This is a genomic window from Serratia sp. NPDC078593 (assembly GCF_050268245.1).
In the GTDB taxonomy this organism is placed as follows: Bacteria; Pseudomonadota; Gammaproteobacteria; order Enterobacterales; family Enterobacteriaceae; genus JBNNGK01.
The window spans coordinates 172,616-220,349 of the sequence record NZ_JBNNGK010000006.1 but is presented as its reverse complement, the minus strand read 5'-3'; the positions used below and the strand labels follow the sequence as shown (position 1 = coordinate 220,349).

Annotated in this window: 44 protein-coding genes, 1 rRNA gene, 1 other RNA gene and 2 pseudogenes (1 of these 48 only partly in view); 17 read left to right on the top strand and 31 right to left on the bottom strand. The window is 50.2% G+C overall.

Annotated features, from left to right (window positions below; genetic code table 11):
- Nucleotides 1-85: ribosomal RNA gene (rrf, locus tag ACQKDS_RS09675) — 5S ribosomal RNA — on the top strand; the annotation flags it as partial.
- Between the two features lie 292 nt (nt 86-377).
- On the opposite strand, the gene ACQKDS_RS09670 is transcribed toward rrf, so the two are convergent.
- The 5 genes from ACQKDS_RS09670 to trxC all read right to left on the bottom strand — a co-directional run bounded on the left by ACQKDS_RS09670 (nt 378) and on the right by trxC (nt 6,302).
- Nucleotides 378-707: a YfiM family lipoprotein gene (locus tag ACQKDS_RS09670; protein WP_399669252.1), complete on the bottom strand. Its 330-nt coding sequence runs from the start codon at nt 705-707 to the stop codon at nt 378-380.
- Nucleotides 708-858: 151 nt separating this feature from the next.
- Nucleotides 859-2,214, bottom strand: coding sequence for a CDP-diacylglycerol--serine O-phosphatidyltransferase (gene pssA, locus ACQKDS_RS09665; RefSeq protein ID WP_399669250.1), 1,356 nt, complete (start codon nt 2,212-2,214; stop codon nt 859-861).
- 154 nt (nt 2,215-2,368) lie between these two features.
- Nucleotides 2,369-5,020: a bifunctional acetate--CoA ligase family protein/GNAT family N-acetyltransferase gene (locus ACQKDS_RS09660; RefSeq protein ID WP_399669247.1), complete on the bottom strand. Its 2,652-nt coding sequence runs from the start codon at nt 5,018-5,020 to the stop codon at nt 2,369-2,371.
- Nucleotides 5,021-5,052: 32 nt separating this feature from the next.
- On the bottom strand, nt 5,053-5,757 hold the full coding sequence (locus tag ACQKDS_RS09655; RefSeq protein WP_399669244.1) for a tRNA-uridine aminocarboxypropyltransferase: 705 nt from the start codon (nt 5,755-5,757) through the stop codon (nt 5,053-5,055).
- 125 nt (nt 5,758-5,882) lie between these two features.
- On the bottom strand, nt 5,883-6,302 hold the full coding sequence (gene trxC, locus ACQKDS_RS09650; RefSeq protein ID WP_399669241.1) for a thioredoxin TrxC: 420 nt from the start codon (nt 6,300-6,302) through the stop codon (nt 5,883-5,885).
- Nucleotides 6,303-7,320: 1,018 nt separating this feature from the next.
- On the opposite strand from trxC, the gene ACQKDS_RS09645 reads away from it, so the two are divergent.
- From ACQKDS_RS09645 to ACQKDS_RS09615, 7 genes and pseudogenes are all read left to right on the top strand, one after another.
- Nucleotides 7,321-8,019, top strand: coding sequence for a DUF1120 domain-containing protein (locus tag ACQKDS_RS09645; RefSeq protein WP_399669238.1), 699 nt, complete (start codon nt 7,321-7,323; stop codon nt 8,017-8,019).
- 85 nt (nt 8,020-8,104) lie between these two features.
- Nucleotides 8,105-8,905, top strand: a complete 801-nt coding sequence (locus ACQKDS_RS09640) for a fimbria/pilus chaperone family protein (RefSeq protein WP_399669235.1) — start codon at nt 8,105-8,107, stop codon at nt 8,903-8,905.
- A 12-nt stretch (nt 8,906-8,917) separates the two neighbouring features.
- Nucleotides 8,918-11,038, top strand: a pseudogene (locus ACQKDS_RS09635) (fimbria/pilus outer membrane usher protein); the annotation flags it as partial.
- A 42-nt stretch (nt 11,039-11,080) separates the two neighbouring features.
- Nucleotides 11,081-11,362, top strand: coding sequence for a FimD/PapC C-terminal domain-containing protein (locus ACQKDS_RS09630; protein WP_399669277.1), 282 nt, complete (start codon nt 11,081-11,083; stop codon nt 11,360-11,362).
- 21 nt (nt 11,363-11,383) lie between these two features.
- Nucleotides 11,384-11,767 (top strand): hypothetical protein, encoded by a 384-nt coding sequence (locus ACQKDS_RS09625; protein WP_399669232.1) that lies wholly within the window; start codon nt 11,384-11,386, stop codon nt 11,765-11,767.
- 316 nt (nt 11,768-12,083) lie between these two features.
- The gene (locus ACQKDS_RS09620; protein WP_399669229.1) at nt 12,084-12,788 is read left to right on the top strand and encodes a DUF1120 domain-containing protein; all 705 of its coding nucleotides are present in this window, start codon (nt 12,084-12,086) and stop codon (nt 12,786-12,788) included.
- A 434-nt stretch (nt 12,789-13,222) separates the two neighbouring features.
- Nucleotides 13,223-14,311, top strand: a complete 1,089-nt coding sequence (locus ACQKDS_RS09615) for a tRNA/rRNA methyltransferase (RefSeq protein ID WP_399669226.1) — start codon at nt 13,223-13,225, stop codon at nt 14,309-14,311.
- A gap of 65 nt (nt 14,312-14,376) precedes the next feature.
- Here the strand turns inward: ACQKDS_RS09615 and emrB are convergent, their stop codons facing one another.
- The 5 genes from emrB to ACQKDS_RS09590 all read right to left on the bottom strand — a co-directional run bounded on the left by emrB (nt 14,377) and on the right by ACQKDS_RS09590 (nt 20,748).
- Entirely contained in the window at nt 14,377-15,912 is a 1,536-nt protein-coding gene (emrB, locus tag ACQKDS_RS09610) for a multidrug efflux MFS transporter permease subunit EmrB (protein ID WP_399669223.1), read from the bottom strand.
- Nucleotides 15,913-15,929: 17 nt separating this feature from the next.
- Nucleotides 15,930-17,102: a multidrug efflux MFS transporter periplasmic adaptor subunit EmrA gene (emrA, locus tag ACQKDS_RS09605; protein WP_399669220.1), complete on the bottom strand. Its 1,173-nt coding sequence runs from the start codon at nt 17,100-17,102 to the stop codon at nt 15,930-15,932.
- A gap of 42 nt (nt 17,103-17,144) precedes the next feature.
- Nucleotides 17,145-18,596 (bottom strand): efflux transporter outer membrane subunit, encoded by a 1,452-nt coding sequence (locus tag ACQKDS_RS09600; protein ID WP_399669217.1) that lies wholly within the window; start codon nt 18,594-18,596, stop codon nt 17,145-17,147.
- A gap of 30 nt (nt 18,597-18,626) precedes the next feature.
- Nucleotides 18,627-19,145 (bottom strand): transcriptional repressor MprA, encoded by a 519-nt coding sequence (mprA, locus tag ACQKDS_RS09595; RefSeq protein ID WP_399669275.1) that lies wholly within the window; start codon nt 19,143-19,145, stop codon nt 18,627-18,629.
- Between the two features lie 403 nt (nt 19,146-19,548).
- Nucleotides 19,549-20,748: an MFS transporter gene (locus ACQKDS_RS09590; RefSeq protein ID WP_399669214.1), complete on the bottom strand. Its 1,200-nt coding sequence runs from the start codon at nt 20,746-20,748 to the stop codon at nt 19,549-19,551.
- A gap of 102 nt (nt 20,749-20,850) precedes the next feature.
- Here ACQKDS_RS09590 and ACQKDS_RS09585 point away from each other — a divergent pair, with 102 nt between their 5' ends.
- Complete coding sequence (locus ACQKDS_RS09585) at nt 20,851-21,735, top strand: LysR family transcriptional regulator (RefSeq protein WP_399669211.1); 885 nt, start codon at nt 20,851-20,853, stop codon at nt 21,733-21,735.
- A 184-nt stretch (nt 21,736-21,919) separates the two neighbouring features.
- On the opposite strand, the gene proX (ACQKDS_RS09580) is transcribed toward ACQKDS_RS09585, so the two are convergent.
- The 6 genes from proX (ACQKDS_RS09580) to ACQKDS_RS09555 all read right to left on the bottom strand — a co-directional run bounded on the left by proX (ACQKDS_RS09580) (nt 21,920) and on the right by ACQKDS_RS09555 (nt 29,089).
- Nucleotides 21,920-22,921, bottom strand: coding sequence for a glycine betaine/L-proline ABC transporter substrate-binding protein ProX (gene proX, locus ACQKDS_RS09580; RefSeq protein WP_399669209.1), 1,002 nt, complete (start codon nt 22,919-22,921; stop codon nt 21,920-21,922).
- A gap of 52 nt (nt 22,922-22,973) precedes the next feature.
- The gene (gene proX, locus ACQKDS_RS09575) at nt 22,974-23,969 is read right to left on the bottom strand and encodes a glycine betaine/L-proline ABC transporter substrate-binding protein ProX (protein WP_399669206.1); all 996 of its coding nucleotides are present in this window, start codon (nt 23,967-23,969) and stop codon (nt 22,974-22,976) included.
- A gap of 64 nt (nt 23,970-24,033) precedes the next feature.
- The gene (proW, locus tag ACQKDS_RS09570; protein ID WP_399669203.1) at nt 24,034-25,194 is read right to left on the bottom strand and encodes a glycine betaine/L-proline ABC transporter permease ProW; all 1,161 of its coding nucleotides are present in this window, start codon (nt 25,192-25,194) and stop codon (nt 24,034-24,036) included.
- Nucleotides 25,187-26,389, bottom strand: coding sequence for a glycine betaine/L-proline ABC transporter ATP-binding protein ProV (gene proV / locus ACQKDS_RS09565; protein ID WP_399669200.1), 1,203 nt, complete (start codon nt 26,387-26,389; stop codon nt 25,187-25,189). Before proV ends, proW begins: the two co-directional genes overlap by 8 nt.
- Nucleotides 26,390-26,790: 401 nt before the next feature.
- Nucleotides 26,791-27,477 carry a response regulator gene (locus tag ACQKDS_RS09560; RefSeq protein ID WP_399669273.1) on the bottom strand — a complete coding sequence of 229 codons (687 nt, stop codon included), beginning with the start codon at nt 27,475-27,477 and terminating at the stop codon, nt 26,791-26,793.
- A 19-nt stretch (nt 27,478-27,496) separates the two neighbouring features.
- Complete coding sequence (locus tag ACQKDS_RS09555; protein ID WP_399669197.1) at nt 27,497-29,089, bottom strand: ATP-binding protein; 1,593 nt, start codon at nt 29,087-29,089, stop codon at nt 27,497-27,499.
- Between the two features lie 440 nt (nt 29,090-29,529).
- Between ACQKDS_RS09555 and ACQKDS_RS09550 the strand changes: the two genes are divergently transcribed.
- On the top strand, nt 29,530-30,885 hold the full coding sequence (locus ACQKDS_RS09550; protein ID WP_399669194.1) for a 2-hydroxycarboxylate transporter family protein: 1,356 nt from the start codon (nt 29,530-29,532) through the stop codon (nt 30,883-30,885).
- A gap of 50 nt (nt 30,886-30,935) precedes the next feature.
- Here ACQKDS_RS09550 and nrdF read toward each other — a convergent pair whose 3' ends face one another.
- Genes nrdF through nrdH form a run of 4 tightly spaced genes read right to left on the bottom strand, consistent with a single transcriptional unit; the run spans nt 30,936 to nt 34,680 of the window.
- Nucleotides 30,936-31,895 carry a class 1b ribonucleoside-diphosphate reductase subunit beta gene (gene nrdF, locus ACQKDS_RS09545; protein ID WP_399669191.1) on the bottom strand — a complete coding sequence of 320 codons (960 nt, stop codon included), beginning with the start codon at nt 31,893-31,895 and terminating at the stop codon, nt 30,936-30,938.
- Nucleotides 31,896-31,903: 8 nt separating this feature from the next.
- Nucleotides 31,904-34,048: a class 1b ribonucleoside-diphosphate reductase subunit alpha gene (nrdE, locus tag ACQKDS_RS09540; RefSeq protein ID WP_399669188.1), complete on the bottom strand. Its 2,145-nt coding sequence runs from the start codon at nt 34,046-34,048 to the stop codon at nt 31,904-31,906.
- Entirely contained in the window at nt 34,030-34,434 is a 405-nt protein-coding gene (nrdI, locus tag ACQKDS_RS09535; RefSeq protein ID WP_399669185.1) for a class Ib ribonucleoside-diphosphate reductase assembly flavoprotein NrdI, read from the bottom strand. The genes nrdE and nrdI overlap by 19 nt, the downstream gene beginning before the upstream one ends.
- A gap of 9 nt (nt 34,435-34,443) precedes the next feature.
- Nucleotides 34,444-34,680 carry a glutaredoxin-like protein NrdH gene (gene nrdH / locus ACQKDS_RS09530; protein WP_399669182.1) on the bottom strand — a complete coding sequence of 79 codons (237 nt, stop codon included), beginning with the start codon at nt 34,678-34,680 and terminating at the stop codon, nt 34,444-34,446.
- A gap of 911 nt (nt 34,681-35,591) precedes the next feature.
- Between nrdH and asr the strand changes: the two genes are divergently transcribed.
- Nucleotides 35,592-35,891, top strand: a complete 300-nt coding sequence (gene asr / locus ACQKDS_RS09525; RefSeq protein WP_399669180.1) for an acid resistance repetitive basic protein Asr — start codon at nt 35,592-35,594, stop codon at nt 35,889-35,891.
- A 256-nt stretch (nt 35,892-36,147) separates the two neighbouring features.
- Here asr and ACQKDS_RS09520 read toward each other — a convergent pair whose 3' ends face one another.
- On the bottom strand, nt 36,148-36,528 hold the full coding sequence (locus tag ACQKDS_RS09520; RefSeq protein WP_399669177.1) for a DUF4440 domain-containing protein: 381 nt from the start codon (nt 36,526-36,528) through the stop codon (nt 36,148-36,150).
- The gene (locus ACQKDS_RS09515) at nt 36,525-37,907 is read right to left on the bottom strand and encodes a DHA2 family efflux MFS transporter permease subunit (RefSeq protein ID WP_399669175.1); all 1,383 of its coding nucleotides are present in this window, start codon (nt 37,905-37,907) and stop codon (nt 36,525-36,527) included. Before ACQKDS_RS09515 ends, ACQKDS_RS09520 begins: the two co-directional genes overlap by 4 nt.
- Before the next feature lie 106 nt (nt 37,908-38,013).
- Between ACQKDS_RS09515 and ACQKDS_RS09510 the strand changes: the two genes are divergently transcribed.
- Together ACQKDS_RS09510 and ACQKDS_RS09505 are read left to right on the top strand one after the other, a co-directional pair.
- Entirely contained in the window at nt 38,014-38,910 is an 897-nt protein-coding gene (locus ACQKDS_RS09510) for a LysR family transcriptional regulator (RefSeq protein WP_399669172.1), read from the top strand.
- Between the two features lie 314 nt (nt 38,911-39,224).
- Nucleotides 39,225-39,563 (top strand): DUF2002 family protein, encoded by a 339-nt coding sequence (locus ACQKDS_RS09505; RefSeq protein ID WP_399669170.1) that lies wholly within the window; start codon nt 39,225-39,227, stop codon nt 39,561-39,563.
- Between the two features lie 30 nt (nt 39,564-39,593).
- On the opposite strand, the gene ACQKDS_RS09500 is transcribed toward ACQKDS_RS09505, so the two are convergent.
- On the bottom strand, nt 39,594-40,040 hold the full coding sequence (locus ACQKDS_RS09500) for a DUF1198 family protein (protein ID WP_399669168.1): 447 nt from the start codon (nt 40,038-40,040) through the stop codon (nt 39,594-39,596).
- Nucleotides 40,041-40,106: 66 nt separating this feature from the next.
- Entirely contained in the window at nt 40,107-40,448 is a 342-nt protein-coding gene (locus ACQKDS_RS09495; protein WP_399669166.1) for an MbeD/MobD family mobilization/exclusion protein, read from the bottom strand.
- A 207-nt stretch (nt 40,449-40,655) separates the two neighbouring features.
- On the opposite strand from ACQKDS_RS09495, the gene smrA reads away from it, so the two are divergent.
- Entirely contained in the window at nt 40,656-41,228 is a 573-nt protein-coding gene (smrA, locus tag ACQKDS_RS09490) for a DNA endonuclease SmrA (protein WP_399669164.1), read from the top strand.
- Between the two features lie 86 nt (nt 41,229-41,314).
- Here the strand turns inward: smrA and ACQKDS_RS09485 are convergent, their stop codons facing one another.
- Nucleotides 41,315-41,728, bottom strand: coding sequence for a DoxX family protein (locus ACQKDS_RS09485; RefSeq protein WP_399669161.1), 414 nt, complete (start codon nt 41,726-41,728; stop codon nt 41,315-41,317).
- Between the two features lie 391 nt (nt 41,729-42,119).
- A complete protein-coding gene (locus ACQKDS_RS09480) occupies nt 42,120-42,857 on the bottom strand; it encodes a class I SAM-dependent methyltransferase (RefSeq protein WP_399669159.1) in 738 nt (245 codons plus the stop codon).
- A gap of 350 nt (nt 42,858-43,207) precedes the next feature.
- Between ACQKDS_RS09480 and ACQKDS_RS09475 the strand changes: the two genes are divergently transcribed.
- Both ACQKDS_RS09475 and ACQKDS_RS09470 read left to right on the top strand, forming a co-directional pair.
- A complete protein-coding gene (locus tag ACQKDS_RS09475; RefSeq protein ID WP_427673880.1) occupies nt 43,208-43,702 on the top strand; it encodes a hypothetical protein in 495 nt (164 codons plus the stop codon).
- Between the two features lie 115 nt (nt 43,703-43,817).
- On the top strand, nt 43,818-44,747 hold the full coding sequence (locus ACQKDS_RS09470; protein WP_399669155.1) for an alpha/beta hydrolase: 930 nt from the start codon (nt 43,818-43,820) through the stop codon (nt 44,745-44,747).
- A gap of 161 nt (nt 44,748-44,908) precedes the next feature.
- Here ACQKDS_RS09470 and ACQKDS_RS09465 read toward each other — a convergent pair whose 3' ends face one another.
- The 5 genes and pseudogenes from ACQKDS_RS09465 to smpB form a co-directional block, all read right to left on the bottom strand.
- A complete protein-coding gene (locus ACQKDS_RS09465) occupies nt 44,909-45,436 on the bottom strand; it encodes a rhodanese family protein (RefSeq protein ID WP_399669270.1) in 528 nt (175 codons plus the stop codon).
- Complete coding sequence (locus ACQKDS_RS09460; RefSeq protein WP_399669152.1) at nt 45,436-45,750, bottom strand: ArsR/SmtB family transcription factor; 315 nt, start codon at nt 45,748-45,750, stop codon at nt 45,436-45,438. Before ACQKDS_RS09460 ends, ACQKDS_RS09465 begins: the two co-directional genes overlap by 1 nt.
- Before the next feature lie 200 nt (nt 45,751-45,950).
- A pseudogene (locus ACQKDS_RS09455) lies at nt 45,951-46,139 on the bottom strand (integrase arm-type DNA-binding domain-containing protein); the annotation flags it as partial.
- Nucleotides 46,140-46,342: 203 nt separating this feature from the next.
- Nucleotides 46,343-46,706, bottom strand: a transfer-messenger RNA (tmRNA) gene (gene ssrA / locus ACQKDS_RS09450).
- A gap of 50 nt (nt 46,707-46,756) precedes the next feature.
- Nucleotides 46,757-47,239 carry an SsrA-binding protein SmpB gene (gene smpB, locus ACQKDS_RS09445; RefSeq protein ID WP_399669149.1) on the bottom strand — a complete coding sequence of 161 codons (483 nt, stop codon included), beginning with the start codon at nt 47,237-47,239 and terminating at the stop codon, nt 46,757-46,759.
- A 161-nt stretch (nt 47,240-47,400) separates the two neighbouring features.
- Between smpB and ACQKDS_RS09440 the strand changes: the two genes are divergently transcribed.
- Nucleotides 47,401-47,734, top strand: the 5' portion of a protein-coding gene (locus tag ACQKDS_RS09440; protein WP_399669146.1) for a type II toxin-antitoxin system RatA family toxin. It continues 101 nt past the right edge of the window; only the first 334 of its 435 coding nucleotides appear in the window; it begins with the start codon at nt 47,401-47,403; the stop codon falls past the right edge of the window.

The following is a 47,734-nucleotide window of genomic DNA, read 5'->3' as shown; positions in this document are numbered from 1 at the left end:
ACCCCATGCCGAACTCAGAAGTGAAACGCCGTAGCGCCGATGGTAGTGTGGGGTCTCCCCATGCGAGAGTAGGACACTGCCAGGCATCAAATAAAACAAAAAGCCCTGCGTGTAAACGTAGGGCTTTTTGTTTTAGCTATTACGCGGAGTGCTGTTCGAGCATGGGCATGCGACCAATCTGTCGGGAACAGATTGGAACGCCGCTTAGGCGGCGGCCCCAAAGGGGTGAGTCTCAGGAAGAGACGAATAGTGTGGACACTGCCAGGCATCAAATAAAGTAGAAAGCCTCATGCGAAAGCATGGGGCTTTTTGCGTTTGTAGTGAAAAAATAAATAACACAGCGAACGCCGCCGTTTTTTCAGTGTGATTGATATGGTTCAGTGGGTTACCTGATAGATGCTATACCCGGTTGCGGCCCCCGCCACATCCCAGACAAAGTCTTTCCAACTCCAGCCGGAGCCGCCGGGGCGACTATCATAAAACTCTTTGGCTGCTCCAAGCCCGATAGAAAACATCAGGCCGAAACTGCGACTATGGGCTTCGCTCCAATTCTGATGATCGCCATAAGCGCTACCGGCGGCGGCCAATACGGCTGATGCGGCAAAATGTTGAGCCTTGTCTTTACCTGTCCAACTGTCATTGGCCCAATGGCTACAACCACTGAGTGCTAGCAGGGGAATTAAGAGCAGTGAGCGAAACGAACGCATAATGAAAACATCCTGTTGTCATGGCGTATAAAAAACCCGGCATAAGCCGGGCAACGTTAAACTGAGCAGTAGGATTTTTACCGCTGAGGCCGCTCTCAACTCATATCAAGCTGCCAGCTTATGCCGAGGCTACAAAGCAAGTATAGCGATATTAAAGTATACGGCTAATTAATCGATCAATACGGATGCGACGTAAACGGCGGATCAGTTTGCGCACTTTCACCGGATACTGCTGGATGCTTTCCAGCTCTTCGAAATGATTAACGATGGTGGTGTGGGTGCGGATGTGATCCAGCTCTTTATTACGTTGCTCACGCATTTCCTGCTTAGGATCGTGGATCAGAATGGCGTTTTCTAGATCCAGGCGCCAGGCGCGTGGATTGAGATTATTACCGGTGATCAACTGCCATTCATCATCTACCCACATCCCTTTCAGGTGATAGCTGTTTTCACCATCTTTCCACAGGCGAACAATCAACTGCCCGGTATCGACATAGCGCTGCAGACGGTTCAGAAAACGGCGTAGGTTAATTTCGTACAAATACGGCAGAGCACCAATAATTTTGAAAGGCTGATCTTGCGGGATGTAGAAATCGTTGGCGGTCTTATCACCGACGATGATCTCGACCTGCTTGCCTTGGCGCAGCAGATAAATAATATTACGCACCAGCAATGCTGGCAGATTGAAATAGGGTGTGCACAACGTCAGTTTCTGATCGGTACAGGACATCAGATGGTGAATCGTTTTATTCAGTACACTCTGTTTGCCCAAGCCAACCAATGGCGTCACTGCCAATTCATTATTATCAGCCTTACCGGAAAATTGATAACCGGCTCGTCGCAAAGCAGAGCGGAACAGGCGCGTTTCATTCTTGATTTCCGGGCTTTTGGGTCGATCGCAACGATCCAAGCGCTGCACGGCACCTGCAGTCAGTAGATGCTGTTTAATGTAATCGATCATGGTGTCAGCCAGCATCCGATTGGTAATGAGCTGGTAACGGTCATAACGATATTTATCATGCTGATGCAGATACACATCATTCACGCTGGCACCGCTGTAAATGACGGTGTCATCGATGATAAAACCTTTCAGGTGCAGCACGCCCATGGCTTCACGGGTATTAACCGGGACACCGTACACAGGCACCAATAACTCGGGATACTGGTCTGCCATTGCGCAATACCAATCAGCATTGGTATTCGTCGCAGCGGCACCGATACGGCCACGCTGTGCACGATGCCAATCAACCAAGATGCAAATTTCTAATTCAGGACGACGTTGCTTAGCCTGATAAAGTGCGTTCAGAATATCTCGCCCAGCGTCGTCGTGCTCAAGATAAAGAGCCACCAGATAAATTCGTTGCGTCGCGTGGGCGATTGCATCAAGTAAGGCCGTACGATACTCAGACGGCGAGTAAAGAGTACGGAAATTAGCCACCGTCTGGGGGAGTTTGGGCAGTTGTGCAAGGTGTTGTTGATGTTTGCTACGTTTAAATTTTGACAACATCACAGTGCGCTTCTTCTCTCATAATTAAATGGCCGGAACGCCACATGCATTTAAAGTATTAATACGAATAATCGGTCGATAATACCACTAGTTGCTTCGATTGTGCGTATGTTTTGGTATTAAGTGATGGATTGGCGGTGCATTGCGACACAGGTCACTGCTCTTCGGCAAGCTGTAGAGGCAGGGTCAAATTGACGATACCGTCTTCTAATTGTACGTCAACCTCAAAGCCCAATTTTTTGGCCAGTGTCACCATGCCACGGTTATTCGGCATGGTGATGCCGGTTAAGCGTAACAGGCCGTGACGGCGGGCATAAGCGATAAGTTTTGCCAACAGCTGTCGACCCAAACCCAGACCTTTGAGGTCGGAGCGTACCAACACGGCGAATTCAGCATCATTATTGTCAGGATCGGACATCGCACGCGTCACCCCGATGATCTCGCCTTCATCACGGATGGCAACAAAAGCCATTTCCCGATCGTAGTCGATTTGCGTCATATTCGCCAAATCGTCATGAGTAAACTCATTGATTTCACTGAAATAGCGATAATAAAGATCTTCTTTTGTTACTTGTTCAATAAAGTGTTTTAGTGCAGGTTCATCTTCGGGCAGGATGGGTCTGAACAGGCAGTTTGAACCGTCTTTTAGCGTGATAGTTTCTTCCAGTTCATGCGGGTAAGGCCGTATGGCCAGCCGCGCTTGTGGATCGCCGCTAAACGGGGCGAGTTGCATCGAAACATCCAACAAAGTGAACTCATTGCCGGAGGCCAATACCGGGTGAATATCCAGCCGGGTAATTTCTGGGCAATCCAGAATCAGATTGGAAACCTGCACGAGCAAACGACTGAGCCCAGGAATATCTAATGGGCGTAATGTGCTGCGCCCACGAATTTTTCCCCCTTTCACCGCTTGCAGTACCAAATAGCGGGCGAGTGCCATGTTCAGTGGCGGTAGGGCCACCGCAACCTGGTTTTCCTGCCGCCATTCAATACCGCCTTCCCCCAGCATAATTAACGGGCCGAAGATCGGATCTTGCTCAACGGCGATGTGTAATTCTTGTGCGCCTGCGCGATTAGCCATGCTTTGCACTAATAACCCGTGGATTCGCGCTTGCGGATAGGTGCGCTTAACGCGATCGAGGATGGCGTCTGCAGCACGCTGAACCTCAATGGCAGTACGCAGATAAAGCATGACTCCCTGAACGTCTGATTTATGGGGAATATCCGGCGAACGCAGTTTCAGCGCCACCGGATAACCAATCTGCTCGGCGATGTGCACCGCTTCGGCACTGTCACCGGCAATCCAGGTGGGAAGGGTACTGAGCTCATAGGCTTGCAGGATCGGTTGCACTTCATGCGTGTCGAGCTGTGTTGCGCCTTCCGCTAGCGCCTGCTGAATTAACTGGTGCGCCTCGGCGGTGTTGGCGGTTAGCCCGAGCGGTAATGCCGGTGTTTCCTTCAGCTGCTTTTGGTTTCGCCGGTATTCGACCATATGCATAAATGCCGTCACCGCACCTTCTGGCGTACGATAGGTGGGGATACCGGCTTCCGTGAACAGTCGCCGTGCTTCTTGTGAAGAATATTCACCACACCAGTTGGTTAACAACGTGATGCGTTTACCGCGCGGGTGCTGGCGTATCGCGGCAATCAGCCTTTCTGCTGTGTCGGTGCCCGGCGCGGCGGCGCTAGGTGCGTGGATCAATAACAACGCATCATAATCGGTACTGTCGAGCAATGTTTCGACAGCCGCCAGATAACGTGCCGGCGTGGCATCATCACGGAGATCGATCGGGTTGCCAGCGTGGATAAACGCCGGCAGCGCGGTGCGCAACTTGGCTTGTGTTTCAGCACCAAGCGCGGCAAGTTTACCATTGCGGCTTAGCAGTTGGTCCAAAGCCATGGCAGCAGGCGCAGTGCCGTTGCTAATGATCATTAGCCGCTCACCCCGTAGCGGATGCATGTGACTCAGGGTTTCTACTGCCGAAAACAGCTCGTGAGTGTCTTGCACACGTAACAGCCCGGCACGCTGTATCGCTGCATCGTAGGCCGCATCAAGCCCTTGCTGGCTATTCAGCAAGCGCTGAACCTGTTGGCTGCGGCCGCTTTTGATCACCAGAATAGGTTTATTACGTGAGGCGCTGCGTGAAGCGGACATAAAGCGCCGAGCGTCGTTGATGTTTTCCAGATACAGCAGGATGGCGCTGGTTTTACTGTCGCGCGCTAAAAAGTCCAGCAAATCATCAACGTCAATATCCAGACTATCGCCGAGTGCGATGAAATAGGAGAAACCGACCTCACGTTGCTGTGCCCAGTCAAGAATTGTGTTGGCAACGGCGGCTGACTGCGAAATAAATGCCAGTTTGCCTTTATGGATAGGCACCGGTGAGAAACTGGCGTTGATACCTTGCCACGGCGCTAACAGCCCGAGGCTGTTTGGCCCCAACAAGCGAATGGCATAATGCTGGGCACAGGCTTTTAATTCGTCGAACTGATCCGGCGGAGAGGACAACACGATCGCCGTTTTGCAACCGCGTTCACCCAGAGCGGTAAGCAACGCAAGATTACGGTGAGCATGAGTACATAGCACGGCGAGATCGGGAGTCAGAGGCAGACTGGCGACGTTCGGGTAGGCCATTACGCCGCATACTGCCTTATAACGCGGCGTTACCGGCAATATTGGGCCGTTGAAGCCACCGCCTAACAGATTGCGCATCATCAAGTATCCGGCGCGCCCTGGTTGCTGGGAAGCGCCCAATACGGCGATAGATTTAGGACGTAAAAGCGCTTCCAAGCCTCGCTGGCTCATAACCCGACTCCTTGCAACGTTGTTGCTTGATTCTAGGCGTTTTGTGGCAATGTTGCTGTGACCGGTGCCTCCGGACGCGTAGGTTTCCCGGCTAAATATTGCTGACGGAAATAGTTGAAATGTTGGTTCAGCCCTACGGCGGCGGCACTATCCCCGGCTTGCTGTAACAAAGCGGCGGCGACTTCGGCGGTACAATGTTGTTCAGGGCGGCTGGCTTCACGCAGTTGATAGTCAGAGGCCGCCGCCACATTAAGCGAAAACACCGGAAAGCGATCGAGATACGGACTTTTTCGGAACATTTTGCGTGCTTCAGCCCAAGTGCCATCGAGCATGATAAATAACGGTGGTTTGCCGTTGCTGGGCAGCTCGCTACACACTGAGCGCTGCGGATCGGCGTAGGAAGCGGGAAACACTACATAAGGCTGGCGTGTGGGATCGTTGATGGCAGCCAACAACACTGGGTCGATTTCGGTACGTGACCAAAGAAACGCCTGGGTGTCCGGCAGAATATCAGCAATCAGACGACCGGTGTTGCTGGGTTTTAACGGTTCGGCACCGAACATGATCAGACAGAAGCGACTGCCAGCTTGCTGAGGGACGATGGTGTCACATAGGCAGTTTTGTTGCGGCAGTAAGCAACCCTGACAACGCGCCACGCGACAGCCGCGCGCCAGAAAAGGGCGAGTTGAGCGTTCCAAACGGCACTGGCGCAGGCGGAGTACGGCATTGTCGGTCATAGCGATCCTGATAAAAACCGCTATTGTAGCGCAGATAAAAGCCCGGCGGGAGTGATTGAGTGAGGGCGATAAGAGCCGTGGCCGCCGCGTGATGAGGTGCGGCGGCGCAAGCCGGTTTTTTTACGTTACACTAACTCGTTAAGCCAGTTGTCAAAAGGCGCTTTCGGCATTGCACCGTTAAGCATATCGACCACTTTTCCTTCACGGAACAACATAATGGTCGGAATACTGCGGATGCGGAAACGGGCGCTCAGTTCTGGTTCAGCCTCGGTGTTAATTTTAATGAAGCGAACTTTGCCGGCGCGTTCTTTTGCCACTTCCTCGAAAACCGGCGCAAAGTTGCGGCAAGGGGCACACCAGGGCGCCCAAAAGTCGATCACAATAGGCTGATCGTCTTGCAACAATTTGTCTAATGTCGCGCTGGTAGCGTTGATCACTTCACCGTCAAATAATTCATGACCACAGCGGCCACATTTAGCACCGTCGTTCAGACGATCTTCAGGGACGCGGTTAGTGGCATGGCAAGCGGTACAAACTGTATTCATGTTTACCTCGGAAACGAAAAGGTTAACTACTCATCGTTGATGGCAGATTATGTTTTCTATTGGCACTTATTATCGATAAAAGCTAATGATTGAACAAAGTGGTTTGTTAATACAGAGAAAATTCTTTGAAGAAGTCTAACCATAAGCGACATATATCCATCAAGGGGGCTACTTAGATTTATGGTAAAAAGGTGTTTAGCTAATCAATAATCATTCTTCAGGCGTGTCGATCCAGTTTTGTTATCGACGGCGTTATATGTTTGGTGCACTACCGTAGCATTTTCCCCAGTTGGATTTCGTAGTACTCATGCCCTTCGGCGCTACCACGATATGTTGTAAGTAGGAACGTAGTTTTGTCCCCAAAATCGGTCAGGTTTAGGGATTGATGCTGACCTAGTTGCTCCAGAGCAGGTAAATGATTGCGTTTTGGCGAAGACTCTTGTTGTGTAGAACGGCTAGGGCAGGTAGGTCATGCAAGGAGGTATGTACTACCATCGATCCTTTTCTATTAGCTAGAGCAAGGTAAAACGTCCATCTCCCTCCGTTTAAAACGAGAGTTTTGTCATAACAGCAGGGTTATTCAAGCTTATTGTCGCGATAACTTACTAGAAACCTAAACGAAACTGAAACGAATTGCACTTTCCCAAATGGGGTTAAAGGTGTTTGTTTCTATTTTGCTTCATGGTTGTGTTTTTTTTGTTTTTGTGCGTGTTTTTAACTTGTTGATTTTAATTGATTAAAGTGTGGTTAAGAAAATAATTATTAACATAGTTTAGTTAAACTTTTCTTAACTCCTTTTTTGATAGGTTTTTTCTATTGGTATAATAAGAATTGTCTCAATCTCTGTATTCCAAAATCCATCATCTTGGATTTAAAATCCTGCCCTTCGTTTTTTGTTGGTTTTTTATTTTGAAAATTTATTAAAATTCAAAATTAGATATTGCTTCGCGTGGTAATAACGGAGCAAGTATCCAACCCAAGGATGGTCAATCTGGTTGAATCTTGAAATGGTACATAAATGAAATTGTTTAAAATAACAGCATTGTCTTTTGTCTTTGTAACCTCTGCTGCTTCTCTTTCTACAATGGCTGCAGAAACAGCTCGAATTATGGTGAAAGGATCTATCGTTCCTACAGCTTGTTCGATCTCGGTTGATGGTTCAGTCGATTTTGGTCATTTGACCGAAAACGAACTAAAAGGAAAAACCCAAGAGCAAAATGCTTATCAGTTAGGCTATAAGCCCGTTAATTTTAATATTCAATGTGACGCCGCAGCGAAAGTAGCGTTATCAGCACAGGCTGATAATTTAGCTGCTGGCTCGGCGACTATCGGCGTTACTAGCCACGTTAGTGATACTGAAAAATCGACGCATACTAAGGTTGGCCAACTTGCATCTTTAGGGCAGATCGATGGTAAAGATATGGGATATTTTACCGCATCGTTAGCGAGTGCAACACTCGATAGTACCAGTGCCGATCTTATTTCCTCCCAAGACGGCGGTACTAGTTGGCAGGCGATTTCTGAGGCCGATAATCATGTGATGTACCAAGATGGTTCCGTATTCTATGGTTGGGGGAAAGGTAGCTCACCACGGGAAGCAACGAATATTGCTGGTGTTATCAATATCTCAGCTGCAATTGTTCCTGAGTTGGTGGAAAATATGAAAGACGTCATCCGCTTTAATACCAACACCACTCTTAGCTTGCAGTATCTATAAACCGGGTGTTTTGTCTGGCAGTTGCCTGCCAGACAATATTTATCCATTTATTTATTAATACCAATTTCTATGGGGTGTGTTTGTTATGTTTTTTCCATTATTAAATTATTTTAATTCCTTGAAGCAACGAATATCCGATAAATTTTCGCATGAGACTCAATGTTTTTTTAGAAATAAAAATATAAACCCAAAATGGGTGCTGTGCAGTTTAGTAGTGACCACAATATCGATTTTTTCTACCCAGTTACGTGCGTCTGGTGTATTACCAGAATCTTCTGCGGTTATTATTGACGAAGCGCAGAAGGGGGGCAGCATTAATGTTAAAAACACGGAAAATGTTCCGGTATTGTTATTCACTAAACTAGTTGAGTTGCCCGATGATCCGGCTCCGCGTCTGATCGTGACTCAGCCTGTAGCCCGTTTGGAACCGGGGCAATCCCAGCGAGTACGCTTTGTACTGAACACGGATACTCCGTTGCAGAATGAGCATATCAAGCGCGTTTATTTTGAAGGTGTGACCGAGCGAACCACGGATAACAGCCAAGTATCCGTTAGTGTGCGTCAGGATCTGCCGGTGATTATTGTGCCTAAGGGGCTGGCGGCAAAGCGTGATATGTGGCGCGATCTGAAATGGTCCGTTAGCGCAAACAACTTAAAAGTTGCTAACACAGGTCGCCATGTGGTGCGTTTAACACCGCAGGTCAAATTACAACCCTCAGGCATTCCGTTGTCTCTAAGCAAAAGTTACCTCCTGCCTGGCGAAACTCTGAGTGTCGCTATACCCGTCCGTGCTCGTTTAAGCGGTCAGCAACGAGTGGAGTTTTCTCCCGTCACTCGTTACGGATTTGGCGTCGGTGTACAGACTGCGACTCTATACGGGAAATAATTGCTCATTACCATGAAGACAAACCGCCATTCATTTCTAGCTACGACCACCATACTAGCCTGTATTGGATGGGGATGCTCTGAGTCGGCAGAAGGTGCTCAATTGACTAAATTTAGTGAAAGTCGCTTGAAAGCGCTGGGCATAGATCCGTCTACCGCTTCCTACTTTGCTAAAGGAGGACGATTTACTCCAGGTATTACAGATGTGGAGTTAGAGGTAAATGGATCATACCGTGGAATGACAAGGTTGGTCTTTGGTCACCAAGGTCAAATGTGTGCGGATGAATCGTTCTTTAGTTCTGCTGGTATTCGATTCGACTCCTCGCAATTTGAAAAGAGTAGAGACATAAATGCCTGCCCGCAACTTAACGAAATCTGGCCGACTGCCACTGTATCTTTGCTACCTGCAACTCAGGAAGTGCGTATTGTGGTGCCGCCTGAAGCGGTGGAGAAAGAAAATGACCTATCGCATTTCCAGCAAGGAGGGGTGGCTGGCCTGTTGAACTACGCTGCATATCGTTCATATTTTTCGTCGTACGGTAAAAACTCAAGCTTTAGTAACCTGAATTTGGAAAGCGGTTTTAATGCCGGTGACTGGATGGTACGTGGTGCGCATAACCTGCGTCAGAGTAGTGACGGTGGATTCACTTTCGAAAACGCGTACGTGTACGCGCAGAAAACGCTGGTGGATAGAAAGCAATTGTTGATGGCAGGACAAATCAACTTTTCCAATAATCTGCTGTCCGGGGCATCTATAGATGGTATGCAATTAATTCCACAGTCTGCGCTGAGCAGCAAAGGAGAAGGAGTACTGGTGCGTGGGATTGCCCGCGCAGACCAGTCTCGAGTGGAGGTCCGCCAAAATGGTATCTTGATTTACTCTACTCTGGTACCCGCAGGCCCTTTTACGTTAACAGAATTGCCCGTACTGAACAGTACGAGTGACTTACAACTCAGAATGATAACCCCAGTTGGACAGGAAGAAGTGTATACCATCACTGCTGACTCATTTCGTAGGCTAGTGCCAAAGGCACCAGAAACGTGGTCTTTGGCGCTGGGGCGCCTACATGCTGAGAATGTTAACCAGAACTACGAGCGGCCTTGGGTAGCAAGCCTGTCTGATGGTTGGGCGCTTTCTCAGCGAGTATTACTGGATAGCGGGGCAATTGTTGCTTCTGACTATTTTGGTAGTGGGGTGGGGATTACCGTCAGTCCACGTCCAGATATCTCTATGGGTCTGTCTGCCGCGTTGAGCCAAGATAATAACCATGGCTTACAAGGTGCCAAAAGCACCGCTTCGCTAAACTGGCAAGCTCCGCTGAATCTCGGATTTGGTGGCGATATTACCATGTATTCTCCAGGCTATCGGGAGTTGATGGACTCGGTTTCTAACAGTGATAACCCATATAGCCGCACCAGCGCAGGTATAAGGATGAATTGGCACCAAGCGTTGGTGGGTAATATTTCGCTTTCTGCCAGTCAAACTCGCCAAGGGGATAACCGTGGGGATAATCGACGGCTGATGGCAACCTGGAACCGAAGTTTTGGCTTTTTGTCTGCCTCGGTAAGCTGACAGCGCCAAAGCCAGAGCTCACGCAATTGCAATACTGCCTATCGGTGTCGTAATACCGATCGCGATAGTTTGTTCGTTAACCTTAGTTTGCCGCTGGGTGCCCAGGTAGTCAGCAGTTATTACCGCCATACACCTGATTCAGCCGCTGCGGGTCTGCAAACAAGTGGCGACCTGACTGAAAACAGTAATTGGTCATTAGCAGCGGAACACGGTATGAAACAAGATCATGATACTAGTCTGTCGGGGAGCCTGAACGGCAACCTGCACTATACCACTGCCGGTGTGTATGGTTACGTTGCGACGAACCATACCCGTAATTATTCTGGGACTTTGTCCGGCGGTATCGTAGTCCATCGGGAGGGGGTAGTGTTCTCGCCGCATAAAGTTAACGATACCTTTGGAGTTGTGGCGGTGGAGCCGGCTGTCAGCGGGGTAGAAATCAATACTTCACTGGGAAAAGTGTGGACTGACTGGCGGGGTAAGGCGGTCGTCCCGAGATTACCTGCTTATACTGCAGGGCGGATAGAGTTGAATACCGAACAATTACCAGAAAATACCGATGTCAGTAATGGCTACCGGCAAATCGTAGCGGGTCACGGTGCGGTGACCAATACGCACTTTCTTTTACAGCAAACGCGTAACGGGCTGCTAACAGTGAAGTTGAAAGATGGTTCGCTGTTGCCTAAAGGCAGTGCGATTACTTCACAAGATGGTAGCTATGTGACGACGGCGGTTGATGCTGGCACGGTGTTTCTTACCGATTTAAATGATAAACGCCCGCTGGTGGCACATTGGCAGGAGCAACAATGTAGTTTGCTTTATTCCATACCGGAAAAATCACCAAGGATGAACACCTATGAAAATATCACCGCAAAATGCAGTTAATCGTATAACAAAGGTGGATGTGTGAATCGGGGAATTATCCTATTAATAGGTTGGTTAAGTCTTGCTGTTTTGCTGTGTTTTTCTTCTTCTCGCAGCATGGCTCAAAGCTGTCAGGTGGTAGCGTCACGCCCTGAGATACAGTTGGGCAAGCAACGCCATGCAGCCAATGTTGCAACGCTGTTTACCCAACAGGACGTCACCGTTGTTGTTGAGTGTGTGGGAGACGAGCCTATCGCTTTGCTGGTTGACGGCACACCGCATGAGGACGGGCAACACTTTCGCTTTGGTGCTATGGGGAGAATGGCTCTATCGCTAATGGCAGCACAATATGACGGTGTAGATACCAGACTGAGCTTGACTTCAGCACAAGGGGGGAGCGTTTGTTATTTACCGGCTCGTCGATGAGACTGCATCCGGGGAGTCAACTTACTACTCTTACACCAACCGCAACGGGGAAGGGGGCTCATTTACTAACCCTACAGTTGCGTTTGGATTTTCCAGCCTCGGGGGATGAGGGACAGATACGCGATCTGACCGAGTTAGGGGCTTTGATAAGGTTTGATGCTAGGCAGTATTAGATATATCCAAGTGATTTCAATATGTAGGTAGTTAATTTCCAGTATTTAAAAGGCTACGGGAATATTGCCTTCGTTTTAGTTTATGGAAGTGGTATTTAATCTAAGGATGGCTAATTTTAGTTAATCTTAAAAATGGTACATAAATGAAAATGTTTAAAATGACGGCGTTGTCTTTTGTTCTTATTACCTCTATCGGTTCATTCTCTACAATGGCAGCGGAAACCTCACAAATTTCGGTGAAAGGCGCGGTGTTTCCTTCCGCCTGTTCCATTTCTGTTGATGGTGCAGCTGATTTCGGTATTTTGAAAAAAAATGAACTGCAAGGAAAAAATAATCCGGAGGATGGATACCAGTTAGGTTATAAGCCTATTAATTTTAATATCCAATGTAACTCTGCGGCCAAATTGGCCTTATCCGCGCAGTCTGATCTTTTAGATTCTCAAACGAGCGAGGTTAATGTTCAAAGCTACCTTAATGAGGCTGAGTCAGAGACGAATTCGCTACCTGAACAACGTGCTTCATTGGGAGTGGTTGATGGTAGAGACATCGGTTTATTTACTGTATTACTGGCCAGTGTCAGCCTGAATGATAAAAGCGCTGAGATACTGTCTGACAATAGTAGTCATGGGAGCAATTGGGAAGTCGTCACAACTAAGCTGGGGCATTTGATGTTTCAGGATAGCTCCATAATGCATAGTTGGGGAAGCACTGAGGGCATCCCATTGGAAGCCACGAATATTTCTGGTGTGATTAATATTTCCGCTGCACTTGACCCTAAAGTTGTAGACGTGGTTAAAGATGCTATCGATTTTAATACCGGGACTACCCTGAGCCTTCATTACCTATAAACCACCGCGTATTGTCTGGCAGTGGTCTGCCAGACAATGGTTACCGGCTAGACATAGCGGAGTTATCTGTATCAGTTGGCAACTTACCAGTAACTTTGCGCCTTCTCGGTATGGTGAAGGACATTAATGAGTATGGAAGCGCGTTGTGACAAAGAGGGGGAGCTTGTTCATTAGGCATACGTAATGATCGTGAAGTAAGCTACGTTTTCACTATGCTGATAAATGCTGGTTTGAATGAATTAAATAGCTACCTATTTCACGTTATCACGGTGATGTGCTGCATTTTTTCGTTTTTGTTACGGGTCTATACTGCAAGGAGTATGCTTATATGTTGTCGCGGCGCAGCTTGAATTGTTTTGGTGAACGTCCAAGTTAGTGGCTTAGTACACAGACATCAGGTAATCTTCGCGCCTTGCGCGTTGGTGGAGAAGACAATGAACGACTCATTTAGTGGCAAGAACGGTAAAGTTAAAGTGATGTACGTCCGTAGTGACGACGATAACGGCGACGATCGTAACAAGAATAAGCGTCCGGCTGGCAAAGGCCGCCCGGCAGACAATGCTCGCGCTGGCCGCCCAGGCCAGGATAAATCGCGAGGCGGCAGCGATCGTCGTGGTACCGATTCCCGCCGCAATGATAGCGATCGTCCTCGTCGCCCGGCGCGTGCAGAAGATCGCGGTGGATACGACTCACCGTGGAAAACGGTGTCTCGTGGGCCGGAAGACGAACCGGCGTTTGATCACGGCGGTATCAGTGGTAAAAGCTTTATCGATCCAGAACAGTTGCGCCGTCAGCGTGCGGAAGAAACGCGCGTTTACGGTGAAAACGCCTGTAAGGCGCTGTTTGCCAGCCGTCCAGATGCGATTGTGCGTGCTTGGTTTGTGCAATCTGTCACACCGCGTTTTCGCGAAGCGCTGCGCTGGATGGCGGCGAACCGCAAAGCTTACCACGTCGTCGATGAAGAGGAGCTGGCAAAGGCGTCTGGCACTGAACACCACGGCGGCGTGTGCTTCCTGATCAAGAAACGTCAAGGGTTAGATGCGCAAACCTATCTGAATGATGCCCCGGTAAAAGACTGTGTGCTGGCGTTGGAAGAGGTGGGTAACCCACATAATCTGGGGGCCATCGTACGCTCTTGCGCTCACTTTGGTGTGAACGGGGTGCTGTTACAGGATCCCGCATTGCTGGAATCCGGTGCGGCGGTTCGTACCGCTGAAGGTGGGGCAGAACATATCAAAGCCATCAACGCGGATGACTTTTTATCGGTGCTGGACACCTTCCGAAAGGCGGGTTACACCATTGTGACCACCTCTAGCCATAAAGGTACCGCGTTAGCGCAGGCTACGCTGCCAGCTAAAATGGTGCTGGTGCTGGGCCAGGAACGCGACGGTTTGAGCGATAGCGCGTGGCAGCAGGGTGACATGAGCATTTCAATCGGTGGTACCGGTAAGGTAGAAAGTCTTAATGTGTCGGTAGCAACTGGCATTCTATTGGCCGATTGGTGGCGTCAGAACCAAGACTAGCGGTGTTTTCTGCATAAAAAAATGGGCGCGCCATAAAAGGTGCGCCCATTTTGTTGGCGTGACAATCAGTGCGCGCCGCCGCTGCCTCCGCCCGAACTGAACGGTGGTTTGGCGAACCAGACCAATGCCAATAGGATCAAAAACACCCCTGCTGATAGCCAGAAGATCTCATTTGCGGAGATAATCAGCCCCTGCGCAGTGATCTGATTGGCGATATATGCCGAAGCCTGCTGATGGCTCATGCCCAGCTGTTCCAGCTTATGGTACATCTCCTGCGACTGCGGATTGTAAGGATTCACAAACTCAGCCAACTGCGAGTGGTGCTGAGATTCACGTTGAGTCCATAATGTGGTGGTGATCGAGGTACCGATCGAACCAGCCAGCGTTCGCACAAAGTTCGACAAGCTTGATGCGGCCGCCATACGTTCTGGTGGCAGTCCTGATAACGTAATCGTCGTCAGTGGCATGAAGAAACAAGCGATAGCGAAGCCCTGAACAAACTGCGGCCAAGCGGAGGCACCAAAATCCATCCCCGGTTCAAAGGTGTAGGCGCGCCAGTAGAAGCACACGGCATACATGATGAAGCTGAATGTGACTAACCGACGCATATCCAGGCGATTGCCAAACTTACCAATAATTGGCGATAGCAAGACCGGGATCAGCCCAACCGGTGCCGAGGCTAAACCCGCCCAGGTTGCGGTGTAGCCGTAGACCTCCTGCAATAATTGCGGCAACAGCACGATAGCGCCGAAGTACAGCATATAGGCCAAGCTGATACATAACACGCCGATAGTAAAGTTGCGCGACTTGAATAACGACAAGTCGACCACCGGGTGATCGTCGGTTAACTCCCACACCACCAAGAACAGCAAGGCCACCACGGCGACCACCGTCAGAGTGATGATCTCAGTGGAGTTAAACCAGTCCAACTCTTTACCCTGATCCAACATCACCTGCAGCGAACCGATGCCGACCACCAACAAAATCAGGCCAATGGTGTCGATTGGCTTGATTTCGGTCTTGGTTTCCCGGCCTTTCAACGTCGCCATTGCAGCAAGGATCACAAACAACCCGATGGGGATGTTAATGAAGAAAATCCAGCCCCAATGATAGTTATCACTGATATAACCACCGAGAATAGGTCCAAATATCGGCGCGACGATCACGGTCATTGACCATAGCGCCAAGGCCATTGCTCTTTTGGCTGGTGGATAATTATTCAGTAATAAGCTTTGCGACAGCGGGATCAACGGCCCGGCGACCAGCCCCTGCACTACGCGGAAGAAGATCAACATTCCCAGGCTGTTAGAGATACCGCACAGCCAAGAAGCGAGGGCGAATAGTGCGGTGGACCACAAGAACAGCCGCACCTCACCGAAACGCTTCGCCAACCAACCGGTGATTGGAATCGAAATGGCGTTTGCCACCCCAAACGAGGTGATGACCCAGGTTCCCTGCGAGTTGGACGACCCCAGGTTACCGGCGATGGTGGGTATCGCAACGTTGGCAATCGTAGAGTCCAGTACCTGCATAAACGTCGCCATGGCAAGCGCGATCGTCATCCAGGCAAGCTGGGCACCCTCAAGCGGTTTTTGTGCCAAGGTAGCCTCCCGTGCGCTTAACCGGCGTTCGCATGAATAACATCGGCGATCAACTGGTTAACTGGTGCCAGGTTCAACGTGAGTGCATCGCTCTGATAACGTGGCTTATCGCGCACCACATCGGACAGCACTTTGCCATCGAGGTTAGTGGTATCTACCGTCACCAGCGTCGACAAACCAATCCGCAGCGGATGGTCGGCAATTTGCTGCGGATCTAACTCGATCCGCACCGGTAAACGCTGAACGACTTTGATCCAGTTACCGGTAGCATTTTGCGCTGGCAGCAAAGAAAACGCGCTGCCTGTACCCATATCGATCCCGGCTACTCTGCCTTGGTAAATCACGTCGTTGCCATAAAGATCGCTGACGACGGTCGCCGGTTGACCGATACGCATATTGGCGATCTGGGTTTCTTTAAAGTTTGCGTCCACCCAGATGTGTTCCGCTGGCACGACCGCCATCAGCGGAGAACCTGCGGCGATTTGTGCACCAACTTGTACGCTGCGGCGCGAAACATAGCCGGTAATGGGGCTGATGATTTTCGTCCGTTGCAGCGCCAACCAGGCATCACGTACCTGTGCGGCGGCCTGCTGAATAGCGGGCTGTTTCTCCAGCGGCGTGTCCAGGATCATCGCTTGGTTCGCGTTATATTGCTGCACCGCAACGTCGAGCGCGGCTTTGGCACTGGCGACGGCATCACGTGCGTGTTGCAGTTCTTCCCGGCCAATCGCATTCACGCTACCCAGCACGACACGGCGCTTGAGGTCATTTTGCGCTTTGCTCAACTCAGACTGACGCAGCGCAATATTGGCCTGATACTGTTTACTGTTGATGATCAATTGATGAGTTTGACGCACGCTGTTAGCCAACGCGGTTTTCGCGCGTTCGAGGGCCTGTTCAGCATCGGTCTGATCGAGCGTGACCAACACGTCCCCTTGCTTAACGTAATCCGTATTATCGACATTCACGCTGTTAACGCTGCCGGATACCTGTGCCATGATCTGCACCTGGTTCCCTGCCACATAAGCGTCATCGGTTTCTTGATGGTGACGTAGCACCAAGAACCAATACGCTAAATAGGCCACCCCAATGACAATGAAAATAACCGTTAGCAGCAGCAGCCAAAACTTACGCTGCTTCTTTTTGCCTTTCGGTTGTTGCGGGCTTTGATTCTCGGCGCTTACGCTCATGGTGTTCTCCACGCTTTAATTCCCTTCAGGGATATCTATTTATTATGCTTTTGAATCCGCGTTGGCAGGTGCCTGATAGCCACCCCCCAGCGCGCGGATCAGTCCTATCTTCGCCTGCAGCAGATTGCTGCTGGCGATTTGTTCCGCCTGCTGCTGTTGAATCAGCTGTGTTTGGCGGGATAACAGCTCGTCGCGCCCGATAGTCCCTGCCTGGTATCGAGCGTTTGCGACACGGTACACCTGTTGCATTGACTCGGTCGCGGATGCCGCCTGCTGCAACTGCTGCGCAGTGCTTTGCTGGACGGTAATGGCATCGGCAGTTTCCTGCAACGCATTCAGGATAGTTTGGTTGTAGGATTCCACCACTTGGTCGTACAGCGCGGATTCCTCTCCCAATTTGCTACGCAGCGCACCGGCATGGAAGATAGGCAGCGAAATAGCTGGCGCGATGTTCCATGCTTGGCTGGCAACTTCAAACAGATTTGGGCTAGTGCCCTGAGTATTGGTGGTCATCAGGCCAGCAAAGGCTGAAATCGTTAGGCTGGGATAAAACTCTTTACGTGCCGCAGAGACGCGCTGGTTATAGGATTCAACCAATTGGCGTTGTGCGGTGATATCTGGACGTTTCCCTAACAGATCGGCGGTGAGCTTACCTTTCGGCATCAAGAGACTATTGGCTGGTAATGCGACGGGGCGTACAGCTTGCATGGCGCTTGGCTCTTGTCCGGTTAATGCTGCCAGTTGATGCTTCAGTTGTTCAATCTGCGATTGCAGTTGCAGAATCTGCTGCTTGGCACCGTCTGATTGTGCTTTCGTCTGTTGAGGCACATCAGGGCCAGACAAACCGGCCTGATACTGTTGTTGGCGCAGTTGGCTCAATTGTTCATTATTATCCACCTCTTGTTGCAGCCATTCCTCTTGCGAAAAATTGCTTTGCAGCAGGTAATACGCGGAGGCTACTGAACTGGTTAACATGAGCGCGGCCTGCGCTTGCTCGGCGCGTGCGGCATCAACTTGGGCTTTGGCGGCATCAACCTGGTTACGGTATTTACCCCACCAGTCAAATTCATAGGCCAAATTTAGCCCCAACGAGTTTGAACTTTCATAAATCGGCTGGTGTGGATAGCCAAGCCCCATATTGACGTTCTGCGGAATGCGTTGGCGGGTGGTACTTGCATTGAGATCCAGATTTGGCCCGTTGGCGGCGCTGGCTTCCCCCATGACGCTTTGCGCTTCGCGTACGCGGGCGGCGGCCTGCTTCAGTGAAGGGGCGGTTTGCAGTGCCTGGATCATCAAGCTATCTAATTGCGAATCATTAAGCGTGCGCCACCATTGTGGGCTGACCGTCAACGAGCTGACGTTGGATTGCGCTAATTGCAATTGCTGTGGCGCAATCAGAGTAGATTGTGGCGCAATGTTATGGGTTGCAGCACACCCCGCCAGGATTAATGAGGCGCATAGCGGGGTAAATCTCCAATGAAATGGGGATCGCATAAATTTTGTTACCTGCACAGAAATAGGGAGTTAAGCGAACTGTTCTGTGACTTCCATGTGATCCAGACGTGTTAATAGTTTGCGGGTGAGGTGCTCAAGCTGTTGTTGTTCATCATCATTCAGCGTGGACCAAAGGAAATGCAAACATTTGTGCTGAGGGGGCAGCAACTGAGCCAGGAACTCCTCTCCTTGTGGCGTCAAATGCAGATGCAGACAGCGGCGATCGTTGTCACTTTCCCGGCGCTCAATCCAGCCACGCTTTTCCAATTCGTCGGCGATACGTGTGGCGTTGGTACGTGACGAGCCGAGCGCAGAGCTGAGTTCAGAAGGTTGAATGCTGTGGTTCTCTTGGGCATCAAGGGTAATTAACGCCATAAACAGGGTTTCGTTTATCCCTTGCGCTTTTAGCATTTTATTACGATTTTCTAGCAGTTTGCTTTGCATGTGCATGCACAAACGGGTCAGTAAAATTTCTTGATAAGGGAAGTTCTGTTGACGCTTTGCACGGAAATTCAGCATGTTTTCTATAGGAGTAAACGAGCTTTCCATAATTTGGGGCCTCATTAATTTCTCTTGGTATAGTAACAACAGTTATTACCAGTGTAAGTGTTAAGCCGAATGAATAATTTAGCAATTCGTGTCATTTGTCAGTTGTTTGTCAATTTTCACTGCGCGTAGGTAAAGCGTAGCGGCTTTGGTGTACAAAACCGTGCTTTATGTTAACTGAAAATCATAAATTAATTTAATGTAATACGCGCGTTTTTATCTGTCAGAGGTCATCAGTCAGCCATCAATGGGCGTCACAATGTGATGCTTAGTGGGGCGTTACCGCATGGTGGGGGATTTAATGATTCGAACACAGGATTGGCTGGGCAAAACCTTCATGCCCAGCCGATGAGTAACTCACGCGTTATTGTTAACCCTGAGCTACCATAATTATCCGGTTGGCAGGTTAACTCTGTATTTCAATTTGTCCTTCGTAACGTTTACCCAGCCACCAGATAAGCAGATTGAAAAGGCATAACACACCACCGGCGATGGCAACACCGTTCCAGCCAGCATGCTGATAGGCAGAGGCTGATAGCAATGAGCCCAAGGCACCGCCGATAAAATAGCTGGTCATATAACCGGCTGTTAGGCGATTACGCGCCTCTGGCATAATGCGATACATCACACTCTGATTGGTGACGTGAACGGCCTGAACGGCCAGATCCAATAGGATGATGCCAAGCACTAGCGCCCACAACGATTGTTTAGCCAGCGCAATGGGTATCCATGACAGCAATAATAAAACCAAGCCAATCGTTGTGGTCAGGCCGGCTTTGCCCTGGTCGGCTAAATGCCCAGCGCGTGACGCGGCTAAAGCACCCGCGGCACCTACTAAACCGAATAAACCAATCACCCCTTCGGAGTAACCGAAAGGCGGTGATGCCAACAGGAAGGCCATCGATGTCCACAGGACACTGAAATTGGCAAACGACAGGGCACCGAGCAGGGCGCGGGTTCGCAACAGCGGCGTGCTGCTAAACAAGACAAAAATGGACTTCAGCAACTGTGGATAATTTAGCCCGGTATGCTGTTTATAGCGTGGTAACGCCCGCCACAAGATCAGCGCCATTGCGATCATCAGTACGCTGGCTACCCAATAAATGGTGCGCCAACCGCCGAGTGATGCCAGCGCACCGGCGACGGTACGCGCGAGCAAGATGCCCAGCAGTAACCCACTCATGATAATACCGACGGTTTTGCCACGTTTGTCGGGATGCGCAAGCGTTGCGGCCAGCGGTACCAGAATCTGCGCTACCACGGAGAACAGACCGGTGAGCGCGGTACCCAGGATCATCACGGGTAACGTGGTTGAGCTCGCGGTAATTAGCATGCCGCCTGCGGCTAACAGTGTCATAAAGACGATCAGTCCGCGTCGTTCGAACATATCGCCAAGGGGCACCAAAAATAGCAAGCCGACGGCGTAACCCAGTTGAGCCGCGGTGACAATAAAACCGGCCTGATTAACGGAGAGATTAAAATGTTGTGCGATGGTTTCCAGCAGCGGCTGGGCATAGTAATTACTGGCGACGGCCAAGCCGGTCGCGACGGCAATCAGCGCGATCAGTGCCGGGCTGAGGCCGGGGTGTTCTGTTGTCGTTGTCATGATTTCATATCACAGGAGAAAGAGGCATAAGTATCGGGCACCCGATAACCTGAATCCAATGTATAATTTTCATTTGATTTATCTCATTTCGCGATAGATGACATGAACCTTAAACAGATTCGTTATGCATTAGCGGTGGCTGAAGAACAGAGTTTTACACGTGCGGCGCAGCGTTGCCATACGGTACAGTCGGCACTTAGCCACCAGATTGCCAAACTGGAAGGCGAGTTGGGCTGTGTCTTGTTCGAGCGTACATCGCGCAAAGTCGCGTTGACCTCTGCGGGGCTGGCATTTATCAAACCAGCGCAACGATTATTAACGGCGAAACAAATGTTGGTCGATGAGGTTGTAGCGGCCAGCGGCACGATTTCGGGCACGCTGACGATTGGCACGATTTCAACGATAAATGCGATAGACCTGACAGAAACACTGGGTGATTTTCATCGGCATCATCCGGCGGTCAATATTCGTTTGTACGTTGGGATGAGTGAGCAGTTATTGGAGGATGTGCGCCAACAAAATACAGACGTCGCCTTTGTGGGCATTTGGCCGGGTGATAAAGACATGCTGCCGATTTCGCATCGTCAATTAAGTGATGAGCCGTTGGTGGCTCTGGTATCGGCGCAGCATTCATTGGCTGCCTGTCAGAATGTGACGTTGCAGGCATTGGCGCAGGTGCCGCTGGTAGACTTTTACAGTGGTACGGGCGCTCGGCGGCAAACCGATCGTGCGTTTCAGGCGGCTGGTATTAAGCGGCATGTCAGCTTTGAGATTGATCATATTGAATGGTTGGAGAATCTGGTGCGATGCGGCTTAGCTGCTGGCATTGTGCCGGTTTCTACCGCCCAGCGTTTAACGGCACTGGTGGCGATCCCGATAGTAGAAAGCCCACGTCGGCAGGTTTATTGCGTATGGAATCAGCCGTTAACCAAAGCCGCAGAGCGTTTTTTACAATTTAGCGAGATTATGTTGCTGGGAGAGGAGTAAAAAAACGCACCGAAGTGCGCTTGAGTTTGGTGACGAAGTCGCCTGATGTCCCGAGATACCCGGGCCTAGCGTAGCGAGGGGCGCTCCGGTGGCTTACGCCACTACGACCCCACAGCCACGCTTTCCCTAATAACGGGCTTTGTCAGCTGTTTGAAGCGCACCGCAGTGCGCTTCAAACACGGTGTTATGGCTTGGCAGCCTGTTCGGCCGTTTTCACCCAACCGTCGAAGGTGGCTTGGTGCGCTTTAATCCAGCCATTGACGTGGTTTTCAATATCGGTCTCTGACGATTGACCTTCATGCATCCGCAGATTTTGCGCATTCACATCGGCAATCGGCAGTTTCATGATTGAAAACAACTTGGCTGCAGCCGGATTGGCTTGCGCCCATTTCTTATTGGCGACAATACGCATGGTATTGACTGGGAAGCCATAATTGGCGCCATTAGGTAGCTTGGTATCGACACCTTTCTGCTCGCCTGGCAGAGAGGAGAATGGCACTTGCAGCCAGACAACATCGCGACCCGGCACCAATACGTCACTCACCCAATAGGGCGTCCAAGTGTAATAAAGAATGGGTTTACCTTCTTTATAACGCGTAATGGTGTCGGCGATCATTGCTGCATAGTTACCTTGGTTATGTTCGACCGTGTTGCTCAAACCATAGGCATCGATCTGATGGTTAATTACTGCTTCGCAGCCCCAGCCCGGGGTACAACCGGTCATATCCGCTTTGCCATCACCGTTGGCATCAAACAGTTTAGCGATTTTCGGATCTTTAAGCTGTTCAATGTTGGTAATGTGATACTGCTCAGCGGTTTTTTTATCGATCAGATAACCCTGTGCGGCGCCATCGATATATACCCCGTCACGGTAAAACTTGGCGTCGCCGCCGGCTGCCTTATATTGATCGGCATGTAGTGGATCCCAATTCACGGCCAGAAAGGTGGCGTCACCGGACGCGATGGAGGTATAGGCGACGTTATAATCCACTTCCCGTGGTGCTTTGACGTTGTAACCCAGTTTTTCCAGGGCTCTGCTAACCAAAAGCGTTTGGAAGGTTTCTTCCGAGATGGTGCTTTGTACCGGTTGCACGGTGATGCCTTTTCCCGGAAGCGCGTCGGCGCTGGCCGCTTGCGAACCGATGAGTGTGGTGAGGGCAATGGCCCATATTCCTGTTTTGCGCATAGTGAAATACCTTTATTAATGATGTTAAGCCGGGATTTCCGGCGCGTAAGGATTATTTCGCTGCCGCAGCAGCCGTGTTGATCCAACTGTCAAAGGTGGCCTGGTGGGCTTTTATCCAACCATCTACGTGTCGTTGAATATCAGCACTGCTGTTCTCACCGTTACGCATCCGCAAGTTTTGCGCGTTTACATCCGCCAGCGGCAACCGCATGATGGCAAACAGCTTGGCGGCGGCCGGGTTAGCCTGCGCCCATTGTTTATTGGCGACGATATGCTCGTTATTGACCGGGAAACCGTAGTTTTTCCCGTTCGGTAGCGCGGTATCGAGATCTTTCAGTGAGCCTGGGGTCACTGAAAACGGCACCGTCAGCCAGACGACATCACGGCCAGGCACCAATTCATCGCTAACCCAATACGGTGTCCAAGTAAAATACAGCACGGGTTTTTGTTGTTTGTAGCGCGTGAGGGTGTCGGCAATGATGGCGGCATAGTTTCCCTGTTTTTGCGTTACGGTATTGCTCAATCCATAGGCGTTGATCTGCGCGTCGATAACTCTTCCACACACCCAACCCGGCTCACAACCGGCCAAATCGGCTTTGCCATCACCATCCGCATCGAACAGCCGCGCCAGTTTGGGATCTTTCAGCTGTGAGAGATCGGTAATGTGGTATTGGTCTGCGGTTTTTTTATCGATCAGATAGCCCTGAGCGGCATTGGCGATATAGGTACCTTGGCGATAAAACGCTTTTTCACCGCCCGCGTGGTTGAACATGTCAGTTTGCAATGGATCCCAATTCACGGCCATGTAGGTAGCATCGCCTGAGGCGATTGAGGTATAGGCAACGTTGTAATCCACTTCACCGGTTGGCTGAACCTCATAGCCCAGCTTTTCCAGTGCCCGATTGACTAACTCAGTCTGGAAGCTTTCTTCTGCAAGCGTGCTTTGCAATGGTTTTACCGTGATGCCTTTGCCGGGTAGGTCGGCGGCAAAGGCCGGTGTGCTGAGTAATAAAGCCAGGGCGCTAGCCCAAATTCCTGTCGAGCGCATCGTGGTTCCTCATGTTTTATGCATGCAACCGCTCCCCTCAGCATTTTTGCCGAGGGGAGGGCGATCAAGGTTTCTTGATGAAAGGACGACTGAGCAGGCCTATTGGGCCGTGAGCGTACCAACGACCTACGCCTTTGGTACGGCGGTCGCGGCCTAAAGATTGTGTGAGTCGATCGAGAATAATCGCCAGAATAACGATACCGACCCCCCCCACGGCAGCTAGCCCCATATCCAGACGGCCAATGCCGCGGAGCACCATCTGGCCCAGGCCACCGACAGCAATCATCGAAGCGATCACCACCATCGACAGTGCCAGCATTAGCGTTTGGTTAACGCCCGCCATAATGGTGGGCATGGCCAAAGGTAACTGGACTTTGAACAGCAGTTGGCGCGGGCTGGCACCGAAGGATTTTGCCGCCTCAATCAGATCGTCTGGCACCTGGTTGATACCCAGAATGGTCAGGCGCACAATCGGCGGCAGCGCAAAGATGATGGTAACCACCACGCCCGGCACATTGCCGATACCGAATAACATGACAATCGGTACCAGATAAACGAATGCCGGTGTGGTTTGCATCGCATCGAGCAGTGGGCGGATGATATTGGCCGCATGCTTGCTACGCGCCAGCCATATGCCGAGTGGCAATCCTATGACAATACAGAAGAACAATGCGGTCAGTACCAGCGCCAATGTCACCATGGCTTGTGACCAGGCACCGATTGCACCGATGGCTATCAATGAAACCAGTGTCGCCGCGCCCATGCCCAGACTGGAAACCTGCCAGGCAATCAGCGAGAAAATCAGAATGGCGATGGGGGCAGGCATGCCAAGCAGCAACTGCTGGAACCCACTGAGGATGACATCGACCGGGACGCGAATCCCCTGAAACAGCGGGCGAAAGTGCAGAACCAGCCAGTCAATCCCCTGCGTGACCCAAGAATCAAAGGGAACCCAGGCTTTGTGGAACGGATCGAGCAAATTGAAATGTTCCGGCTGTGCCGGTGCGCTGTTGAGCCAATCTGCCCCCTGTGCTGCTTGATTACCGGCATCATGGGCTGCTGGCGGTGGGGTAGTCGACCAGGCATCACTGCCATTGCTTGCTGGCGCATCGGCGGCAGAAGCATTTGCCCAAGGGTCACTGGAGGAAGAGGCGGCCTGTGTGGCGGCATCTTGGGTAGGGGCGGCGGAAGTGGCCGCCCAGGGATCTTGGGGAGTATCACTCATTCGCTGGGCCCTCTTTGTCTAAAGCTTGCAATAGCATGCCTTTGGAGATAATGCCGATATAGCTGTTTTCTTCACCGATCACCGGTACGGCGCATGGCGCTTGTGCAACCAGCGAAATCAATTCGCTGAGGGGGGTGTCGGCCGGTACGGGGGCGGGGGCATCCAACAGGGCATCATCGAGCGTATTGCCTTCTGACAGTGCTTTTTTCAGAGAGTCTATCGACACTACACCGATAAATTTCTGCCCACGTTCGAGAACGTAGCCGTAATCGCGGTCTTCATCGCGCAACAGTTGTAAAGCTGAACGCGGACCAAAACCGGGGGTTTTGCGAATTAAGGTGACAGGACGGCGTTTGGCAATATCTTTTGCGCTGAAGACGTGGCTAATATCAACACCGCGGAAGAAATTACGCACATAGTCATTGGCTGGATTATTCAGTATTTCATCCGGCGTACCGACTTGAATGACCTCACCCCCTTGCATAATGGCGATACGATCGCCAATTCGCATTGCCTCATCCAGATCGTGAGAAATAAATACGATAGTGCGCTGGTGTTTGGCCTGCAGTTTCACCAGTTCATCCTGCATTTCAGTACGAATTAATGGATCGAGGGCCGAAAAGGCTTCGTCCATTAATAATATATCTGGATTATTGGCTAGAGCGCGGGCTAAGCCGACGCGCTGACGCATACCGCCAGAAAGTTCATCAGGATAAGAGTGCGCGTAATTCTCTAGCCCAACTTGACGCAGTGCTTCCCGCGCTTTTTCCTGCCGTTCCTGCGGCGGCACACCCGCTAACTCCATGCCAAATGCCGTATTATTCACTACGGTCATGTGCGGCATCAGTGCGAATGATTGGAACACCATGCTGATCTTATTTCTGCGTACGGTGCGAAGTGCAACATCCGATATTTTTGCAATATCTTCGCCGTCAATCAGTACTTCACCGCGGGTTGGTTCTATCAGACGATTGAGAAGGCGTACCAGGGTGGATTTCCCCGAACCGGAAAGCCCCATGATGACAAATATTTCGCCTTCTTCAATGGCCAGATTGGCATTTTTAACGCCGAGTGATAAGCCGGTTTTTTCAAACAGCTGGTCTTTATTGAGCCCCTTGTCTATCAGTTTAAATGCCCGTTCTGGGTGCTCACCGAATATCTTATATAGGTTCTTTACTTCGAGTTTAATTGCCATGCAATGTGCTGTTTCCTCTGGGTTATTTCAAACTATAAAAAATGTCCTACAAGAAAATAATAATGGTCTATACCCTAGCACAGTGAGCATTTGAGACAAGTCCTAATGTCAGGTTGTCGATTTTGACGGCGTTTTACATTAATGTTTTTATTGTTTAGGGTAAGCTGATAGTAGGTGAAAATATACTTAATAAGAGTGCGGAATTAATCGGGTTTTCTACGGTTTTTTGCTGGAAATAATCAGTGGTAAGTGACATGAATATGGCAGATTATCTAGATAATTATCTGCAATAAAACACCTGGATAATGGCCGGGCGAAATTATCAATATTTAACGAAAAAATGATATAGAGATGGCATCGCAATAGTGATGTTAACCGCTATTTATGACAGCCAGATGTCATTACGTCTTGCGATATAATCGTCTGGGATGGCCGATATGCCCGTAGACCATCTCGACACGAACAAACTGTGTGCTGATGCAAAACTCCAGATAACGGCGTGCGGTGGTTTTGCTGATGCCCACCTGCTCGACAATATCCTCTACGGCATGCGCGCGCTCGGGTTGTCTGATAAACAACGCTTGCACTAATTCTAAGGTATTGGGCTCTATGCCTTTGGCGCTGGGTTCACTGGAAAACTGTTTGGATTGCAAATTGTATAGTGCATCAATGTTATTTTGGTCTATCACCTTGAATGTATGTTGAGTCTGCACAAACTGCATAAAGCGTTCCAGCGAATTGCGTAGTCGCTTGTAGGAAACCGGTTTTAGCAGATAATCGAACGCACCGTTACGAATCGCTTGGCTACAGGTCTGCATATCGCTGGCAGCGGTGATAAAAATGACCGAACAACCTGGGTTTTTCACCGCGGCCTCTTCCATTAACTCAATACCTTGGCCATCGGGTAGAAAGTTGTCGAGTAGGATCAAACGTGGTCGGTAGGTGACTACCTTGATTTTGGCTTCGGCCAGCGATGCGGCATAGGCGGCCAAGCGCAGATTAAAATTTTTTGCGATAAACTCTGCGTGCAGCGTTGCCAGTTGTGGTTCATCTTCGACGATCAGAACGTCCAGTGCGGGATGTGGCATCATTCATTGGTCCAGGTATTCATACTTTCGGGATAAATAATGAGAAGATCGTTCCATGCGGATCGTTGTCCGACACCTCGATGCAGCCCTGGGCCTGTGATACATGGCTGGCCACCAGATACAGGCCGATGCCGTGATCGTCGTGCTCTTTGGTGGTGACGCCTTGCTCAAAGAGGGTTGCGCGAATTTCCGGTGCGATACCGGTGCCATGATCCGCGACCTCGACCACCAACTCATTGCCGTTATCGTTGATGTAAAGTTCTACCGCGTCATGCGGCGCCGCGCAATGCAATGTTGCCTCCACCGCATTATCCAGCAAGTTCCCAATGATCGACATCAGTTCGGTTTCGTTGAGCGCTGCCGGAATATGTTTAAGCTGACAGGCGGGATCAAAACGCAACTCAACCCCTTTTTCACGCGCGCTGGAATATTTACCTAATAGCAGGCCGCACAGCGCCGCAGAACTGAAACGTTGTGAAATGAAATCGAGAATTTCCTGAGCGCCTTCAGATTGTGCTTCGACATAGCGAGTTGCTTCATCGTAACGCTGCATATGCAGCAGGCCGGCGAGGGTGGCGGTCCAGTTCAATTGTTCGTGACGCATAATACGTAGGTTGTCGGCATAGCGTTTGACTTGGCTGAGCTGGCTACTGAGGGTATTGATATCGTTTTTATCGCGAAAACTGATCACCCAACCTTGTAATTGTTCTTCTTGCATAATTCGCACCCGGTTGGCGATGACCCGTACCTGATTGAAGCGGCAAACTACATCGTGGGTATCATGCTCCAGTTGCGCCGTGCTGAAGAAATCGGGTTGTGACGAAATGACCTCACCAATATCACGCCCGATTAAATGAGTATCGGGCAGACGCAGATCCAATAAATCCCGTGCCGCGCGATTGATGGTAATAATACGATGTTGTGAATCGATGGCAATAACGCCTTCATATATTGCTTCCAGCAGCGCTTTTTGCTGTCGTACCAGTAATGCGATCTCTTTGGGTTCGAGCCAGAACATTTGCCGTTTTAAATTTTTCGATAATAACCACGAAAAAATAAATAAGGCAATTAACAGCAATATCACAGAAGCAACTATTTTCGTCAAGGTACGGGCATTTAAGCTATCGATGTGTGATTTCAGGTAACCGACTGAAACAATGCCAATCACCGTATTATGATCGTCAAGAATGGGGGCTTTACTGCGTAACGAAATTCCGATACCGCCTTTGCGGAAAGAAATAATACTTTTACCTTCTAAAACCTCTTTATTATCGCCGCCCACCATTTTTGTCCCGAGGCGGCCTGGAAACTCTGAATGATAAAGATGACGGGCATGACGATCGCCAATCACAATATAACTGGCGTCGCTGCTGGCGCGGATCTTTTTCATCAGTGTGGCGATGGCCACGGTATTGTTGCTTGCTATGGCTTGGCCGAGGGATGGAATCAACGCGATTTCGCGCGCTTGTACTTGGGCGCGCGAGCCGAGATCGCGGTGTAACTGCGCATCCAGTTGATAATACGTATAGCTGCCGATCAGCGTGAGCAGCAGACATGAGAATGCCACCAGGCATAGGAAAAGTTTTATTTGAAATGAGAGTTTTATGTGCATGCCAGCCGTTGCTCAAGGAATAACTGACGTTACCACCCGCTGTTCGGGGGCGTTGCGGTGGCAAGCGTGTACCGTTTGGGCAGAGCTAAACTCTGTGGCAAGGGTACAACATTGCCGCCAATAACGCGGTAACGTGACGTTAGAACCGCTAGCCTAGCATGAGATGTGATTAAAGTGATATTGCGCTCGATCACGATGTGGTCGCCTACACGACGTTATATTTATCCCAGGCGGTGAGCTACATCGGGTGAATATATTCATACTTAGCAATAAAGTGTGTATTAACACCATTAAATCCATCGTTAATTTCGTTTAACCTCAATAAACACCATAGAAACCATTATCACCATTAAAAACTCTTTTTATCTTTGAACAAAATCACAACCACAAAGCTTTGTCTTTCCTTATGATGGCCGAACAATCTAATAAGAGGCCAGATTATGAGCACAACTGAGGATTCTTATCTCGTCGCCAATGACAAAACTGCTAAGGTGTCATTGCGCGAAAGATGGTGGCGGGTTTTGGATAATTACAAAGTAGGTATTATTCCGCTGCCGTTGTTTATTCTGGCTGGCGTACTTATTTTACTGGATTGTCTGGATGGCAAATTGCCGAGTGATATTGTCGTGATGGTTGCTACGCTGGCCTTTTTTGGCTTCGCCTGCGGCGAATTCGGTAAGCGTTTACCCTTCATTGGCAAAATGGGCGCTGCGGCGATTTGTGCCACCTTTATTCCCTCTGCCATGGTGCATTATGGCCTGCTACCGGATGTGGTGGTGGCGTCAACCACCACATTCTATAAATCGACCAATATTCTGTATCTTTACATCTGTTGCATCATCGTTGGCAGCATTATGAGCATGAATCGTCAGGTGTTAATCCAAGGTTTCATGCGGATTTTTGTGCCGATGCTGTGTGGTGAGGTGATAGGCATGCTGGTGGGGATGGGCGTGGGGATGGTATTAGGATTGGCACCGTTCCAGACGTTCTTTTTCCTGGTGTTGCCGATTATGGCGGGCGGCGTCGGTGAAGGTGCGATTCCATTGTCGATGGGGTATGCGGTTATCTTGCATATGGAGCAGGGCGTAGCACTGGGGCGTATTTTGCCGATCGTGATGCTGGGGAGCCTGACGGCCATTATGATTGCGGGTGTACTCAATCAACTGGGTAAACGCTATCCGCATTTGACTGGTGAAGGCAGCTTAATGCCAAGCCACGACGCTGACCCAGTGAAGGGGGCAGTGGAAGAGGCAGGTGGTAAAGTCGATATCAGCACGCTTGCCAGTGGCGCGTTATTGGCGATATTGCTTTATATGGTTGGCATGTTGTTGCACCGTATGACAGGGCTGCCTGCGCCGGTTGGCATGCTGTTTGCCGCGGTTGCCGTGAAGCTGGCACACGGTGTTTCACCGCGTATCCAGCAGGGTTCTCAAGTTGTGTATAAATTCTTTCGTACTGCAGTGACGTATCCGATTTTGTTCGCCGTCGGTGTGGCGATTACGCCCTGGCAAGAACTGGTGGACGCGTTCACGGTGCAGAATGTGGTGGTCATCGTGTGTACCGTGAGTGCGCTGGTGGGAACGGGGTTCTTGGTGGGTAAAAAAATGGGCATGCATCCGATTGATGTGGCAATCGTGTCGTGTTGTCAGAGCGGGCAGGGGGGCACCGGTGATGTGGCGATATTAACGGCGGGCAATCGGATGTCATTGATGCCGTTTGCCCAGATAGCCACCCGTATCGGCGGTGCGATTAACGTGTCGTTGTCTTTACTGGTCCTGTCGCATTTTATTGCCTAGGCCTGTCTATTGAACCCGGCAGCGTGTTATGCGCTGCCGGGATAATTAACTCAAAAATCCCAATCCTCATCTTCGGTGTTGACTGCTTTCCCCATGACGTAGGATGAACCCGATCCAGAGAAAAAATCATGATTTTCATCGGCATTCGGTGACAGCGCCGACAAAATAGCGGGGTTGACCTCCGACATTGACGGAGGGAACAACGCTTCATAACCCAGATTCATTAATGCCTTATTGGCGTTGTAATGCAGAAAGGTTTTGACGTCCTCGCTCCAGCCAACATCGTCATAGAGTTCCTCGGTATAACGAACTTCGTTATCGTACAAATCTTGCATTAAATCGAAGGCAACGTTTTTTACCTGTCGACGTCGTGCGGCACTGGCCTGCACTAAACCCTTCTGGAACTTATAACCAATGTAATAACCGTGTACGGCTTCATCGCGGATGATCAGCCGGATCAGATCGGCAGTATTGGTCAACTTGGCACGGCTTGACCAGTACATCGGCAGATAGAAACCGGAGTAAAACAGAAACGATTCAAGAAACACGCTGGCGACCTTTTTAAGTAGCGGATCGTCACTGCGGTAATGGGCCAGAATGATGTCGGCTTTTTTCTGCAATGCGCGGTTTTCCTCGCTCCAGCGATAGGCGTCATCCACATCGCGTGTTTGGCATAAGGTAGAAAAAATAGAGCTATAAGAACGCGCGTGTACCGCCTCCATAAAGCAAATATTGGTGTACACCGCTTCTTCATGTGGGGTTAGGGCATCGTCGATCAGCGCCGGTGCGCCGACGGTATTTTGCAGCGTGTCTAGCAGCGTCAGGCCGGTAAATACCCGAATGGTTAATTGCTGCTCTTTAGGTGTGAGCGTTGCCCATGAAGGAATGTCGTTAGACAGCGGCACTTTCTCCGGCAGCCAGAAGTTGGTTGTCAGGCGGTTCCAAACCTCGAGATCCTTGTCGTCTTCAATCCGGTTCCAGTTGATTGCCCGAACGTGTTGCATTTTCATCGTATTCCTCACAGTGCGCAGGACACGCAGCCCTGAACTTCGGTGCCTTCCAGCGCCATCTGGCGCAGACGGATGTAATAGATTGTTTTTATCCCTTGTCGCCAGGCGTAGATTTGCGCGCGGTTGATGTCGCGGGTGGTGGCGGTATCGCGGAAAAATAGCGTGAGCGACAGACCTTGATCGACGTGCTGGGTGGCGGCGGCATAGGTATCAATGATTTTTTCCGCACCAATCTGGTAGGCGTCTTGGTAATACGCCAGATTGTCGTTGGTCATATAGGGCGCGGGATAATAAACCCGGCCGATTTTGCCCTCTTTACGGATTTCGATGCGTGAGACGATCGGATGAAGACTGGCAGTGGCGTTATTGATATAAGAAATCGAACCGGTTGGCGGCACGGCTTGCAGGTTTTGGTTGTACAAACCGTTTACCATGACCGATTGACGCAGCGCCAACCAATCTTGCTGAGTGGGTATAGCGATGCCTGCCTCGGTAAATAATTGACGCACTCGTTCGGTTTGCGGCAGCCATTGTCGATCGACGTATTTGGTAAAATATTCGCCGCTGGCGTAGGTTGAATCTTCAAAGCCAGCGAACGTGCTACCGTGTTCAATCGCCAACTGATTAGAGGCACGCAGGGCGTGATAGGTGATGGTGTAGAAATAAATGTTTGTGAAATCAATTCCTTCTGCTGAGCCATAGAAAATATGCTCGCGCGCCAGATAGCCGTGCAGGTTCATTTGCCCAAGCCCGATGGCATGTGAAGCACGGTTGCCTGCGGCGATGGAGGGCACCGAACCGATATCGCTCATTTTTGCCACTGCGGTGAGAGCGCGAATGGCGGTGGCTACCGTTTTGCCGAAGTCCGGGGAGTCCATGGTCTTAGCGATGTTCAGCGAACCGAGATTACAGGAGATATCCTTACCGACCTGTGCGTAGCTGAGATCTTGATGGTAGTGACTGGCGCGGTTGACCTGCAGAATTTCCGAGCACAGGTTGCTCATGTTGATGCGGCCAGCAATCGGGTTTGCACGGTTCACCGTGTCTTCGAACAGGATGTACGGATAACCGGATTCAAACTGAATTTCTGCTAGCAAAAGGAAAAACTCACGCGCATTGATACGTGATTTACGAATGCGTTTGTCATCGACCATTTCGCGGTACTTTTCACTGATGCTGATGTCTGAAAACGCCACGCCATACACCTGTTCGATGTCGTAAGGCGAGAACAGATACATTTCCTCGTTGTTTTTCGCCAGTTCGAAGGTGATGTCTGGGAGCACGACGCCAAGTGACAGCGTTTTGATGCGGATCTTTTCGTCGGCATTCTCACGTTTGGTGTCAAGAAAGCGCAAGATGTCTGGATGATGGGCGTGAAGGTAAACGGCACCTGCGCCCTGACGTGCGCCGAGCTGATTAGCATAGGAGAAAGCATCCTCGAGCATTTTCATAATCGGAATGACACCGGAAGACTGATTCTCGATCCGCTTGATTGGCGCACCGACTTCGCGAATGTTAGACAGCAGGAAAGCGACACCACCCCCACGCTTTGACAGTTGCAGAGCCGAGTTCACCGCGCGGCCGATAGATTCCATATTGTCTTCAATGCGCAGCAGGAAACAGGAAACCAATTCGCCGCGCTGCTGCTTGCCTGCGTTGAGAAAAGTCGGTGTTGCTGGTTGAAAACGACCGGCAATCATCTCCTCCATCAAATCCTGCGCCAGTTGAACGTCACCGGCGGCCAGCGTGAGTGCCACCATGCAAATGCGATCTTCGTAACGTTCCAGGTAACGTTTACCGTCAAAGGTTTTGAGCGTGTAGCTGGTGTAATACTTGAAAGCGCCGAGGAAGGTTGCAAAACGAAACTTCTTCGCATAGGCCTGTTTGAATAACTGTTTGATAAAGGCGAAATCGTACTGTGCCAGCACCTGCGGCTCGTAGTAGCCCTCCTCGACCAGATAGCGCAGTTTTTCCTGCAAATTGTGGAAGAACACGGTGTTTTGGTTCACATGCTGTAAAAAGTATTGCCGTGCCGCCAGCCGATCTTGCTCAAACTGAATGTGCCCTTCGGCGTCATAAAGGTTCAGCATAGCGTTGAGCGCATGGTAATCCAGCGCATTGGTTGTTGGGGCGTTCAGCTCTGTTGTTGCCAAAATATGGTTACTCCTTGTCGAACGTATGCAACGTCTTGTGCTGTGCCGAGTAGTTCAAAACGGTAAAGGAAGGGTACTTGGCATTTTTTCGCGACGATGCTTCCAGCCATGCCATATGCAGCTCCGAAGTTGGTATTTCCGGCAGCAATGACGCCGCGCAGGTAAGTTCGATTCTGCGGATCGTTGAGGAAGCGGATCACCTGAATGGGTACGGCTCCGCTGGCGCTACCGCCGCCATAACTGGGGACGACCAAAATATACGGTTGATCCATCAGCAGTGGGTTGCGCCCACCGGCGATTGGGATACGGATCGCCGGTAGTCCAAGTTTCTCAACGAATCGATGGGTGTTCTCCGAGTTACTGGAGAAATAGACCAGCGGGTTCATGGTTCTGTCTCAAGACGCGCTGGCGTGAGCCAGTGCGTCAATTTTATCTGGGCGGAATCCGCACCAATGATCGTCACCGGCAATGATCACTGGAACTTGCTGATAACCTGAAGATTTTACGAGATTTAATGCATGTGAATCTTGCGTGAGATCGATCACCTGATAGTCAATGCCTTGCCGATCGAAAGCGCGATAGGTGGCGTGACACTGTACACAGTCAGGCTTGCTGTAAATAATAATGCTCATGATTCGTATTTACCTTTTGGGCGAAGAAAGGTCAGAGTACGGAGCATCGTTCGGCGCTTTCTGACCACCTTATCAACCGATGTGGTGTTGTGTGATTGACACTGTTAATACTATATATTGATCCAAATAATATCAACCGCACCATATATGGTGTTTTGGTGTTTTGGTGTTTTTGGGGATTCGGCGGAGAACGGTTTGGGCGCGGCATGCCACGCCCCTACAGAATGGGAAAATGCGAAGCGATGGGAGAACTAACAACCTAGTGATATTGGTGTCCCGTAGTGGCCGGGCATGCCCGGCCTGCTTGCAGAGTTTGGCTGCCGGCAACTAAGCGGGCGCGGCATGCCAAGCCCCTACGGGATGAGCGATTGCGCAGCGATAGGAGCACTGACAACGTGGTGATATTGCTATTCCGTAGTGGCCGGGCACGCCCGGCCTGCTTGCAGAGTTTGGCTGCCGGCAACTAAGCGGGCGCGGCGTGCCACGCCCCTACAAGGTGGCGAGCGCAAAGCGATAGGGGAACTAACAACCTAGTGATATTGCTATTCCGTAGTGGCCGGGCATGCCCGGCCTGCTTGCAGAGTTTCGCTGCCGGCAACCAACTGGGCGCGGCGTGCCACGCCCCTACGCGGTGGCGAGCTCAAAGCGATAGGGGAACCGACAACGCAGTCATATTGCTACCCCGTAGTGGCCGGGCACGCCCGGCCTGCATGCAGAGTTTCGCTGCCGGCAACCAACCGGGCGCGGCGTGCCACGCCCCTACGTGGTGGGCGAGCGCGAAGCGATAGCGCAGGCTGTACATTTGGTTACCTGGCGAAACCAAACACTTACTGAAGGGGCTTGTGGGTTGCAATAGTATCTGTTGCAACGGCCCCGCAGGGGCTGACTGAAAAAACGCTGAGGAATTGATAATGAAAAAAGTATTAGCAATGGTTATCGCTGCGACAATGGGGTTGTCTTCTGTGGCTTTCGCAGCGGAAACAGCCGCTGCGCCAAAACCTGCCGCTACCCATGCAGCATCTGCGGCGAAAAATACAGCGCCAGTGACACACAAGAAAACCCATAAAAAAGCCACTAAAAAATCAACAGAGCAAAAGGCGCAGGCTGCGAGCGCGAAGCAACATCACGCCAAAGCGCCAGTTCAGAAAGCGCAGGCGGCTAAAAAGCACCACCAAAAAACCACCTCAAAAGCCGCAGGACCGAAGGCTTAATGACATTAGAGCGCAGTTTGCCGCATCGGTTAGCGTTATCACTGACTAAGCGCGGCAACATGTTCAACACTGCTCGAATCAGTAACACTGACAAAACCAGTGATTAGGTAAAGTATAGCGATGGGGCGCGGTGACGTAAGCCGTCGACGCGCCCCCTCCTAGTATCCTAGGTTCAAAGGCAACGCTGTCATCACTCACACCCGACTTGTCGGGTGTTTTCTTGTGGTATGCCGCCATCGGCGCTGCCGTGGAGACGTTAACCCGCCAGTGCGGTTTCGTGCAGATGACGCCAATAAAGTTGGCCATCAGCGTAGCGGAACACCGCGGTGGAATAACGTAAAGAGGCCGTTTGTCCCGGCAGTGTTTGCCGTTCCCGGTAGTTAACCACCGCCCCTGTCGGCCATTCCGCCAATAACGTCATATCTTCAATGGCGATTTTTAAGCCAGCTTTTGCCGCCTGATGTGCCTGAAAAAAATCACCCAGTGCCGCAATGTTCAATCTGTTTCCGTTCAGCCCAATCAGGGTGAAATTGGCATCAAAGCGTGCTAACAGTGCCGCAAAGTCGCCTTCTCCATGAGCAAGCCAATTCTCTATCGCCACATGGGCGTCCAGCACTTCAGTAAAATAACGGTTCATGATGGTTCCTGTTGAAGGTGAATATGGCGCACGATAGCGCGATTAGCGATGCGCAAGCACAGTAATAAGGGGACCAGCGTTGCGGTAGCGGCCAGATAAAAGCTGGTTTGATACACGTTGATACCCGGTGCGTAATGTTGCAGCAAGTTCACTATCAGGCTCAGCAACGCAACGCCAAAACAAAAACTGAGCTGGCGGTTGATATTCCACAACGCGCTGGCATCGGCCAGACGAGCGTCATCGAGGGTAAGAAAGGCGCAGCCTTGCGCGGTGCTACTGCATAAACTGCCGCCAAAGCCCATCAAGGCAAAGGCCGCGAGCAGAAATTCGTGTTGTCCTGCTGCGGTGATTTGCGCCAACATCAAGATCCCGATGCCTTGCATCAGACAACCGAAAATCAACAACGGTTTTGGCCCCATGCGGTTAAAGCTTTTACCGGTCAGGGTAATGGCCAAAAAGGAAGCCAACGACCACGGCACCATCAGCGCACCCACGGCGGTGGCGGACATATTCAAGCGATTTTGCAGATACAGCGTTGCGATCAGATTGACGCCTAGAAATAAGCCAGGAATAAAGAGGTAAACCAACATCGCAATGCGCAATAGCGGGTTTTTTATCAGACGCAGTTCGAGCAGTGGTTGTGGGTGGCGCAGGCTGTGGCGTACATAGGCCACCATCATTGCCCCCGCAGCCACCAGTAAACCCAGCGCCGACCACAGCGTGTGGCGTTCGCCTAACCGGCTCAGGCCGAGCAATAATAATCCCAAGGCAGCGCTGGCAGCGAACAATCCCCATACATCCAGCGGTGAACGTTGTGGTGAGGGCATTTCGCGCCGCAACCACAGCATGGCGAGCAGCAAGGCTAACAATGCCAGTGGCACAGTGGCGAAGAATACCCATCGCCAGTTAAGCTGGTCGACGATGATGCCACCGAGTGCCGGAGAAAGCGCCGGGGCCAGCAGCCCTACCAGCATGATGGCAGCAGAAAGCCGGGCCCGCTCATGGCTGCGATAGAGCTGATAAGTCAGCGTTTGACCGATGGGGATCAAGAGACCGCCGCCCAGCCCTTGCAAGATCCGCCAACCAATCAGCGCCGTAATCGAATGGGCAAACCCAGCGCCGGCAGTGGCAACGATAAATATTGTCAGTGATAGCAACAATACTCGCCGCCCGCCGATACGTTGTGCCAACCAGGCACTGAGCGGAATAACCAGCGTTAAGCCAAGGATATAACCCGTACTGACCCAGGCGAGTTGATTAACGCTGGCGTGCAACGCATGGCCGATCGCCGGATAGGCGACGTTAGCAATAAACATGGTGATTAAATCGACGAAAAAACCGAGTAAATAGACGGTTGCGACGCGGATACGATACGGCATAGGGCCTCCGGTTGAAGGCTTGCAGTGTAGCGATGAAAATCAGGCGGATAAATCGGCTATTAGGGGTTACACTGTCAAAATTATTTTGACAGTAAGCCAGGGTGAGATGCTTAATTTACAGCGGCTAGCTATCTTCGTGGCGGTGGTCGATGCCGGTAACTTTACCGCCGCGGCGAATAGCTTGGGCCAAAGCAAAGCGGTCGTCAGTTTTAATATCAAACAGTTAGAAAGTGAACTGGGTGTATCGTTATTAATGCGTAGCACGCGCAAACTGTCATTGACCGATGCCGGAGCACGTTTTTATCAACGTAGCCTGCGCTTACTGCAAGATGCGGAAAATGTATTGGACGATGTACGCCGCGATCATCATGGTTTGAGCGGCACCTTACGCATCACCAGCACGCCGGAGTATGGTGTACGGGTGGTGGTTCCCGCGCTGGCACGGTTTTCACAGCAGCATCCGCGTTTGCGTATTCAGCATGTTTCTTCTTCGCATCATGCAGATTTGATCGGTGAACGTTTTGATGTGGCAATTCGTCTTGGCCAGATGATGGACTCCAGCCATCGCGCTGCGCGTATTGATCGTTTCGCTATATTGCCGGTGGCGTCGCCAGCGTATCTGGCTAGACACCCGATTCATTCGTTAACGCAACTGGCGCAGGCGCAGTGGATTGCGCACAGCCGCTTAACTTCACCTCTCAGTTGGCAGGTGAGGACGCCGCAGCAGCAGGCGGTACTCTTCAATGTTGAAATCCCCCCCACGCTGGTGGCTGACAGTGCCGCTGCACTGATGACGTTTGCTTTGCACGGTGCAGGCGTCACGTTATTGCCAGAGTGGCTGGTGCGCTCAGCATTGAGCCAAGGGCAATTACACCATTTGTTGCCCGACTATACGTTCCCTATGCAGAGTATCTATGCGTTGTATCCCAACACGCGTCATGTGCCGGAGAAAGTACGGACGTTTATCGATTTTCTGCGGTTGTGGCCACTGACCGGCGAATAACCACTATTTCGATTTCAATATATTGATACATCGCCGCTTATCGTTTTTTCCGTGCGGAGAAGTCACCTTTGCTTAATGTGTCTCCAGCAACTGATAACATGATTGAGCGGCAAGGATAACCATGGCCGAGGAGGAACGTGTCCATAAGATCATTCGAACTTGAGCCGCCCGTGAGTGAGGTTGATAGATGAGTAAACCACCTTAATCGATAACTCAGGATTATTCTGAAACGCTTATTCATACCGCGAAATCTATTGTTTCGGTCGATGAATCCGGTAAGGTCGCACTGCGGTCCAGAATGAGAGGAGAAATCGATGTATTTACGGCCGGATGAAGTGGCTAGAGTATTAGAAAGTACCGGTTTTGAACGTGATTATGTCACCGATCAAACCTATGGTTACCGCAAAGGCGAGCACTATCTTTATGTTAACCGTGAAGCGCGCATGGGCAGAATGGCGTTAGTGATTCACCCGGCATTGAAAGAGCGCAGTGTACACTTTGCTACCCCGACCTCAGCCGTGCGCACCAGTGCGCAATATCTTGAGTTCCCGTTAGATTTAAGCAGTGACGCGCCTAATTTGCGTTATGGCATTCCACATGGCTTCAGTTCACGCGAAGCGCTTTCGCGCTATCTTTACAGTATGTTCTTGTAACCGCTTGGCGCAGTATGCTGCGCCCGTGGCTTATCCGTTGGTAATCACATCAAGATTGAAGCGTTCATTATAGGCGCGGCGTAACTGCGCCAGTTCAAAGGCATCCAACTCCAGATCGGCGAAGTAGAACAGTGCCGATTCGGTGTATTCGGCGTGTAACTGCGGCGACAGGCCTACGCGGATGAGCATGTCACGCCAGAGGGAAATCTGTGCGTCATCAGCCTGTTTAATAAACGTAGCATAGATAAACAAAAGGTAGGCTGCACGGTGCATTTCTTCGGTATAGCCGTTGTTTAGCATACGGATAAACGTCTGGCTGTTGCGGCTGCCCATTTCTTGCATCATGGACTCAATCAACATCGGCTTAACCTTCAACCATTGAGTCAATGAGTCAATGGCTTTGCGCGTATCCGACGTCAGCACGCGGTAACCGACAAAAAAGACCACGATCAGGGCGGCGATAATAATCCACGTCATTTAGCTGTTCTACACTCATTAATCGCCAGCAACTGGCCGGAAGCGCCGTTAAGGCGCTTGATGATGTCAATGCTGTTCGCCGCTGAAATTGCCTGCTGCCTGTTGTTGCTGGTTGCGCAGATGGTGATTGAAGGTGGCGGCATCTTTCGCCAGCGCATCCAGATGGGCACCCAGCATTTTGATTTGTTTTACCAGAGCATGTTGCTCAGGAACGGAACTGGCGGTACTCAGTTTGCGCGCCAGTTGTTCGTTCTGCGCGCGCAGGGCGGTTTCGCGTTGTTGAGCTTCCAGCAGTTGCTGTTGCAACGCATCATAGCTTTGCTGCCATTCGCGGTGCTGTTTTTCGAAGCTCGCCTGCAACTCATTCATTGCATTCTGAAACTGGATTTCCAGTTCGCGCATTGTCATGGGTTCGATCCTTTGCGGCACTCAATGTGGGGTGGCAGTATAACGAAAAGTGCGCGTAAGCTCACCCGCTGGTGAAAAAAGTAGACAAACTTCACTGACCATTTGCGGCTTGCAACCTTGCCATAGCGTCTTACAATCAACTTCATCCCCATAATACAGGAGCCTGATTCGTTTTCAGTATCAACCTCTAACCTGAGTGGCAGCGAAATGAGCGACGAAGATAAAGGCTTTTTTGAACAGGCGATGGCTGATGTGACGCCGTTATCCGGGCGGCAACAAACGCTGTACCTTAAACCGGACGACCAGCGTGATAAAAGCGCGCGCCGAGCAGCGCAGGTGCTGCAACTGGAGAATATTCTCTGTACCGATTTGCTGACGATTGTGCCGCGTGATGTGCCGCTGGAATTTAAAAGAGAGGGGATACAGCAGGGGGTTTTGGATAAATTACGCCATGGCCGCTATGCACCGCAGGCGAGCCTTAACCTGTTAAAACGCCCGATTGAAATCTGTCGCCAGGAACTGTTTCGTTTTATTGTGACGGCAGAAAAAGCGAACCTTCGTTCATTGCTGATTGTGCATGGCCGTGGGCGCGAAGATGAAAGCCATGCGAATATTGTGCGTAGCTATGTCGCTAAATGGTTGGTGCAGCTAGAGCAGGTGCAGGCATTTTGTCGTGCATTGCCATACGATGGCGGTGACGGTGCGTGTTACGTCACGTTACGAAAATCTGCGCAGGCTAAAGCGGATAATTTTGAGCGCCATGCCAAACGCAGCCGTTGAAAGTCTCGGTGGGCTGTGGGTTATCTGAGCCCGCGGGACGTGCATTATTCGGCCAATAGCGCCTTTACGCTATTGGCCTCCATCAATTACCGATTAAGTAACTTGTGATCCAATGAATATCGGCCTGCACCGGTGACCGCTAACAGCAGCAGGCCACCAATAATGCTGATATTTTTGAAGAAGTTGATTTCATTACCCATCATTTCCGCCCCGGTCATATTCCAGAAAGGATGACCGATAAATGCGGTGCCTAAGACATACAGAGCAAAAATAATGGCGATGGGACGTGTGAAAACCCCCACGATTAATGCAATGCCGAAGATAAACTCAACCACGACGGCCACGATTGCTGCCAGGTAGGGCATGGGGGTGCCATAGCCCGTCATTGATGTTACCGTACCGGAAAAATCAATCAGCTTCATCCAGCCGAAAATAATGAACAGAATCATCAGCAGTATTCTAGAGAGTAGAATAACGCCGTCTTTCGAGCAATCACCCATTTTGAACTCCTTAGCCACTGCTGGGAATATGTTGTACTACTGATTAAAGAGTAGCTCATGCAAGGAAACTATCGAGTAATAACCGTAAATCACGTCCTTTTGTGTACTGCGATTCAATAAGGTTCTCAGTGGATGAGGTTAATTTCTCGTGAGCGAACAGCCATAACGGGCAGATAAGGAATGATGTGGGTAAGGGAGGGGGAACCAACATTCGGTGTCAAATATCACAGGTTTAGATATTTTTCTTTTAACACACCGATGGTTTATCGTCTTGCTGAGGTTATTGTGCGTAGATTCATATTTCTTTAAATAAGGTATTAAAAGTGCGGGTGGGAGGGAGGTAGCCTCCCCAATATTGGCGATCAGATAGTCAATGAATTTACGTTTTGAATTACTTAGCCGGTTTCTGTGCAGCCAAGATGAATATCATTGGACGTTCCTTTTCTTCATCCAACGCAGGGTTTTCGCGGATTTGCTGCGCCGAAGGCCCCCATTCATTCAGATAGGTGACGACAAAACCTTCTTGAATTAACAAATTAATGTAACTACCTAACATGCGATGCTGTTTGATCACCCCCTCAGCTAACCAGTTTGAGATGCGTTCACCTTCTTGCTGATAATGATTAATCGGCCACGACTTTTGCCCATCTTCGGCAACCAACCAACCTTGTTGTGTGGGGGCGGTATAGATTGGGTGTTCGGCAGTAAAAATGAATTTCCCACCAGACCGTAACGATTGAAATACCGTAGCGAACATTTTTTGCAAGTTAACAATGTAGTGCAGTGTCAATGAACTGTAAGCCAGATCGAAACTCTCCTTCGATAACTGTAACCTCTCCAGATCCTGTTGTTGATAGACAATAGCCGCATCGTTTGTCATTTCCTGCGCTTTGTTGAGCATCATTTGCGATAAATCGAGCCCTAATACGCTGGCAGCCCCTTGTTCGTGCGCATATCGGCAGAACCAACCGTATCCGCAACCGAGGTCGACCACGTTTTTACCTGACATATTTGGCAACATGTTGTTGATGGTTGGCCATTCAGGTGCACCGTCTAACCCTTTAATTGAACGGCTGAGTTGCGCATAGCCATCGAAAAAGGTTTGGTTATCATAAATATTTTGCGACATGATTTTTCCTTTTATTCGCGACTGGATCTTATTTCCAGCGTGCTGAGAATACACACAATATATCGGGCTCACAATATGCCAATTTTGTTGTGCCAATACGGGCACATCATCGTTTTGTCACTCATGCGGTCTCGCATGGGTTAACGTGATTAACAGGTTAGGCGTTAATAAGCGAATCACAAGGAGAAGTAAATGCGTTTATCTATTTTTTTACTGTTAGTCGGGTGTTTGACGCTATCAGGCTGTGTGGCAGCCTATTATCGCTGAGGAGGCGCTATGCGTTATATTGTACTGTTTAGCATGGTCAGTTTATTGACGGCCTGCGTCTCACTTTATTACCGGTAATAATGATGAAAAAACATATACTTTACGCTGTGATGATATTAAGCGGTTGTGTCTCAGTATATGGACCAACGAAAAGTGATAATTCCCCGCAGGCCAGTGAGGGTGAAACTGCCGCCCCAAGTCAGCCAGAAGCGGCAACATTGATTGGTAACCGGCGGCCTGATGAACTGTTCAGCAAAGTGGAGGCATGGTTTAAAGCGAAAGGGTTAACGCCCGCCGTGGCGAATGCGCCGTCCGGTATTGTTGCTGCCATCGGCGATAATAGCGCGTTGGCGGATACTTATCTTGATTGTTCAGCGTTACAGCAAGCACAACCGCTGCAACGCCACTATCGGCTTGTGGCCCAGGTTTACAGCGCAGGAGAGGGAAGCCGGGTTAGCGTGCAGGTTAACGGCATAGCGCAACTGACGACGGCCGATGGCAATGATAAGGTCAAGCCGACTGAGTGCCGTTCAAACGGCATTTTTGAAAAGGATTTATTGGAGGCATTACGAAAATAACCGTGTAAGGGCGTGGCCTTTTTGAATGGATGACAATAGAATTGGACGATATTACGTCTCATTATTATTTATGTGTAGCGTCAGCTACACGAAAATGCAGCTATCAGGAAAGTCTATGTTCCATCGTTTCATTGCCTTTTTCGGTCTGTGTTTGCTTGCTTTGATTCCGCCACTGCAAGCGTTAGCGAAACCTGATTTTGCGCAAAAGATCGGTATCACGGTGGCCGATCTGGGGGCCGATGATTACCGTTTTAGCGACTTACGTATACGCTCGAAAGAGGGTGAACGGCATTACCGCATTCGATTTGCTGCGCCGAATCAGCCGCCACCGGCACAGGGCTATCCGGTGATTTATTTTCTCGATGGTAATGCGGTACTGATGGCGCTAAATAACGAACTGTTGTCTGAGTTGGCGAAAGACGCACACCCACCATTGTTGGTCATGATCGGTTATGACAACGCTCTGCGGATTGATGCGCCCGGCAGAGCCTATGATTACACACCTCAGCAGCCTGCGGATCAGCGCGGCGTTCACCCGGGTATGCCGCATTGGCGCAACGGGGGCGCTGATGATTTTCTTCAACTGATCGAAACTAAGATAAAACCGGCTGTCGAGGCGCGATTTATGGTTGATCGCCAACGACAAACGCTGTGGGGGCACTCTTTTGGCGGTATTTTTGTACTGCATACGTTATTCACTCAACCACAGGCGTTCCAAAACTTTATTGCTGTTGAGCCGTCATTGTGGTGGGGAAAACGCTTTATTTTTAACGAAGCGCAAAACTTACTCCAGCAACACCCGACCTTAGCTGCGCATCTGGTGTTGTGGATGGGTACTCAGCGAACGCAGAAAAAGCCGGATCACGCCGGTGCTGGCGCGAATCGGAATGATACACGTAAACTGGCGCAGCGTTTAGCGGCACTGGACGGCTTGCAAGTGCATTACCGTGAATGGCCTGAGTACGGGCACGGCGAGATGTTGGATGCCGCAATAGCGCCAGCGCTAAAAGAGGTGGTAGCTCGGCCACGTCCTATTGATGATTAAAGCGCAAAAGCCTGCGGCAAGCTGGGCAGGCTGATGAGTTATTGCCGACGATATCGACCCGATATTTATGATTTAAGGGGAGCGAGGCGATGGGCAACTTTCGATGTGATCATGGCTTATCCAATAATCATTGGCGCAGCTTTAAGCCTATATCGATCTTATTACTTCGCTTTGTTCCACGGCATGCTTGCCAGCAGGCTTGCCATGCCACACCAGCCGCTAACACCCGCAAAGAGTAAGCCAGCGCCGACAAAACCAGAAAGCAAGAACCAACGCATATCAAAGGAATAACCCAGCACGGTACCGATCAGAATTAACGTTCCTGCGACAATCTGAACCTGGCGCATAATGGGCAGCGGTTGTTTTTTATCTTCAATGATAGGAAGGTTTGCACTTTTCCACGCATTAATTCCGCCAGTTAATAATAACGTGGGGGCGGGGGCGGTAATCTTGATTAAAGCGCTGGCATGTTGAGCCGTGCGCGACCCTGCCTGGCAATGAAAAATAACCGGCTGTTGAGTTGATAATCCGGCAAGTTCTTTGCCAGCATTAATCTCTGATAACGGCACTGATATCGCTCCAGGGATATGTTCACGTAAAAATTCAGCCGGTTCGCGGATGTCGATAAGAGCCGCTCCGGCTTTAATCATTTCTTGCGCTTGTTGCGGTGATACTGATTTTGGCGTCATTAGAAACCCTCCGGGCAATAAATCTCTTTTAAGGTACTGATTATTTTTATAATGGATTCGTTTTTGATGAAGTAATGCATTTTTTGCGCATCCCTGGTGCATGCGATCAACCCTTCGTCTTTCATCCGTGCCAGATGCTGGGAAGTGGCCGAAGGGCTCAACCCAGTTAATTGGCTCAGGTTGCCCGCTGACGTACCCGGCGAATCAATGAGGATGCAAAGAATCAATAAGCGATTTGAGTTACTCATTGATTTTAAAAGTGTTACCGCCTGCGAGGCGTTGTCATACAAAAGATCGCGTTCCGTTTTGGTCATTGTTTTGTTTTAGTGTTTTCTAAGTTTAGTAGATGCTAAATCAATGTAAGGGTAGGTGCAAGGGAAAAGAGAGCGATATCTACTATACAAGCAAGGAAAGACATGAGGATGAGATAGGCATCAATTTTAACGAATGTGGCCCAGTATTGTCGGCTGTTGGTGCGGTCTGACAGCCGCCACTATCACCCGTGTTGTTTTAAGTAGGGGCCGATGCTGTTTTTCGCACGCTTTTTGGTGACAGGGCGAATGTAGTGAAACTGCCATATATTGCTGCCGGTGGATTTGATGGGTAGCTCAAGGCCATCGCCATCATAGAGAACGTAGTCCGCTTCCTAGGGTTTGGCGGATTCGATTTCTTTGACGGATAAAGGTTTGGTTTGTCTTGCCATTGCCGGGTTTCCATAGTTTTAGGCTCCTCAAAAACAATAATGCTTTACGAGGTGCCTAACAAGGTGCCTAAAAGGTTCGGATTTAATTAGTTGGCTTCAGACTCCGGGGGACAAATTGCAGGTACAAAAAAGCCCGCAGGGCTTGTGCCATGCGGGCTTTTTAGACTTAATCGGATGACTCTGGTAACCATCAACCAAGAATTTGGTGGAGCTGGGGGGATTTGAACCCCCGTCCGAAATTACTACACCGTCGGCACTACATGCTTAGTCCAATCTTTACATTCGCTTGCCAGCTGCGGATGGACACGCCACTAACAAACTAGCCTGATTAGATTTAACGCTTCAGCCCCAGGCAGGACTTCCACGCGATCTCTTTTGGGTTTGACCTCTCTTGATCCCCGTCCTAAGAGCGGAGGCTAGGGAGAGAGGGCTCTGAGCAGGTTATTAAGCTGCTAGTGCGTAGTTTTCGTCGTTTGCGACTATTTTTTTGCGGCTTTTTACGAGGCCAACCGCCCCTCGGCATGCTCCTTGGGCTTCGCAAATCCCGTCGAATCCAGAATCAGCCCCAAGTAACTAATCGGCAGTATACCAGAAGTTTGCGCTGTAAAGCCAGTGGCTTAACGATTCGCATTCTTCATAATACGGGCTTTCGCCGTCTGCCATTCACGATCTTTGATGTTATCGCGTTTATCGTGTTCTTTCTTACCCTTCGCCACGCCGATTTTCAATTTGGTCCAAGCATTTTTCCAATACATGGAAAGCGCGACGACGGTATAACCTTCGCGGTTGACGCGGCCAAGCAGTGAGTCAAGCTCACGTTTCTTTAGCAGCAATTTACGGGAACGCGTTGGATCGCATACCACATGCGACGAAGCAACATTCAATGGCGTAATGGTGGCACCGAACAGGTAGGCTTCACCATCACGGAACATTACGTAGCTGTCGCTGATGTTGGCTTTACCAGCACGCAGCGATTTGACTTCCCACCCTTGTAGAGACAGACCAGCCTCGAGCTCTTCCTCGATGAAGTACTCGAAACGGGCACGTTTGTTTTGCGCAATGGTGGCTGAGCCGGGTTTGTATGCTTTTTTCTTTGTCATAGTGTTGCCATTATACTGGATGCCACAGCGAAAGAAATCTTTTAGCGTTCAGTGTCTGAGCAAATCCTCGGATTTTCGGTGACTCAAATGTGTAGCAGATTTTTTGTCTGGCGCCAGATAAATGTTATTATCTGTACGATTTATGTTTCACAGGAAATGATATGCCTCAGATCAGTCGGTCTGCGTTGGTGCCGTTTAGCGCTGCGCAGATGTACCAGTTGGTTAACGATGTTCATTCTTATCCAGATTTTCTGCCTGGCTGCACGGGTAGTCGGGTTATCAATGCTACCGATAATGAAATGACCGCTGCTGTAGACGTTGCAAAAGCAGGGATCAGTAAGACATTTACTACCCGAAATACGCTGCAGGATAACCAAAGCATCAATATGCAGTTAGTTGACGGCCCGTTCCGTACGTTGATGGGGGGCTGGCAGTTTACGCCACTCAGCCCAGAGGCGTGTAAAGTTGAATTACATTTGGATTTTGAATTCACCA

Bases quoted from the DNA above. Each gene is read 5' to 3' on its own strand.
- ACQKDS_RS09670 (WP_399669252.1), bottom strand. From the start codon at position 707: ATGCGTTCGTTTCGCTCACTGCTCTTAATTCCCCTGCTAGCACTCAGT.
- pssA (WP_399669250.1), bottom strand. From the start codon at position 2,214: ATGTTGTCAAAATTTAAACGTAGCAAACATCAACAACACCTTGCACAA.
- ACQKDS_RS09660 (WP_399669247.1), bottom strand. From the start codon at position 5,020: ATGAGCCAGCGAGGCTTGGAAGCGCTTTTACGTCCTAAATCTATCGCC.
- ACQKDS_RS09655 (WP_399669244.1), bottom strand. From the start codon at position 5,757: ATGACCGACAATGCCGTACTCCGCCTGCGCCAGTGCCGTTTGGAACGC.
- trxC (WP_399669241.1), bottom strand. From the start codon at position 6,302: ATGAATACAGTTTGTACCGCTTGCCATGCCACTAACCGCGTCCCTGAA.
- ACQKDS_RS09645 (WP_399669238.1), top strand. From the start codon at position 7,321: ATGAAATTGTTTAAAATAACAGCATTGTCTTTTGTCTTTGTAACCTCT.
- ACQKDS_RS09640 (WP_399669235.1), top strand. From the start codon at position 8,105: ATGTTTTTTCCATTATTAAATTATTTTAATTCCTTGAAGCAACGAATA.
- ACQKDS_RS09620 (WP_399669229.1), top strand. From the start codon at position 12,084: ATGAAAATGTTTAAAATGACGGCGTTGTCTTTTGTTCTTATTACCTCT.
- ACQKDS_RS09615 (WP_399669226.1), top strand. From the start codon at position 13,223: ATGAACGACTCATTTAGTGGCAAGAACGGTAAAGTTAAAGTGATGTAC.
- emrA (WP_399669220.1), bottom strand. From the start codon at position 17,102: ATGAGCGTAAGCGCCGAGAATCAAAGCCCGCAACAACCGAAAGGCAAA.
- ACQKDS_RS09600 (WP_399669217.1), bottom strand. From the start codon at position 18,596: ATGCGATCCCCATTTCATTGGAGATTTACCCCGCTATGCGCCTCATTA.
- mprA (WP_399669275.1), bottom strand. From the start codon at position 19,145: ATGGAAAGCTCGTTTACTCCTATAGAAAACATGCTGAATTTCCGTGCA.
- ACQKDS_RS09590 (WP_399669214.1), bottom strand. From the start codon at position 20,748: ATGACAACGACAACAGAACACCCCGGCCTCAGCCCGGCACTGATCGCG.
- ACQKDS_RS09585 (WP_399669211.1), top strand. From the start codon at position 20,851: ATGAACCTTAAACAGATTCGTTATGCATTAGCGGTGGCTGAAGAACAG.
- proX (WP_399669209.1), bottom strand. From the start codon at position 22,921: ATGCGCAAAACAGGAATATGGGCCATTGCCCTCACCACACTCATCGGT.
- proX (WP_399669206.1), bottom strand. From the start codon at position 23,969: ATGCGCTCGACAGGAATTTGGGCTAGCGCCCTGGCTTTATTACTCAGC.
- proW (WP_399669203.1), bottom strand. From the start codon at position 25,194: ATGAGTGATACTCCCCAAGATCCCTGGGCGGCCACTTCCGCCGCCCCT.
- proV (WP_399669200.1), bottom strand. From the start codon at position 26,389: ATGGCAATTAAACTCGAAGTAAAGAACCTATATAAGATATTCGGTGAG.
- ACQKDS_RS09560 (WP_399669273.1), bottom strand. From the start codon at position 27,477: ATGCCACATCCCGCACTGGACGTTCTGATCGTCGAAGATGAACCACAA.
- ACQKDS_RS09555 (WP_399669197.1), bottom strand. From the start codon at position 29,089: ATGCACATAAAACTCTCATTTCAAATAAAACTTTTCCTATGCCTGGTG.
- ACQKDS_RS09550 (WP_399669194.1), top strand. From the start codon at position 29,530: ATGAGCACAACTGAGGATTCTTATCTCGTCGCCAATGACAAAACTGCT.
- nrdF (WP_399669191.1), bottom strand. From the start codon at position 31,895: ATGAAAATGCAACACGTTCGGGCAATCAACTGGAACCGGATTGAAGAC.
- nrdI (WP_399669185.1), bottom strand. From the start codon at position 34,434: ATGAACCCGCTGGTCTATTTCTCCAGTAACTCGGAGAACACCCATCGA.
- nrdH (WP_399669182.1), bottom strand. From the start codon at position 34,680: ATGAGCATTATTATTTACAGCAAGCCTGACTGTGTACAGTGTCACGCC.
- asr (WP_399669180.1), top strand. From the start codon at position 35,592: ATGAAAAAAGTATTAGCAATGGTTATCGCTGCGACAATGGGGTTGTCT.
- ACQKDS_RS09520 (WP_399669177.1), bottom strand. From the start codon at position 36,528: ATGAACCGTTATTTTACTGAAGTGCTGGACGCCCATGTGGCGATAGAG.
- ACQKDS_RS09515 (WP_399669175.1), bottom strand. From the start codon at position 37,907: ATGCCGTATCGTATCCGCGTCGCAACCGTCTATTTACTCGGTTTTTTC.
- ACQKDS_RS09510 (WP_399669172.1), top strand. From the start codon at position 38,014: ATGCTTAATTTACAGCGGCTAGCTATCTTCGTGGCGGTGGTCGATGCC.
- ACQKDS_RS09505 (WP_399669170.1), top strand. From the start codon at position 39,225: ATGTATTTACGGCCGGATGAAGTGGCTAGAGTATTAGAAAGTACCGGT.
- ACQKDS_RS09500 (WP_399669168.1), bottom strand. From the start codon at position 40,040: ATGACGTGGATTATTATCGCCGCCCTGATCGTGGTCTTTTTTGTCGGT.
- ACQKDS_RS09495 (WP_399669166.1), bottom strand. From the start codon at position 40,448: ATGACAATGCGCGAACTGGAAATCCAGTTTCAGAATGCAATGAATGAG.
- smrA (WP_399669164.1), top strand. From the start codon at position 40,656: ATGAGCGACGAAGATAAAGGCTTTTTTGAACAGGCGATGGCTGATGTG.
- ACQKDS_RS09485 (WP_399669161.1), bottom strand. From the start codon at position 41,728: ATGGGTGATTGCTCGAAAGACGGCGTTATTCTACTCTCTAGAATACTG.
- ACQKDS_RS09480 (WP_399669159.1), bottom strand. From the start codon at position 42,857: ATGTCGCAAAATATTTATGATAACCAAACCTTTTTCGATGGCTATGCG.
- ACQKDS_RS09475 (WP_427673880.1), top strand. From the start codon at position 43,208: ATGAAAAAACATATACTTTACGCTGTGATGATATTAAGCGGTTGTGTC.
- ACQKDS_RS09470 (WP_399669155.1), top strand. From the start codon at position 43,818: ATGTTCCATCGTTTCATTGCCTTTTTCGGTCTGTGTTTGCTTGCTTTG.
- ACQKDS_RS09465 (WP_399669270.1), bottom strand. From the start codon at position 45,436: ATGACGCCAAAATCAGTATCACCGCAACAAGCGCAAGAAATGATTAAA.
- ACQKDS_RS09460 (WP_399669152.1), bottom strand. From the start codon at position 45,750: ATGACCAAAACGGAACGCGATCTTTTGTATGACAACGCCTCGCAGGCG.
- smpB (WP_399669149.1), bottom strand. From the start codon at position 47,239: ATGACAAAGAAAAAAGCATACAAACCCGGCTCAGCCACCATTGCGCAA.